The following is a 54,481-nucleotide window of genomic DNA, read 5'->3' as shown; positions in this document are numbered from 1 at the left end:
AACACTTGCGCTCGATGCGAGCAATCTCCGTCGTGTGACGTTCTGGTTGGTATCTTCCATCTCTACAGCCGATAGTTTGGATTCTTATATTATAAAATTCATGTTTAGTATTACATATCTAACCAACATACGGCCCCAATAGAAGCTACTGTCTAGTTCTAGATCTTCGCAGCGGGCGTTTGTCCACCGAGCGCTTACTTGAGGCGTTCGTGATATCCGGGCACCTGAAGGGTCGTATCCACGTCCGGCGCTTGCTTGACTGCCCCCACCAGTAGGTATAGAAGCAGTCAATTCGGGTGGTGACGTCCTGGAATCGTTTTTTGACGTGGTTCCGAGTTCGAGAGTCGAGACGGATTGATTTGTGGCGCGTGAGGGCAGTCAGATGGCAACCACCGTCGACGGGAAGCGCTGTATCGGGGAGACTGTGCTTCTCTGTGAGCCGATGCAAAAACGCCGCCGCTTCGGTAGCTCAGCACAGTCAGCACAAGCAGTCGCCCGGAATCCACGGCGGGATCGGAATTTAGAACATGTATCCCAACCGTGTCTTTCGACAGTACATGCAATTCTGTGACGAGTGTGGTTCGATGATGCACACGGAGGGCGACGCGTGGGTGTGTCGCTCCTGTGAGCACGAGGAGTCGAGAGACTCGCAGGCAGAAGCGGCGATGACGACCCAGGACGGACAGCGGGACGACGGGGCACCGGCCGTGGCCGACGCGACCCAAGACTCCGACGAGACGATGCAAGAGCCCTGTCCGGCCGAGGACTGCGACAGCGACGAGGCCTACTACGAGATGATGCCGAAGCCGGGTGGCTCCTACGAGGTTCGGCTGTTCACCTGCGTCGAGTGCGGTCACAAGTGGCGCGAGTCCTGACGCGCCGTCTCGCCAGCCCCGCCGCTTACAGCTCGAACTCGACGTCCTCGGCCAGCCCGTTAAGCAGGTACACCGCGCCGGTCTCGGTCGTCGCCAGGGGCACGTCGTGAACGTCACAGATCCGCAGGAGCGCCGAGATGTCCGGCTCGTGGGGCTGGGCGGTCTGTGGATCCCGGAGGAAGACGATGCCGTCGATCCGACCGTCGACGACCTCGGCACCGATCTGGGTGTCGCCCCCGACCGGTCCCGACTCCTTGCGCTCGACGGTCAGATTCGTCGCCTCGGTGATGCGCTTGCCGGTGGTGCCGGTCCCGACAACGTCGAAGGTTTCCAGCAGCGTCTCGTACTCCCGTGCCAGATCGATGATGTCGGGCTTCTTCTCGTCGTGTGCGATGAGCGCGACGCGCGTCATAGCGAGTGGGTGGTGCCCCTCGTCTATAGGTGTGATGCACGCCGCCGGGGGCTACTCGACGGTCACGTCGCCGTCGCTGGTGACGGTCACGTCGTAGCTCTCGACCGCGAAGGTGATCGCCTCGTCGCTGCCGTTGACGACCGCGGCCAGCTCGTCGGCGTCGACGTAGCTCCCGAGATCGTCGATCTCCGCCGCCGTCAGCTCGCTGGCCGAGAGCAGCGACTCGACGATCACGTCTTCGGCCGGCGTCGGAGTGACCCACTCGTCCCCGGTGTCCCCACGAATCATGTACACTGTACTGTCGTCCGAGTCCATACGCGGTCGAACGGCCGCGACACATATAATCCAGTACGAGTAGTTTCTGGCTCTGAAACAACCGGAAACAACGAGACCGCCGTCGAGCGTTGTGACTGGGCGAACGAAAATAGGTCGGCCGCGAACAGCGCGTGCCGACCCAGTGACCAGACTGACGAATTGAGGCAGCCGTTCTCGCAGTGTACGGGAGCCGCTGCCCTGGCATCACCTCCGAAGTGATGCAGTTGTGCGGTACACGGCACCACGTCATAGTTCTTTCGCCGACCGCCCGGCGTCGGAGTCACGACCCGCCACTACAGGGACAGCTGGTACCCTCATACTGCCACCTGTCCGTCTGTGATCCGAGTCGTAGCTACCGAGTTCCGACCGGACACCATAGAGACAGCTGGCAATCCCATACTGCCACCTGTCCGTCCGGATCCGAGTCGCAACTACCGAGTTACGACCGGACACCATAGAGACAGCTGGCAGTATCAGTCGAGTTTCTCGTGCTGGTAAGAACCCTCGTAGGTCTCCTCGTGGGCGGCCTCGGCGAGGACGAACTGTGCGATCCGGGCGTCGGCTTCGAGTTCGATCTCGTGGTGGACTTCGAGGAGTCCCTCGCCGCGGCCCTCGTAGCCGGCGTCCCAGACGGCGGTGTGGAGCATACAGGAGTTGCGTATCAGCGACGAGCGCGGGTAGACGAAGCCGACGTGGCCCTCGGGGACGGCGACCCGTTCGCCGTACTCGGCGACGTACGCGCCGGGTTCGAGTCGGTAGACGCCGTCGTCGGGCTCGATCTCGGTCCGGTCACCGACGTGCTTGTCGCCGCGTTCGATCCGACCCGTCTCGACCTGTTCGGACACCGCCGCGAGCGTCAGGTCGACGCCGTTTGGCTGGACCTGTTCGGGTCGCAGGTCACCCAGCGCCTCGGCGACGAAACGTCCGCTCTTGTACATGCCCGATCGGTCGGTAACCAGCGTCATGAGCCTTCCGAGACCGGCACGTCGAACCGAGGGACGCGAGGGGAATCCGGATGAACAATGGTTCGGATTTCCCGAGCAGTATCGAACGATCGGCAAAGATCGTCGGTGAGAGTCGCGAGAAACTGATCAGATCCGGCAGCTGACCGGCACAAAAGGCCACAATTCGGCAGACACCGCTCGAAAACTCGCGGGAATACGCGGGATTTATACGCGCGCGCCGTCGACTCACGGACGTTATGGGACAGACGCTCACGGAGAAAATCCTCGACGATCACCTCGTCGAAGGCGAACTCACGCCCGGCGAGGAGATCGGGATCGAAATCGACCAGGTGCTGACACAGGACACGACTGGAACGCTCGTGTGGCTCCAGTTCGAAGCGCTGGGACTCGAAGAGGTCCAGACGGAACTGGCCGCCCAGTACTGTGACCACCAGACCTACCAGTTCGACTTCAAGAACACGGACGACCACCGCTTCCTGCGCTCGGCCGCTGGGACCTTCGGTGCCCACTTCTCCCGGCCCGGCAACGGTATCTGTCACAACGTCCACAAGGAGAACTTCGCCGCGCCCGGCAAGACGATGCTCGGCTCGGACTCCCACACGCCGACCCCCGGCGGCCTGGGCGAGCTCGCGATCGGCTCGGGCGGCCTCGACGTGGCCGTCGCCATGGGTGGCGGTGCCTACTACATCGACATGCCCGAGGTCGTCAACGTCCGCCTCGAAGGCGAGCTGCCCGAGTGGGCGACCGCCAAGGACGTCATCCTCGAACTGCTCCGCCGGCTCTCGGTCAAGGGCGGCGTCGGCAAGGTGCTCGAATACACCGGCCCTGGCGTCGAGAGCCTGACCGTCCCCGAGCGGACGACCATCACAAACATGGGGACCGAGCTCGGTGCGACCACCTCGATCTTCCCGACCGACGAGCAGACCGAGGACTACCTCTCGCGCCTCGGTCGCGAAGACGAGTACGTCGAGCTCCAGCCCGACGACGACGCCGAGTACGCCGACGAGATCGTCGTCGACCTCTCGGATCTCGAACCGCTCATCGCACAGCCGTCCATGCCCGACAACGTCGTCCCCGTCGAGGAAGTCGAGGGCGTCGACGTCGAGCAGGTCATGATTGGCTCCTGTACGAACGGTGCCTACGAGGACATCCTCCCGGCCGCGAAGATGCTGGAGGATCGCAACGTCGACAAGAAGACCGAGATGATCGTCGCGCCCGGCTCCAAGCAGGCCTCCGAGATGCTGGCTCGCGAGGGCTGGACCGCGGAGATGATGGCCGCTGGCGTCAATTTCTCGGAAGCGACGTGTGGTGCCTGTATCGGCATCGGTCACGTCCCGGCCTCGGACTCGGTCTCGCTGCGGACCTTCAACCGCAACTTCGAGGGTCGCTCCGGTATCGAGGACGACTCCGTCTACCTCTGTTCGCCCGAGGTCGCCACCGCGGCGGCACTCAAAGGCGAAATCGTCGACCCGCGCAACCTCGCCGACGAACTCGGCGATCTGGACGCGCCGGGCATCGAGCTGCCCGACGAGTACATCGGCAACTCCGAGTCGGACCTCATCGCGCCCGATGAGGCTGTCGACGACGAGCTCATCAAGGGCCCCAACATCGGCGACGTGCCGCTGAAGGACCCGCTGGGATCGGACATCGAGGGTGAGGCGCTCCTCAAGATGGAGGACAACATCACCACCGACCACATCATCCCGGCGACGGCGGACATCCTCAAGTTCCGCTCGAACATCGACAAGCTGAGCGACTTCACGCTCTCGCGTGTCGACGACACCTTCGCCCAGCGCGCCAAGGACAACGACGGCGGCGTCCTCGTCGCAGGCGAGAACTACGGGCAGGGCTCCTCGCGCGAACACGCGGCCCTCTGTCCGATGTATCTCGGCATCGACGCCGTCCTCGCACAGAGCTTCGCCCGCATCCACAAGGCGAACCTCTTCAACTTCGGGATCGTTCCCCTGGAGATCGACGCGGACACCTACGAGCAGATCGAGCAGGGCGACGACGTCGAGATCGTCACCGACGTGGCCGACGCCATCCAGTCCGGCGAGACGGAGTTCACCATCCGTGTCAACGACGACTGGGAAGCGAGCGCCACGCTGGACGCCTCCGAGCGCGAGCGCCGGTTCCTCGCCTCCGGTGGCAAGCTCACCCACACGAAACAGCAGTACGAGGACGACAGCGGCGCGGCACCCGCAGACGACTGAAGCGAGGTTCTGAGCGTAGCGAAGAACCTCGTTATTGCGAGCGGGAGCGAAGCGACACGCGAGCAGCGAGACGCCGAGCGCAGCGAGGGGTCTCCAACAGCCGAACGGCGCATGCGCGGCGCGTTGCGCCGCGATGCCGAGGCGGTGAAACCGCCTCGCACGCGCCGTGAGGCGAGCGAGGTTCTGAGCGTAGCGAAGAACCTCGCCCTCGTGATCGGAGCAGCGAGAGACCGCGTCCGATCGGGACGACACGAACCGCACACATTTTTGCCGGAGTCCGGTGACGGGAAGCGACGGCAACGCGGCGACGAGACGACCACGGTCGGTAGACCCCAACGCTTGTTGACCTCGCCGCCGCCTCGACACCATGGGCACGTTCCGCAGCGTCACCGAGGACGAACGGGCGACACACCGGCGGATCAAAGATCACGTCTGGGGCGACGGCGGCGTCCCCGATCCGGACGAGACGGTGCCGCGGGCGCTGGGCGAGCGGTGGGCCTACGTCGAAGACGGGCGGTTCCGGTCGATCTGTGCGCTGCTGGAGATCGACGTGCGTCTCGCGGGCACGTGGCGGACGATCGGCGGGATCAGGGGGTTCGTCACGCCGCCGGAACACCGCGGGCAAGGATACGGACGGCGGCTCCTCCGTGCGGCCGTCGGAGAGTTCGCCGACCGCGGGCTGTCCTACGCAGTCTTGTGGCCCGCGTCGATCGACTACTACCGGGAGCGTGGGTGGGGACTGGTCCACACCCAAACGGCCTACGCCTTCCCTCCCGAGGCGATGGCCGATCCCGGCCCGGCGGGACGCTTCGAGCGCGTCGGACCGGACGACTTCGGATGCCTCAAAGCGGTGTGGGAGGCCGACGCCAGCGACTACGAGCTGGCGCTCCGACGAACCGAGCGGTGGTGGCGCGAGCGGGTGCTCGACGACGCGTGGGCCTACACCTGGACGCCGGACGAGGACGACGGGCCCGCGGGCTACGTCGTCTACAGGCTCGATCGGGACGCCGAGACGCTGACCGTCGAGGAGCTGGCCACCCGGAGCGAGCGGGCGCGCCGACAGCTGCTTGGCTTCCTCGAACGCCACGCTCCACAGGCCGACCGCGTGGAGTGGGCGTGTCCGCGGGAACGCCGGCTGCTCAGAGAGGCCGCCGACCCCGACGCCGTCGAGGCGTCGGTCGAGCCGGGGGCGAGCGGGTACGTCGTCGACGTACCGACGGCGATCGAGACGCTCCCGGCCGAGCGAGGGCCGGCCGAAGCGGTGACGATGGAGGTGACCGATCCGCTCGCGCCCAGCAACGACGGGCAGTTCCGGGTCGAACCGGACCTGACGTGCCGGCGACTCGAACCCGCAGCGACGATCGACGAGCCCGGTCTCGTGGTCGACTCGGCCGTCCTGGCACAGTTGTACGTCGGAACGCTGTCGATCGAGACGGCGGCGGCCCGCGAGAACGTCACTGCGACCGACGACGCCGTGGCTGCGCTGAGCGGGACGTTCGGGGCGCGAGACGTGTACGTGAGCGATTTCTTCTAGCGACGAAAACGAAAGTGGGGTGGGATGGTTGGGGGGATGTGGGGGTAGCACCCAGTTGGGTGCGTTTACTCTTGCGTCCTTGATAGTTAAGAGCTTTTTGGCACGATGTGAAACGCACACGCCGGTCGCAGGAGCGAACATGTCCCGTGTCCCAGGACCAAAGAATAGAGGGGGTAACGATCACCGAGAATCCGGAGGCCGCCATCCATTAGTGAGCCCGCGACGTAGAGAGCGCCAGTGACGACCGTTCCCGACAGCGATACGGAGCCGCCGACGGTCCGTCCCGCGACGCGGTCGGACCTGCTGGCGGTCCATCGGATCGAGTCGGCCGCGTTCCCACAGCCCTGGCCGTTCTCCGCGTTCGAGAGCTACGTCGGCGAACCCGGCTTTCTGGTTGCCGTCGACGAGCGCCACGACGAGCCCGAACTGCTCGGTTACGTCGTCGCCGACACCGTCCCCAACCACGGGACGCCGCTGGGCCACGTCAAGGACCTCGCGGTCGACGAAGCGTACCGCGGACAGGGGATCGGTCGACGACTGCTCCGGCGTGCCATCGACGTGCTCGAAGACGCCGGAACGGGCTCAGTCAAGCTCGAAGTTCGAGTCGGTAACACGGCCGCACGCTCGCTGTACCGGTCGTTCGGCTTCGAACACCGTCGGACGATCCCCAACTACTACGGCAATGGCGAGGACGCACTGGTGATGATCCGGGCGCTGGACGACGGGTAATCGACAGTTTATACCCGTCTCGGGCACTCTGTCCCCGTATGGGCTATGCCTGCCCCGTCTGCGAGGAGCCACAGGCCGACGCCGGCCACCTGGCGAACCACCTCGCGTTCACGGCGCTGACCGGCGGCGGCGACCACGAGGACTGGCTCGACGAACACGTCCCCGACTGGGGGGACCACGGCGAAGACGAACTGGCCGCCGAGGTCGTCGAACTGGCCGCGGAGACGGAGTTTCCCTTCGAGGCCGGCGGCCACGACCACCAGCACGGACAGGGCCACGGCATCGACCCCCAGCAGGCCCGCGAGCGCGCCAGCGGGGAGCTCGACGACGAGGCAGCTGAGATTCTCGAAGAAGCGCGCGAGATGACCGAGGCGATGCAAGAGGAGGACGCGGAACGGTCCGAGTCGGCAGACGAAACCGAGTAGTCCCCGCCAGACCAAGCGGGGGTATGCACACCGAGGGGACGTTTCTACCGGAGACCGCCCGAGAGGCACGCGAGCGCTACGAGGCGCTTGGCTCGACGGCACAGGTCGTCGTCAAGGCCGTCGCCAAGTCGATGGCGTTCGACAGCGAGGAGTACGACGAGCGGGTGACCAGCGATGTCGTCGAGACGGCCCGCGAGGCCATGTTCGGCGAGGCCCTGCAGGTGCGAGTGGGCACCCGTGAGGCGTTCGACGAGTGGCGCGAGTCGGCCGACCACGAGGTCGAGGTCGTCGGTGCCGACAACGTCGACGCCGTGGCCTGGCACGCCCCGCCGTTCGCCGAGCAGGCCGTCGCGGCGACGTTCCAGGCGGAGGAAGCGGCCGCCGTCACGACGCTGCGTCGACAGGCCGTCGCTCGGATCTACCAGGACGTGGTCTGATGCGGACGGTCACCCGGAACCTCCTGCTGGGCATCGGGGTCGTCCTGGTCCTCTTGCTCGCGCTGGGGGCAGCGCCGTCGCTGCTTCGCAGCGGCGATCCCTACTACGTGAGTGCGACGCCGGTCGGCGAGGTCGACGCCAACGAGACGAACGTCACCGCCGGACCGGACGCGACGGCCGTCGGTGGCGACACGCTCTCGGAACGGACCCACCCGTTCACGACGACGGCCATCGCCGACGCGGGCGCGAATCAGACGGGCTACTCCGAACCCTACTGGCGCGGTCCCGTCGGGATCAAGGGCGCGTTCACGCACTCGCCGTTCGACGAACTGGCGGCGCTGCGCCAGCGCAACCCACAGGCGGCCGACGGCGAGTCGGTGCGCGTGGCACGCAACGGGACGCTTTATCGTATCGGCGTCACACAGGACCGACCATGACACGCGAGCCGACCCACGAGTGGCCGATCGTCGACTCCGAGACCGAGTACGAGACCGGCTGGTACACCGGCGGCTACGATCGCGTCCGACAACCGGACGGGAGCGAGAAGGCGTACTACTGGGCCGAGCTACCCGACGCCGTCGTCGTGGTCGCTCGCAGCGGCGACGAACTGCTCCTGGTCGATCAGTACCGGCCGACGATCCGCGAGCAGTGTCTGGAGTTGCCGGCGGGCATCGTCGAGGACGGCGAGTCCTACACCGAGGCTGGCCGGCGCGAACTCCGCGAGGAGACCGGCTTCGAGGCCGCTGGCGTCTCGCTGCTGGAAGAGTTCTGGTGTTCGACCGGCGTCCTCAGACACCGGCGAGGGATCGTCTTCGCCGAGGGACTGGAACCGGTCGAGTCGGACCTCGACGACAACGAGTTCCTCACAGTCACGACCGTCCCCATCGCGGACGCACTGGACGTGGCCCGCAACGAACCGGCCAACGACGCCACGATCGAGGGAATCTTGCTCGCGCGAGCGGAGGGGCTGTTGTGAGCGAGGAGCCACGAGATCCCTGGGACCGACCGGATCCCGAGTGGCCGGTCCGAGAGAGCGTCGTCGTCTGGGAGACGCCCTTCTTCGAGGCCGGCTACGACCGGGTCGAGCGGCCGGACGGAGCGCTCGCGGACTACTACTGGCTGGAGCCGTCCGACGCCGTCATCGTCGTCGCGCCGACCGAGGACGACGAACTCGTCTTCGTCGAGCAGTACCGCCCGCGGTTCCGGCTGCGGTCGCTGGGACTCCCCGCTGGCGGGATCGACGACGGCGAGGAACCCATCGAGGCCGCCCGCCGCGAACTCCGCGAAGAGACCGGCTACCGCGCCGAGGAACTCAGCTACGTCGACTCGTACGTCCCCTCCGGGTGGACCCGCTACGTCCGACACGTCTTTTTCGCGACGGGCCTGGTGGCGGGTGAACCCGACCCGGACGAGGGCGAAGTCATCGAGACCCTGACAGTCCCCGTCGACGAGGCCGTCGACGTGTTGCGGTCACGGGAGGGGGCGGTCAACGGCTTCGCGCTCACGCCGATCCTGCTCGCTCGCGAGGACGGACTGCTGTAGTCGTCGGCGACGCACGCTCCCAGAACAGCCACACAGTGCGAGTATCGACCGTGAGGCGTAAGGGAGCCCAGCACCCAGCGTTCGCTAATGGACGGGGAAATCGGCCACGAGGAGCTGGAAGCGATACTCGAAAACGGCACCGACGCGCGCGTCGTGGACATCCGTTCGCCCGGCGCGTACGAGCGGGGACACATCCCCGGCAGCGAGAACGTCCCGCTCCAGCAGCTGGTCGACGACATCGAGCAGTTCGCTGGCGCGGAGCGGGTCGTGACGGTCTGTCCGCACGGGAAATCGAGCGTCCAGGCCGCGCGGCTGATCGCCTCCTACGAGGAGTTCTCCGGCCGAGCCGAGAGCTTCGGCCCCGGCCTGTCGGCGTGGGACGGACCGATCGAGAGCGGACGCAGCGAGGCGGAGACGGCGGAGGGAGACGCGGGAGCGCCCGCCGACGAGGGGCCAGACGCCCCGTTCTAGCGCCGGCCAGTCAACGGCCGACTTATGTGTTCTGCCCGCCGTACCGTAGGCAATGACTGTTCGACACGACGGGCTCGCCGTCGAGTGGCTCGGCTACGCCACGATCCGGCTCGCGGGCGAGGAGACGGTCGTCTACTTCGACCCGGGACGGTACGGCGTCCTCACCGGCGAGTGGGAGCCCGACGAGGAGGGACTGAACCACCCGCCGGGACGCGACTACCGGCCGGAGGACGGGGACGTGATCTGTGTGAGCCACGTCCACCACTACGACCCCGACGGCATCGAACGGGTGGCGAGCGAGGACGCGACCGTCGTCGCCTTCGAGGGGATCGACGGGCAGGACCGCGAGCGCGGACTCGCGCCGATCACCGAACTGCCCTACGAACTGCGGACGGTCGACGCGACGACGAGCCTCTCGGTCGACGGCGTCTCCGTCTGGTCGACGCCGGCCCACAACGAGCCGGACGGCCCCCACACGCGCCCGGACGGGACCCCCTACCACCCGGAGGGATTCGGCTGTGGATTCCTCGTCGACGTGGAGGGGACGCGGGCGTTCTGGCCGGGAGACACCGACGTGTTGCCGGGCCATCGCTCGGTCGACGTGTCGCTGTTCTGCCCGCCGATCGGCCAGCGGTTCACGATGGACCGCCACGAGGCCGCGGGGCTGGCCGCGACCATCGAGCCGAACCTCGTCATGCCGGTCCACTACAACACGTTCTCGACGCTGGCGACGGACTCGCGGGCCTTCGCGGCCGACGTGGCGGCCGCTGGCGTCCCGGTCGTACTCGACGAGCAGTGACCGCCCCTCGCGAGTCGAGAGTGGTGGCTCTGGTGAAAGCTCTCGTCAGAAAGGGCTCAGAGGGGGTAACGTTTCGTCATTGCCACCGACGAGAGGTAACGGGTCACCGGTAAAAAGGCCAGCGTGTTCGGGAGCCGGCATCGGCTCGGCGACGGTACCCGGTCGTGGAGTCTCGACACCCACAAGAGCCGGCGAGGCGGCCACACTGTCGGCCACGCGTCTTTCGAGGAGTTCGTTGGCTGGACGGGCCACGATCTTGTACCGACAGTATCAGTTCTCCGGCGGTGCCAGCGAGACGAACTCCAGTCCCTTCTGGGCCAGGAGCTCGCGGGCACGGTCGGTGACCGACGGAGCGACGAGGATCCCTCGGATCTGGGCCTCGTCGTGGAGATCGCGCCCGAGCGCCTGGACGTACCGGTCGAGCTGTCCGACCGCGTCCGGTCCGACGCGCCGTCGTTTCAGCTCCACGACGACGGTTCGCCCGTCCGCGTCCTCGCCGTAGATGTCGATTGCACCGGCGGGCGTCGACCGCTCCGTCGCGAGGGGGGTAAACGCGGGTTCGAGGAGGTCGGGATCGTCGAGGATCCGCTCGCGCAGATCCGCCTCCGTCCCAGTCAGCGACAGGTCGGTGGGATCGGTCACATCGAAGACGCCGACGTGGGCCAGCGACTCGAAGGCGATCGCGAGCAGTTCGTCGGGCGAGGATCGCTCGCTCTCGACGACGAACTCGCCGTCGACCACGCGGACCGCGTGCGCACAGCCCGGCGGCTGCCAGTTGACCGGCTGCTGCCCCTCGTCGGTGTGGACCAGCGCCGCGCCGTCGGGTTTGAGCATGACGTGGCGATCGCCCGGACCCAGCGTACTCGTCGCGCGTCCGTCGTAGTCGACCCGACAACGGCCAAACAGCGTCACCAGCGCTCCCGCGTCGATCCCCCGTTCGACGAGGTCACCGGCGGCGTCGAAGTCCGGGTCAGACAGCGTCTCGGTCGCGTCCCCGTGGGTCGTCACGCTCGGCCGTAGTCAGTCGGGTCGTAAAAAGGACGCGTCGTCGATCGGGTACAGCGGTGCCAGTCGCGCGAGCGTCTCCCAGAGCGCACGGCGTGCACGCTCCGGCGACAGTGCCCCGGCGTCGACAAGCTCGCCGAGTCGGTCCTTTGCGGTGACCAGCGTCCGACGGAGCCGTTCCTCGTCGGCCGTCGGGCCGGCGACGGCGAGGGGCTCACCGCCGTCGAGACCGAGCGGACAGACGAGGTAGGTGCTGGTCTCGTCGGCGGGTCCGACGACGACGAGAGCCTCGATCGTCGGATCGACGGCCGCCAGCACGTCGGCGGGGGCCAGCTGCCGGGCCAGCGGTCGCGGATCGACGCGCGTCCCGACGGCGTCGTCCCGGCTCGAAGCGAGGTCGAACTGGTTGGCGATCCGGTCGGGAACGGGCGGGACCCGTGAGCGGTCTCGTCGGCCACCGAACGGCGTCTCGGGCGTGATCGCAGCGGCCAGCCCCGTCCCCCAGTGTGCGTAGTGGAGACGGTAGCCGTCGCCGTCCCGGTAGGCGACCAGTGCGCGGTGTGCCATGGCGTCGCTGGGCGCGTGTTCGCTGATAAACCCGCGCCGCCGATCGTGACACTGAATGGCACAATCCTCAAGTACGTACCCGTCGTAGTCGTACGTATGTTGGGGACCGAGTGGGTGTACGCCGCGATCGCGGGCCTGCTCTTCGCGCACCTCCTGACACTGCTGTATGCCTACCGGTCGAGCCGATCCGAGCCGCCCGCCGACGGCGTGTCCGACACCCCGTCGGTCGAGGTGGCCGATCGAGCCGACCGGAGCGTCTGTCGGTGCCCGGAGTGTGGCACCGAGAACGACCGTGCGTACCGCTTCTGTCGGCAGTGTGTCGCCGAGCTACCGAGTGCGCGACTCCACGTCGAGCACCCCAGCGAGCAACGACAGCCCTACTGATACGACCGGCTGTACATCTGTGACCGATGTCGCCACCCCGGGGTGGCGAAGCTCGTCACGAAGTGACAGCCGGCAGTATGATCGCCGGCCCGAAAGTGGCGCTCCGGGCGAACCCGAGTCCCGCGTCAACACACCGGTCGCGGGTCCAGCCCCATGGCGTCGAGACGCTGGGCGTAGTCGTCGTACGCGACGGCGATCGTCTCGGCGGCCGCCCGCTGGGCGCGGTCGGGCTCGACTCCGAGTGCGACCACCAGCGCCGCGCCGTCGTCGGCGTCCTCGCCGTGGGACGACCGGACGCTGCGACACGCGTCGGCCGTGGCGTCGTCGCCCTCGTTGACGAAGAAGTTGATCGCCTGGAGGGTCGTCCGATCACCGACGAGGCCGGTCGCGACCAGCGCACCCGCCCGCTCGGCGTCGGCCGCGAGCCCCCGGAGGTGTTCGACGACCGGCCACGCCGTCTCCGTCGGCGGCTCGTCGAGGTCGGCCGAGAGAGTTCCGTATCGCGTTGCCGCGCGCTCGCTGGCCCGTTCGAAGGCGTCCGCCGCCGGGCCGTCTGCCTCGTCGGCCCACGCGTCGAAGACCGCTCGTCGGCCCGCCTCGCGTCCGGACAGCGTCGCCCGGACGGTGGCGGGTTCGAGATTCGCGTCCGTCGCCGCGAGCAGTACTTTCTCCGAACCGAGCCGGTCGAGTTTGGTCGCGCTGTCCGCACGGACCCGCTCGACGAACGTGTCGGCTTCCATACCGGAACGACGGGTCGACACACCTTAACCTCGGGGCCCGTGTCACATCTTATCACTCTCGGGGCCGTACGGACGGCTATGTCCGAGTCCTACCCCGACCCGCCGGTCGAGCCGGCGACGATCAGCCCCGAGACGCTGGCCGGACGGCTGGCCGACGGCGAGGCGGTTCGGTTGCTCGACGTGCGCGACCGCGACGAGTACGAGCGATGGCACATCGCCGGGCCGTCGGTGACGGCGACACAGCACTCGTTCGCGAAGGCCCTGCAGGCACAGGTCCGCGGCTCGGTCGACGAGCTGGCCGCACAGGTCGCGGGCGAGGGGCCGATCACGGTCGTCTGTGCCCGCGGGGAGGCGAGTGCCTACGTCGCCGGGCTGCTGACGGAGGCCGGCGTCGACGCGCACAACCTCGCGGGCGGGATGGACGGCTGGGCGCGCGTGTACGAGGCACACGAACTCGACGCGGGCGAGACGACGATCGTCCAGTACCAGCGACCGGCCTCGGGCTGTCTGGGCTACCAGATCGTCGCGGACGGCGTGGCGGCCGTCGTCGATCCACTGCGCGCGTTCGCCGATCGGTACGCCGCGGACGCGACACGACGGGACGCGACGATCGAGTACGTGATCGACACCCACGTCCACGCCGACCACGTCAGCGGCCTGCGGTCGGTCGCGGCGGCGACCGGCGGCGAGGCGCTGCTGCCCGCGAGAGCCCACGAGCGCGGCGTCGTCGACGACATCGGAACGCTTGCCGACGGCGAGGCGCGCAGCCTGGGCGAGACGACGCTCCGGACGGTCGCGCTGCCAGGCCACACGACGGGGATGACCGGCATCGCGGTCGGGGACGTACTGCTGACCGGCGACAGCCTCTTTCTGGAGAGCGTCGCCCGCCCCGACCTCGAAGCGAGCGACGACGCGGCGGCGTTCGCCCGAGAACTGTACGCGACGCTGACCGAACGGCTGGACGCGTTCGACGACGAGACATTGATCGCGCCGGGTCACGTCGGCGAGCGAACGGTCCGGAACGACGACGGCAGCTACGCGGCGACGCTGGGCCAGCTCCGAGAACGGCTGTGGGCCTTCGCGGTCGACGAGGCGACGTTCGTCGAGCGCGTCACGGAGAACGTCCCGCCGCGTCCGGCCAACGCCGAGGCCATCGTCGCAGCCAACCTCGGCCGACGGACGCCGAGCGACGACGACGCCTTCGAGTGGGAACTGGGGCCGAACAACTGCGCCGCGACGGCGGATTGAACGGGGTCGTCGGTCCGTACCGGATCGATCCCACGACGATGTGCGGCCCCGGGAAACGCCGACAATAGCCGTAGTAGCTACAGCGAGAAGCGACGCCGGATCGCGTCGACGAGAGACTCCTCGTCGGTGGGTTCGTGCTCGCCGACGACGCCCGACCGGGGCGAGAAGACCGTCCGCTCGCCGTCCCGTGTCACCTCGATGAGCGTGTCCGCCTTCAGTTCGGCGAGGGCGTCCTCCAGGTGGTCGATGTCGGCGTCGACCCGCGACCGGAGTTCGAAGACGGTCATCCCGTCCTCGGGGCGATCTGCGAGGGCATCCAGCACTGCGACCTGCGTGTCGGGACGGTCGCGGTACTCCGGTTTCGCTCTCATAGCGGGAGATAGTCGTGGAACCCCCTTGTGTTTGTCCCCGAGCGAGAAGTCGGGCGGGCAACTCACAGTCGTCCCAAGCAGTAGGCTTATCACTCGGAGCGGGCCATGTCGTGACAATGGGTCTCAAATGCTCCGTAATCGGACATGCGTACGGAGAAACGACTGTCGAGCGCGACCGCGAAGAGCAGGGTAGCGAAGTCGTCATCACGATCCGAGAGGTCGAAACCTGCGAGCGGTGTGGCACCGAGCGCGTCGTCTCCGAGAACAAGGAGGTCACGGCGATCGAAACGCCCGACGACGTCGAGACGACCGAAGAGACGGCGGCGTCGGAGACCGAAGCGACGACGCCGGACACCGAAAGCGAGTCCGAGTCCGACGCGGCCGAAGCGAGCGAACCGTCGGACGAGGAGCCCGACGACACCGAGGACGTTCCGGCGGCGGGCGAAGAGCTGTCGGCCTCGGAGATCGTCGGCGGCGAGGAGACGCCGTCGACGCCCGATGCCGACCCCGATACCGGTGCAGAGATCATCGACGCCGAATCCGACGAGCCGGTGTCCGAGGAGGAGGCCGTCGACGAGGAACTGGCCGACCCCACGGTCGACCCCGAGATCGACGAGCAGGACGGCGACGAGCAACTGGGCAGCGGGTCCTCGGCCGTCGATACCGAGGAGATCGACGCGGACGATCCCGACGCCGACGACGCCATGATCATCGACGAGGACGACGACGATCCCGTCGAGCAGGGCGGCCGCCAGCCCGGCGAGTGGCCCGAAGAGCCCGACACGGGCGACAACGAGTGGCAGCCCGACACGATCGGGACGATCGACGAGGACGACGAAGAGCAGGCCACGGAGACGACGACACTGACCGTCCCCGACGGCCAGTTCCGCTGTCCGGAGTGTGACTTTACGACGCTGGTCGAGTCCTCGTCGCTGCGGCGTGGCGACTTCTGTCCGGAGTGTCACCGCGGCACACTCGTCCACGAGCCAGAAGACGAAACGCGAAAAGAGTAAGGCAGGGCCAGCACAAATCGACTTCTATGCGAGAGTACAAGATGCGACGCGGCGAGCACCTCGAGGATCGGGTTCCCGACATGGAGGCGTTCGTCGAGGACTACTTCGGCGAGATCACCGACACACAAGAGCGCAAGGGGAGCGACCTGCTGGTCGTCGACGACCCCGATAATCCGGTCTTCGATCGAGTCGTCGCCGGCACCGTCGAGTACAGCGGCAAGAAAGACAAGCTCGCGCTCCACATCGACGAGCGCGACGCCGAGGACGTCATCGCCGAGGGCAACGCCGACGCGGCACAGGAGGCCGTCACGGCCAAGAACGACTTCCTCGAAGAGGCGACCGGCCGCGACGCCAAGGCCCGCCGAGACTCGATGAAACGCTCCGTCGAAGACGACGCCGAAAAGCCCGACAGCGTCTAAGGAATCTTCTCAGCTCGTCGCACGCTATCGATCGATCGCGGACAGCCGCGCTACCCGTCAGGTTCAAGTAGTCCTATGACAAAGTGTACCATACGCCACGCCCGGAGGCGATCGAGAAGTATCCGGGTCACAGCGCACGGAGCGCGTGCGTGGCCGGCTGGCGCGGGTAGGGCCAGTCCGCCACGGCCCTGTCATAGTTTGGGGCGTCGCCCGTCGATCGGGGGACGCTCTTTCTCGTCGCTCCTGAGCCCCTGCCGTGGCCCGCGAGCAGATCACTCGGTGAGCCCGTAGCCCCGTTTGAACAGCGCGAGGTCGACGGCGAGGACGGCGACGGCGGCCCCGGTGAGCACGAGCAGCGAAGTCGTGGGCTCGATCTCGGTGACGCCGATCATGCCGTACCGGACGCCGTTGACCATGTACACCATCGGGTTGAACAGCGAGACGGTCCGCCACAGCGGCGGCAACACCTCCAGCGAGTAGAAGACTGCGCCGAAGAACACCAGCGGCCGGAGGATGAACTGGTTCATCACCGTCAGGTAGTCGAAGTCACTGGCCCACAGCCCGCCGATCACGCCGAGTCCGCCAAACAGCGTCGTGATGACCAGGACGAACGCGATCAGGTACAGCGGGTGAGCCACCGAGACCGACGTAAAGACCAGCCCGACGCCGACGATCAACAGCGAGGTGACGATTCCCCGGAGGGCACTGGCCGAGACGTAGGCGGCGACGACGCTGCGATGGGACATCGGCGAAGTCGTGACGGCCTGGATGTACTCGTTCCAGCGGCCGTGGAAGATCGTGAACGACGCGTTCTCGAAGCTGTCCGAGATCGCGCCGAGGACGACCAGGCCCGGCAAGACGAACTGGATGTAGCTGACGCCCGCGATCTCGCCGATCCGGCTGCCGAGGATCACCCCGAAGACGGCGAAGTACAGCGCGTTCGTGATGATCGGCGGCAGGAAGGTGTTGTACGGCCGCCTGACGAACCGCAACACCTCCCGGCGGACGAGCGTCAGGAGTTGCGTGGCGGTTCGGTTCACGCGTCGACCTCCATCTCGACCTCGGTGTCGCCGCCGTGGTCCGCCCGCGTCATGTCGACGAACACCTCTTCGAGGGAGGCCCGGCGGACATCCAGCGACGTGACGGTGTGGCCCGCCGCTTCCAGTTCGCGCATGATCGCCGGGGCGAGAGAACTCCCGCCGGCCGCGGAGACGAGCAGCGTCTCGTCTTCCATGCGGGCGTCTCGCGCGCCCTCGACAGAGAGGGAGGGGGCGGTCGCGGGCGGCGATTCGAGGCCGATCTCGACCGTGTCGGTGCCCCGTTCCATCAGCTCGTCGGGGGTCGCGACCTCGACCTTCCGGCCGTCGTCGACGATCGCCACCCGATCACAGAGGCGCTCGGCCTCCTCGATGTAGTGGGTGGTCAGCAGGATCGTCGTCCCGCCGTCGTTCATGCGGTTGATGATCTCCCAGAGGTCGTGGCGCAGCTGTACGTCGACGCCCGCCGTCGGCTCGTCGAGGATCAGCAGGTCTGGGTCCGACACCAGCGCGCGGGCGAGCATGAACCGCCGTTTCATCCCGCCCGAGAGCCAGTCGAAGCGAGTGTCGCGTTTGTCCCAGATGCCGACGGTCTTCAGGGCGTCCTCGGCCCGTTCCTCGGCCTCGGCCTCGGAGACGCCGTGGTAGCCAGCCTTGTGCTCTAAGACCTCGTGGATCGGGAAGAAGCGGTCGACGTTGTACTCCTGGGGCGCGAGCCCGATGGCGTCGCGTGCCTCGCGGTAGTCGTCCTCGACGTCGTGGCCGAAGACCGTCGCCTCGCCGCCGTCGGCGTCGACCAGTCCGACGAGCGTGTTGATGAACGTCGTCTTCCCGGCACCGTTCGGTCCGAGCAGGCCGAAGAACTCCCCGGACTCGACCGTCAGCGAGAGTCCGTCCAGCGCCTGCACGTCACCGTAGCGTTTCGTCAACTCGCGGGTGCGAATTGCGGGTGCAGTCATTACCCTCACCAGTCGTTCGAGGCGGTTAAGGGGCGTGAAACGCTCGGTGGCGTAGATCGTACGCGACAGAACGACGGCGAAAGGAAGAGCGAGTTACTGGCCGAGGCGTTCGCGGCTGATCCCGACGCCGGCCGGCGTGATGATGAGCTGGTCGTCGTCTTTCTGGACGATGTCGCCCCCGACCTCGTTGACGACCCGTTTGAGTTCGTCGGTGATGTGTTCCATCGTGCGGTCCTGCGTGCTGTGGCGCGTGATGTCGGCCACGACGATGTCGCCGTCGTAGACGGCGTCTTTGATCTCGACGACGTCCTGTTTCTCGCCGATGCGTGCGATTCGGACCTGTCGGTCGACCTCGACCGCGTCGTCGAGGTCGTCGGCAGACAGTTCGACGTAGTCCTCGGTGGCCCGCGAAGAGCCCGACTCGCCCAGTATCTTGCTCATCAGTCCCATACCCACTGTGGGGGTCGCCGGTGGTTTAGGCTTTACGTCAGACGGAACGATTCGGCCATCGAGATATCGCCCGATCCCTTTTCGCGGTCGCGACCAACAGGGGCCTGTGACCTTCAGCATCTGCGTCCGAGAGGAGTACACCGACGAGGACGACGACGAACAGACCCGCTTCGGCGTCGCGGTGACGACCCGACTGGCCGCGGTCGGGACGCTGTGTCCGTTCGTCAGCGAGAACGGCGCGGTCGCGACACAGAGCCGCGTCAACGTCGACCTCGGGCGACGCGGAATCGAGTACGTCGACGACGGGCTGGCCGTCGAAGATGCCTTGCAGTCGCTACTCAACGCAGACGACGGCGAGCCCGAACGACAGCTCCACGGCGTCGACGCCGACGGGGAGTTCGCCTTCTCCGGCGCGGAGTGTGGCGAGTGGTTCGGCCACGAGATCGGCGACGACTACACCGTCGCGGGCAACCTGCTGACCGGGGCCGACGTGCTCACAGACACCGCCGCGGCCTACGAGGACGGGCGCGACGGCGACGCGCCGCTGGCCGAGCGGCTGATCGACGCGCTCGAAGCGGGCCACGCGGCCGGGGGCGACAAGCGCACGGAGCTACAGGTCCAGAGCGCGGCCCTGCTGGTCGCGACGACCGAAGACCGGCCCGCAGATCCCTACTACGAGGACCTGCGAGTCGACGCGACCGAGACGCCGATCGAGGACCTGCGCGAGACGTACGAACTGGCCAGAGAGAGCTACGAGCAGGCGCTGGCCAGAGCAGCAGAGACAACGGACGACGTGGACGAGAGTCCCGACGAAGAGACGGACGGCAGCGGGTCGTGATCGGTCGAAGAAGGGGCGGGTAGCCGGTCGGACGACGGCGTCAGGCCGACTCGGCGGCCTCGTAGGTGACCTGGACCTGTGCCGTCACCGTGACCGGTCCGCTGTCGATGTCGGTGCTGGCACCGTCTGTGGCCGCGGTCGCCGTCATCTCGGCGGCGTAGGGCCGGTACCCCCGGTCGACGGTCGTGACGGTCTCGACGCCCTCGATCGTCAGGTCCGCCCGCTCGGCGACCGTCGTCGCCTTCGTCCGGGCGCGGTCCATCGCGCCCTCCAGGGCCTGTTCTTCGAGTTCGTCACGGCGGTCGGCCGACAGCGTGAACTCGACGTTGTCGACATTGTTCGCCCCGTTGGCGACGGCCGTGTCGATCACGGCACCAGCCTTGTCGGTGTCGTTGATGGTGATCTCGAAGGACTGGCGGGCGACGTATCGGGGCTCGGGGTCCTCCTCTTCAGAGGGCGGGCGGCGGTAGTCCTGCCCGATATCGTAGCCGTTGGTCCGTACCTGTGCGCCCTCGACGTCGGCGAGGGCATCTCGAAGCTGGGTGACGTTGTCGGCGAGTTGCTGTCGAGCGGTCGCGGCGTCGCCGGCACGCGTCTCGACGCCGACGCGCACGACGGCCTGGTCGGGCTGGGCGCTGACCGCGCCGGTCGCGCCCACGTCGACGGTTCGGTTGTCGGTGGCGGCTGTCTGTGCGCTGTCGCCGGCACCGAGCGCGCCCGTACAGCCACTGAGGAGCACGAGCGTCGCCAGCACGGCGATCGCGGGGATTGAACGTCGCATACACGGTCACCGACGACCCCCACCTTCAAAGCCCTCGGGGACGGTCAAAACGCCGTTTGAACGATCAGTCGGCCTGGTCGACGGTGACGAAACGGACCTCCGTCCGAACGTCGCGGTCGGCGATCCGGTCGGCCACCGCGTCGATGTCGTCTGCGAGCGCCGGAAACGCCTCGCCGGGCGGGACGCCGACCGTGACGACGACGCGGGTCGGCTGCTGGAACACCGCGGTGTTGGTCTGCTGGACCTCGATCTCCAGCAACGTCGCGCCGGCCTCGTCGACGATCCCGCCGGCCTCGGCCCGGATCTGCTCTTCCGAGTTTGCCCGCTCGAACGTATCGAGCGTGACACCGCCCAGAAACGCCGAGAGGACCAGGATAGCGACGACGAGCACGCCGATCCGGGAGGCCGTTGCGCTCTTTGCCTCGTCGGTCCGGAACCACTGGCTCGGCTGGTACCCCTTGTACCACAGCACGACGAGCGCCGCGAGGTTGATCGAGAGGACGTTGACGGCGAGCAACACCGCAGAGCCAAGCGAGACCAGGGGTTGGCCCCACGCCATGCCGATGCCGACCGTCGCAGCCGGCGGGATCAGCGCGACGGCGATCATCACCCCGACCAGCGCGGTCGAGACGCCCGACGAGAGGCTGACGACGCCCGCGACCCCCGCACCCAGCGCGACCACCAGCGAGAGGAAGTCCGGGGCGACGCGCTCGCGGATCTCCGGGATCGACGTGACGTCCGCGAGCGGCGGGATGAGGTGGACCGAACGCACGAGGAAGGCAAAGAGGCCGGCGCTGACGACGGCCAGCACGAGCCCGATCAACTGGAGTTTGACGCCCCGTCGGAACATCTCCTGGTCGTCCATGACGGTGCCGACGCTGGTCGCCATCGCCGGGCCGATCAGCGGCGCGATCACCATCGAGCCGACGACGACGGCGGGCGAGTCGAGCAAGAGCCCGGCCGTCGCGATCAGCGCACTGACGACCGTCATGACGACGTACGTGGAAAAGGCGGGTGCCATGTCGCTGGCTCTGGCGGTCAGTTCCTCGCGAGCGATCCGGTCCTCGTCTTCTTCCTCGTCGTACCGCTCCTGAAGTTCGTCGAACTGGCGGGAGATGACGGTGTTGGCGTCGACGATCACCGTGTACCCGTCCTCGTCGATCCCGACCGCTCGGAGCTGTTCGAGCACCGGCTCGACGGCCGCACTGGGCAGCGGGAAGTACGCGACGCCGGTGTACTCCCGACCGCTCGTCTCGTCGTTGACGACGTAGTCGATCCCCTCGTCGTCAAGAGCTTGGAGGATGGCGTCGCGCTTGCCCGCCGGTATCGTGACCTGTACGAGTCGCACGTCACCTGCTGTGAGCGCGAGGAGCAAAAGACGGTGGGGTCCGCGCGTCGAGAGCGAGTGCCGTGGGCGTCTAGTTCCCGTAGCGGTTCCGCATGTCGAGTGCGTCGACCAGCTCGGTGTTCTGTTCGAGGCTGTCCATCTGCGTGCGGAATTCGAGGTGTAGCGTGTCGAGCATCACGTCGACCAGATCGTCGACGGGCCAGTCGTACTGGCTGGGGCCCGTGACGTTCCCGTAGGTCATCGAGAACTTCTGGTTGGGGTAGAGGACCCGGTACATGTACGGGTTGTCGTGGTGGGTGACCCGGATGCCGTACGCCGACAGCGGCGCGTCGGTCCCCTCGAAGGGACCCGGCTTGGCCCCGTCGGGCAGCGCCACCTCGATCACGTCGCGCTGTGGGTGGCCCACCGAGAAGTTCTTTCGCTGTGCGTTGTCGTACGAGAACTGGTCCAGCCCCGTGGCCTCTTTCGACGGCGCGACGTACCACATGATCGCGCCGTCGATCAGCAGCGGCACCTCGGTGCGGTTCTCGAAGATCAGCGACGTGTCGAACAGCCAGCCGTCGCCGTGGAGTTCGGCAGTCGCCTCGACCGGGGCGTTGGCGGTGAAGCCGTCGCCGAGGGTCTCGCCCGTGACCGGGTGGACCTTCTCCGTCGTGGCCTCGATGATCGGGTTGTCGGTGTTGTTGTACTGGCTGTCGCTGACGCCGCTACTCCACTCGACCCGATCGGGCTGGAGGTAGTCGTCGTCGAACCGCTCGCCGCTGGGCCAGGCGTCCTGGATCAGCACCGAGGGATCGTTGTCCGGCGACACCGGCCCGGCGTCGGCGGTCAGGCCGCCGTCCCGGCCGCTGCCGTCGTTGAACGGAATCGGTTCGGTCTCCTCGGGCAGTCCGACCACCCAGGGCATGATCCGCGCGTTGTTCTCTCGGGGCACGCCCGCCGCGTCGAACTGCTTGACCAGTTCGAGCCCGCGGTCGCCGAGCGAACCGAGTTGCATCGAGCCGTCCCCGGCGTTGTTCTGGATCGCATCGACGTCGGCACCGTACTCGCTGGCGTCGCCGTTCAGCTCGTTTTTGAGCAGTCCCTGGACGCCGCCTTCGGTGTACTCCGGATTGAAGTCCTCGTCGTACGCGGGGTAGAACTCTTCGAGCGTGGTCTCGGCAGTGACGTCGCTGCCGTCGCCGACCTGGACCGTCGTCGTCGTGGTGGCGGTCGCGCCGCCGTCGTCGGTGACCGTCAGCTCGACGGAGTAAGAGCCCGCTTCGGCGTAGGTGTGGCTGGCCGTCTCGCCGGTGGCCGTCGAACCGTCGCCGAAGTCCCACTCGTAGGAGGCGATCGAACCGTCCGGATCGGCCGATTCCGAGGCGTCGAAGGTCGCTTCCTCGCCGGGTGACAGCGAGGCGGGATCGACCGAGAACGACGCCGTCGGCCCCTCGTTGACGGAGCCGACCGTGATGTCGGTGCGGGTCACCGCCGACGCGCCGCCGTCGTCGGTGACCGTCAGCTCGACGGTGTACTCGCCCGCCTCGGCGTAGGTGTGGTTGGCCGTCTCGCCAGTGGCGGTCGAGCCGTCGCCGAAGTCCCACTCGTAGGACGCGATCGAGCCGTCCGAGTCCGAGGACTCTGAGGCGTCGAAGGTGACTTCCTGGCCGGGGTCCGGATTGGCCGTGTCGACCGTCAGGCCCGCCATCGGCGGGGCGTTCCCGTCGATCGCGAGGTCGCCGACCATCGACTCCGGATGGACCGTACAGACGTACTCGACCATCTCCTCGGTGGCCTCGAACTCCAGGGTGCGGCTCTGGCCGTCCTGGCCGACCCGCTCGGTCGCCAGCAGTTCCTCGCCCGCAGCGTTGCGGATCACGAGGTCGTGGGGGATCCCGTCGACGTTGTTGTAGGTGAACGCGTAGGACTCACCGGAAGTCAGCGAGATCGTCGGGTTCCGCTCGCCCTCGATGGCTGCCGGTTCGGCACCGAGCCAGCCGTCGATGCTGCTGTCGATCGTGATCTGGGTCGGGTTGTCGGCGTCGCTGACCGACACCGTCGTCGCCGTGCTGTCGGTCGCGCCCGCGTCGTCGGTGACCGTCAGCTCGACGGTGTACTCGCCCGCCTCGGCGTAGCCGTGGGTCGCCATCTCGCCGGTGGCCGTCGAGCCGTCGCCGAAGTCCCACTCGTAGGACGCGATCGAGCCATCCGGGTCCGAGGACGCAGAGGCGTCGAAGGTGATGTCCTCGCCGGGTGCGGGCGTGCTCGCGTCCGTCGTGAACGACGCCGTCGGCGTCTCGTTGCCCTCGCCACAGGCACCCTCGTTCTCCCAGGGGCCGTACTCGCTTGCGCCGGGTTCGTCACCCGAGGTCCACCAGCTAGCTTCCCACAGATCGCCGTCGTGGGTGACCTGATCGCCGCCGCTGTAGGTCGCGTCCGCGTCCCAGGCATCGACGCCGTCACAGCTGCCGCCGTCCGAGCCGGACGCAGAGACCGTGACGGTGGTGTCGTTGGAGTCGCTGGCACCGTCGTCGTCGGTGACGGTCAGCGAGACGGTGTAGTCGTCCGCCGTCCCGTAGGTGTGGGTGACGGACTCGCCGGTCGCCGTGGCTCCGTCGCCGAAGTCCCACTCGAAACTCGCGAGCGAACCGTCCGAGTCCGAGGAGTCGGCCGCGTCGAAGCTGACCGTCTCGCCCGGCGCGGGCTCGGCCGGATCCACGGTGAAGGTGGCGTCGGGTGCCACGTTCGATCCCTCGCCGACGGTGACGGTCTTGGTCGCCGTGGCCGGTGCCTCCTCGTCATCTCGGACGACCAGTGTGACCGTGTACTCGCCCGCTGCGTCGAAGCTGTGCGTGACGGTCTCGCCGGTGGCGGAGCCCCCGTCGTCGAAGTCCCACTCGTAGGACGCGATCGAGCCGTCCGGGTCCGACGACGCCGACGCGTCGAAACTGACCGTCTCGCCCGGCGCGGGCGAGCGGCCGTCGATCGTGAACGACGCCGTCGGCTCCTCGTTGTCCTGATCACAGTCGTGCTCGCGGGTCCAGGCCCCGAGGTCGGCGTCGGGTTCGCGCTGGGTCCACCACTCGGCGGTCCACAGCGCGCCGTCGTAGACGACCTGATCGCCGCCGCTGTAGGTTGCGTTCGAATCCCAGTCGGGCGCGTCGCAGTGGCCCGAGTGTGCTGTTGCGGTCGAGCTCGCACCGAGTGCGAGCGCCGACAGTGCCGATGCTTTCCGTAACAGATCGCGTCGTGTGTGTCTCATAGTATCCCCCAAACTGCGTGCTGATTCCGTTGTAATGCCCCCAACCAACCATCAGGTTCTTTGAATAGGTACCTTTATTCTATCGGTAGTTACGGGATATTTCCATATATAGATTTATCACTAGTGTTCGTGTTGGTTTAATTAATTTGTGCTGAGACGTGGCGTCCGGCGGCAGCCGGCCCGTCACCTCACCGCTCGACGCCGGCCGGGCCGGCCGCGAACTCGCCGCGGGCCGGTTCGGGGACGTAGTCGGCGAGGTCGGCGTCGTCGAAGTCGACGCGTTCGCCCCGTTCGGCCGCGAGGTAGGAGGCCGCGACGAGTTTCGCCACGTCCAGTCCGTCCCGAAGGTCCTCCCGTGCGTTCTCGCCGGCCCGGAACGCCGAGACGACGTGCTCGTTCTGGTCCAAGTAGCCGTAGGTCGCGCCCTCTTGGGGGAGGACCGGCATCTGTCCGCGGTCGGCGGCCTGCTTCTCGACGACGTAGCCCGCTCCCTCCGCGGCCCGGTCCGAGAAGAACACGTCGGTGCCCGATTCCAGCGTGTTGATCGTCCCCGAGTACTCCGGGCCGAGCAGTTCGATCGTGATGCGCAGTCCCGAGCCGACGAAACACCAGGAGTTGGTCGCCTCGCCGACGACGAGGTCGCCCTCGGGGGTCTCGTAGAAGACGCTCGCGGAGGCGTAGTCCTCGCCGGGCGACTCGTGGTAGTCCACGTCGTACTCTTCGGCCAACTCGGCGGCGTAGTCGTCCCGTCCCCACTTCAGCGTCGAGATGTCGCAGGTCACTGCGATCGGTTCCAGATCGTCTTCGCCGGGCCGACTGAGGAGGTGTCTGTTGACCTTGTGGGAGTGACACATCATGTCCGAGAGGACGCCGCCGCCCTGCCGTTCGGGGTCCCAGAACCACGAGGAGTGAGGGCCGGCGTGTTCTTCGGCCGAGCGTGCGAGGTACGGTCGCCCGGCCCCCTCGGCGGAGTCCCAGAGTAGCTCTTTCATCCGGTCGACGCCGGGCATGTACACCTGGTTTTCGAGGTAGGCGTGGTTCAGGTCGGTCCCCTCGACCAGGTCGACGATGCGCTGGGCCTCGCCGACGGTGCGGGCGAGCGGTTTCTCCATGGCGATGCCCGCGAGGTCGGCCCCGCCCTGCTGGACCTCCTCGACGATCGCTTCGACCGTCTCGACGCGGGTGTGGTTGGGCGAGGTCACCCAGACCGCGTCCACGTCCTCGTGGGCCACCAGTTCGCGCACGTCGCCGGTCGCGATCGGGTCCCCACTGCCGGCCTCGCGACAGGCGTCCGCGACCGCCTCGGCCTTGCTGACCGTGGGATTCATGACCCCCGTCACGTCCGCGTCGCGAATGCGTTCGAAGGTCGCCGCGTGGAACTCCCGCGTGATGAAACCGGCACCCACGAAGCCGACGCCGAGTCTGTTCGTTGCCATGGCACACGGTACGACGGGGCACGGTAAATAGATTCGTTCGATAGTCCAAACAACGGTGGCCGTACCCTACAGGTCGACGGATCGGGACACCGACGCCTCGGCGATCTCTTCGGCGGTGACCTCGCGGCCCCGTTCGGCCGAGAGGTAGATCCCCTCCATCACGAGCATGGAGTTGAGCGCGATCTCGTCGGTCCGGATCTGGTCGACCTCGCCGCGGACGGCCGCGACGAAGTGGTCGTACTGGTTCGGTCGCTCGTCGACCTCGTAGCCGCTCTCGCCCCGGATCAGTCCGTGACGGGCCTCGAAGCCGTCCACGTCGATCTCGACGGTGGTCTCGTAGTCGTTCATCGTCGTCAGGAGTTCGACCGGATCGAAGGCGATCCCGCCCTTGCTGCCGACGACGACGCCGCGCTCGTCGGGCTGGTAGGAGTGCCAGGCGGCCCGCACTTCCAAGCGAGAGCCGTCGGCGAGTCGAGCAGCGCCGGTGCCGGCGTCCTCTACGTCGTGGCCGGACTCTTCGAGACGCTCTCGATAGAGATCTGCGTTGTCCCCGGTCAGCTCCTCGCTGAGGCTGTCCTCAGTGTAGTCGAACGTCTGGCCGTTGACGCGCTCGACGGCGGGATTGCCAAGCAGGTAGAGGTTGCGACCGATCTCGTAGGTGCCGATGTCGAAGACCGGCCCGCCGCCGGCCGACTCCTTCGAGACGAACGCGGGCGTGCCGTAGCCGTCGACGTAGGGGCGGCCGCGCCGCCGGGAGTACACCGACCGGGCGAAGGACACGTCGCCGAGATCGCCCGACTCGACGAAGGTCCGTGCCGCCTGTGTCTCCGGCGTCAGCAACTCGACGTTCTGGACTGCCAGGAGCTTGTCGGCCGCCTCGGCCGCGTCGACGATGTTCTCGGCGTCGGAGTAGCTGCCGGCCAGGGGCTTCTCACAGAAGACGTGCTTGTCAGCCTCGAAGGCGGCGACCGCCATCGGCTCGTGGAGGTTGTTGTGGACACAGACGTTGACCACGTCGATCTCCGGATCGTCGAGCATCGCCTCGAAGTCCTCGTAGACGTCCGGAATCCCGAATTCGTCGGCCAGCTCTCCCGCGGCCGCCGTGTCGATGTCCGCGATCGCCTTGACCGTCGCGCCCTCGACACCGCGATACTTCTGGATGTGTTCTTCGCCTCGATTCCCCGCGCCGATGATGCCGATGGTAACTGTCTCCATGATGGTGTTCGTGTCCGGACTCGACCGCCACTCGTCGCGACGGCGGCCCGGCGATCAACTGCGAGTATCGAGAGTATCATCGAAGATACTGTTAAATCCACCGATGAGAACAACAGCAGGTGTTAATCCGAGCGCCGGCCGAGACGAGTAGCCCGGTCGTTCGCGACCGGCGAGGATTTCAGGCTCCGCCGTCTACCGCGGGTATGTTCGAACAGCGACCGAACCGGGACAGCGAGATCGTCCTGGTGGGCCGGTCCAACGTCGGCAAGTCGACGCTGATGCGCGAGATTACGGGCCACAGCGTCGACACCGGCCAGAAGCCCGGCGTCACCCGTAAGCCCAACCACTTCGACTGGGCCGGGCCGGACTTCATGGTGACCGACCTCCCCGGCTTCGGGTTCATGAACGGCGTCCCCGAGGACGTCCGCGAGCAGATCAAGACCGACGTTGTCCGGTACGTCGAGGCCAACGCCGACAAGATCCTCGCCGGCATCCTCGTCCTCGACGGGAAGGCGGCCGTCGACATCATCGACCGCCACTCCGGTCCCGACGAGATCCCCCACGACGTAGAGCTGTTTCACTTCCTGCGAGACATCGATGTCGAGCCCGTCGTCGCCGTCAACAAGATGGACAAGGTCGACGACGAGGACGAGCGGCTGAACGACATCTGCGATCGTCTCGGCCTCTATCCACCGTGGCAACAGTGGCAGGAGACGATCGCCCCGATCAGCGCCAAGCGGGGCTCCGTCGACGCGCTCGACGAGGCCGTCCGCCACCACCTCCACGAGGCCGGGCGAGACGATCTGTTCCAGTTCTTCTAGGCCCGCGCTCCGCTCCAGGTCGCTTCGCGCACCACTGACGCGGTTACTCCGGGTCGAGACGCGTGACGGTGAGGTGTTCGACGGTCGACCGTGCCAGTTCCTCGGGCTGGACGCTACAGACCGTAGTGCCGACCCAGACGGGGTCGGTCAGCTCGATACGGCGCTGGTCGAGTGGCCGCCACGACCGACCGTCCGTCGAGCAGTAGATCGTCAGCGTGTCGTCGACCCGGTCCACGCGGTACCACGGGGCATCGAGCGACGACTCTTCGAGATGGCGGGTCGTGCCGCTGGCACCCTGGCTCGTCCGCCAGTCGATTTTCGTCCCGTGGCCCTCGGTGAGGCCGACGTGTCCGTACGACGCCTCGTCGTCGAGTCCGTCTCTGACCATCAGCCCGGCGGTGCTCCACTCGTTGGCACCGTCGAGGTCGGTGAACTGCCCCTCGATCCGCACCGGCCCCTCGACGCGGGCACAGCGGTAGTGAAACTCGTTCCACTCGCCGTAGATGTTCTTGCCGGAGCCGGTGACGTGCCAGCGGCCCTCGTCTGCCGTCGACTCGCCCGCGACGAGCACGTCGCCGACGTCGACCCCCTCGGTGAGCGAGAGCGTCTCGTCGGCGGTCGGCGCGACCGACGGATCGGCGACCGCGAGCGTGTTCCGGAGTTCGATTCGGGCTCCGCCGGCCCAACTCTCCGTGAGAGAGAGCTCCCAGTTGCGCTGTTCGGCGATGTTCGTGACGATACTCAGCCCCGTCCCGGTGCCGGTTCTGGTCGTCGTGTACCCGTCTTCGAAGACGCGCTCTCGCTCGGTCTCGGGAATTCCCGGACCGTCGTCGGCGACGTACAGCCCACCGGACGGCAGCGGTCCGACGCGGACGGTCACGCCCGAGCAGCCGTGATCGACCGCGTTCTTGAGCAGGTTTTCGAGGACCGGCCGGATGCTCGATCGGGGCGCGTTGACGACGGCGTCCGGCCCGAACTCGACCTCCAGCGACGCGGCGTCGAAGCCGACCAGTTCCCACACGTCCTCGACGAGGGTGGGCAGGGACACCGGGCTCGACTGTCCGACGCCGACCCCCTCGGGCGAGAGCGACGAGTTCTCCAGGACCGTCTGCGTGAGGTCGTCGAGGATCTCGTCGATGCGCGTGATCGCCTCGCTGGCCTGTTCGAGCGTCGTCACGTCGCCGGTCTCGCGGGCCAGAGCGATCCGGCCGCTGGCGATCTGGATGGGGCTCTTCATGTCGTGTCGGATCGACCGGACGAACTCCTCCATCCGTTGGTCCTGGCACTTCAGGCGCTCCCGACGCTCGACGATCTCCGTCACGTCGCGAGTCCAGCCGACGAGTCCGACGACCTCGCCGTCGTGTTCCCAGGGCAGTTTCGTCGTCCACGACCAGTGGGTGCCGTCGGGGGTCGTGTAACTCGCCTCCTTGTCGTAGAGTGGCTCACCCTCCTCGATGACCCGAAGGTCGTCCTCGTAGGACTCGACGGCGTTGTCCGACTCCCCGTACATATCCACGTCAGTCTGGCCGATGAACGCCTCCGAGCTGAAATCGCCCGGACTCGTCGACTTGCGGAGGTGGCGAGCCTCGCGGTCCTTGACGTACACCGCACCCTCGACGCCGTCGAGGATCGTCCTGAACATGCTACTCTCGGCGGCCTGGTCGCGGCGGCGTTCGTACCGATCGACGGCAGCAGCGAGGCGGTCGGGCAGGTCGTCTTCGTCGAGGACGATCTCGCTCGCACCGGCCTGCGTGGCGTGTGCCGCCGTCCGACCGGCCGAGTCCCCGAGCGACAGGAGGATGGGGCGGTGCTCGTCGACCGCGTGAATCTGTTCACACGCCTCGACGACCGACGCGTCGGTCGGGGCTGCCGTCACCAGCACGCAGCCCACGTCCCGACGGTCCGACAGCGTCGTGAGCGCGGCCTCGAGGCTGTCGACAACGACGACCTCGCCGATCGAGCCCGCCGTCGAGGCAGACCGAGTCGGGGCCACCGCCCGCTCGCGTCCGCCGACCACGAGAACCGTGGTCGAGTCACTCAGTAAGTCGTCCATCGGTCACCTGTTCCGAGTGATAGCACCAGCCGACGCGTCTTAATTCCCAGCTTTTCTTTCGATAATCTGACGTAGTATGAATTGTTCTCGCTCTGAAATTAGCCAGAAACGCGGTGCGGCGTCCGTCGAGGACGGCCCGGAACACCGACCCCGAGTCCGTGACGGCGATACGACGCCACTGAGACTGGCAGTGCTATAGTAGCTATTGAAAATTGATACACACCCGATCGCACGACGGCAGTGCGATCGGTGTGTCAATCGTATCGATTGTTACTATAGACGGGCAAAAGACGAGGGCGACCGAGACGGTCGCCACGAACGCACCCGCTGCGCTCGCCGTGCGGGCCCGGCGACAAGTAGTCCGGTGTCGGACGGCAGTCGTAGCGACGGTCCGGAGAGGTCTATTCCGTGGCGACACCTCCCATCAGCAACGACTGCCGGCCGTATCAGGCGACGTTGAATCCCTTATCGCGCAGGAAGTCCTCGACGCGGCCCGTGTGGTTACCCTGGAGTTCGATCTGACCGTCCTCGACGGTCCCGCCGCAGGCGAACTTGGACTTGAGATCCGACGACAGGCTGTCCATGTCCACGTCCGATGGATCGAACCCTTCGATGATCGTTACCTCCTTACCGTAACGGCGCTCGTCGATGCGGATGTTGATCTCCTGAGACTCCTTGGCCACGTCTTCGCAGACGCAGAGTTCCTCAGGGAGCCCGCACGTCGAGCAGACTTCCGACATTACACTGCGGGCTACGAAATCAACGTATTAAATACTGTCGGGGTTATTTCGCCGTGCCACGCGAGCGAACGATCTCGTCGACGAGCGAGACGGCCCGATCGGCCGCCGCCTCGTCGACCGTGCCGGCGTAGCGAGCCCGTTCTCTGATCGACGCCACCTCGCGTGCGCGCTCGTCGGCGTCGACGGCATCGAGGTACGCTCGGACGGTCTCGTCGGGACGGCGCGGCCGGTCGTGTTCGCGACCCAGATAGTACACGAGCCGCTGAAAGGCCCGCTCGGTGTCTCGCTCGGGGGTCGACCGGGGCTGGTAGTAGAGCCACACGCTCCGGTAGACGCGCCGGCCCAGATCGCTCCGGCGCACGCCGATCACGGTCCCGGCGATCGCGAGCAGTCCCAGTGCCGCCTCCCGACGGGACGGCAGCGAACCGGCCGGACCAGGGCGATCCGTCGTCGCATCGGCAATCTCGGTGCGGGCCTCACCCACTCGCGTCGCGGTCGAGATGCTGTCTTCCGGGTTGACGCCGGGACGGGTCTGTGGACCGAGCGGCGTTCCCCCGGCGTCGGTAGCGTTGTCGACCGGTGTGAGCGGCTGGGGAGTCGCCGTCGGCGTCGGCGACCACTCCGGGCCGCCGCTCTCGTTGGTGTCGACGGACGGGCGATCTCGTTGCCGGGCCGACTCGACGTTCCGGTCGCGGGCGCTCTCGCGGTCGCTGGCCGGCGTCGGATCGAACCGGACCCAGCCGTACTCTTCGAAGTAGACCTCGACCCAGGCGTGGGCGTTCTGTCCGCGCACGACCCAGCGGTCCTCGGCGACCCGTTCGCCGGACGTGTAGCCGACGGCCATCCGTGCCGGGATGTCCTGTGTCCGCAACATCGTCGCCATCGTCGTCGCGTAGTAGGTGCAGTAGCCGGCCGACATCTCGAAGAGGAACGCGTCGGCGACGTTGCCGTCGGGACGGCGCACGTCAAGCGAGTACTCGCGGTTGTTCTCCAGCCAGTTCTCGATCGTCAGGGCCGTCTCGTAGGGCGTGCGGGCCTCGCGTGTGAGCCGGTCGGTCCGCTCGCCGACGCGGTCTGGCGTGCTCGCCGGCAGTTGCGTGTACGTCTCCTCGATCTGCTGGGGGTACGCACGCGTGGTGTCGTTGAGCTGGGCCGGCGTGGCCGCGGGGACGGCGCTGGTGACGCGATAGCTGTCGCCCTCTCGAATGGGTGCGCCGGTCGCGAGGCCCCCGTCGCCATCGACGCGTGTGGCGGGGTTGCCACGGCTCTGGATCGGTTTCCAGGCCGCCGGCATCACCCCGGCGTCCGTTTCGGCCCGAAAGCGCTGCTCGACGATCCGGGTCGGGCCGGGCGGCTCGTCGAGTCGGCCACCGCCGTACGCGCGGCTGTTGGTCTGACTGACCCACCCGTCGCCGGTGTACCGGTCGAAGCTCCCGATCCGCCAGTAGCGAGGCTCGCTGCTGGTGACGGTAAAGCGGACCTCGGGCGAGAGGCTGATCGAGCCCTGGACCGAGAGCTGGTCGCCGCTCTGGAGGAGACTCGCCTCGACCGTCTCCGAGCCGGTGCCGTCGACGTTCAGCGACAGTCCCGCAGTGGCGGGGACGACCGACACCAGCGACGGGACGACAACCATCAGCGCGGCCGTCACGAGGATCGTCTCGGCGTCGACGATCGGTTCGCCGCGGCGGTCGAAGTCGCCAAAGCCAAGCGACGCCACCGCGGCGACGACGCCCGACAGCGTCGTCAGCAGGTCGGCGTCGCCGGTCAGGACCAGGAACCCCAGCGTCCCGCCCGCCGCGGCGACGGCCAGGGCATACCGGCGTCGCATCGCGAAGTACCACGTCAGGAAGGTGGGTGCGGGCGTGACACCGAGCACCCACGCCCGGATGTTGGTGATCCGCAGGAGCGTGTTGCCAGTCAGCAAGGAGAGCGTGTCGGTCAGCAACTCCCCGATCCGCGGCGAGCCGCTCAGTTGCTGGACGTACCACCAGAGCCCGACCAGCAGGAGGACGCCGCCGAGCGCGACGGCGCTGCGCGGGGTCAGGAGACGGGCCAGCACCGTCGCGGCGACCAGCGAGGCAGCGACGACCGCCAGAAACCGCGAAGGGAGCCCGACCACGTCGATGAAGAAGTACAGCACTTGCAGCGTCGAGCCGAGCAGCGCCGCGACCGCGACCAGCGCCGCGGTGCGTGTCCGTCCGGGGACGCCGACACTCTCGACTGCGGGCCAGTCGAGTCCCAGCCGGTCTGCCGTACTCACGAGACACCCTCCGCGACCAGCGGATTGTCGCGCGTGGTCGTCAGTTCCGCCAGTTCGTGGACGGCGTCGCCAAGCGAGACGCTCACGCCCGTGGCGTCGGCACGGATACGTACGTCGGCACGGTTCCAGGCGGTCTCGTCGACGTCGCCGCTGCTCGTCCGCGCGAGGAGTTCGAGCGCCCGCTGGCGGTGGCGCTGGCCGTGGCCCGCCTCGATCGAGCCGGCCGGGACCGTCATCGCGGTGGTCAGCCCCGCCCGGAGCGCGCCGACGAGGACCGTCGCCGCGCCAGCGGCCATCTCGTCGGCGTGGCCCTCGGTCGACTGGGCGGCGATCGAGAGCCCCTCGTCGCCGACGGGATCGGAGAACTCCGTCACCAGCAGGTCGTCGTGCTTGGCACTGGACTTCCAGTGGACGTCTCGCAGCGAGTCGCCGGGCACGTACTCGCGGAGTCGGTCGAACTCGCTGCGCTGGCCGCTGTCCAGTCCCAGCGTTCGCTCGAAGGTCGCGCCACCCAGTGAGTAGACCGGCGGATAGACGACGACCTCCGTGCGCTCGGTGACCTCGTGGCGTTGTTCGACCAGTCCGAGCACGTCCCGGACGGCGACGGTCGTCCGAGTGAGTTCGTAGACGCCCCGGGCGTCGTACGCGAGGTCGTAGCTGACCGTCGCCGGCAGCGTCCGCTCGAACTCGGCCGCCGCCGACAGGCCGTCGGCGAGTTCCTCGGAGATCGTCGCGACGCCGCGTCCCTCGACCGTCAGCGAGACGGTCCGGGACTCGCCGGGAAAGCCACGGCGGGGCTGGCTGCGCTCGACCGTCGGTGCCCCCGCACGCTTCACCTGGAGCGCGCCGACCGCGAGGGCAATCGACAGCGGCGCGGCGACGGCGTTCAGCGACCGCGGGCCGGACAGCCACGCCATCGTCACTGCCAGCCCCACGACGGCGAGCGTCGCGACGCCGCGGCGTGTCGGTCTCATTCTTCGATCGGGACAGTGTCGAGGGCCGTCCGGACCAGCCCCGCGCCGGTCTGTTCGGCGGTGTCGGTTCGGATGCGGTGAGGTAACACGACACGTGCTTCCGCGCGCACGTCGTCGGGGACGACGTAGTCTCGGCCGTCCAGCACCGCGCGGGCCTGTGCCGCCCGCAAGAGCGCGATACTCCCGCGCGGGCTCACGCCAAGCTGACCGTGTTCGCGGGTGTAGCGTGCCAGTCGCGTCGCGTACTCGCGCAGCGGTGCCTCGATCGTCACGTCCGAGACCGTCCGCTGGGCCCGGCGAAACTCCGCGACGCTGGCGACCGGCGAGAGGCGCTCGATCGGGTGGTCGCTGACGACGCGAGCGAGCATGGCCGCCTCGTCGTCGGCGCTGGGGTAGCCGAGGTGGAGCTTCTTCATGAAGCGGTCCAGCTCCGCCATCGGGAGCGCGTAAGTCCGGTTCTGCTCGACGGTGTTCTGGGTCGCGATGACGGTGAACGGATCGGGTACGTCCCGTGTGTCCCCGTCGACCGTGACCTGCTCTTCTTCCATCGCTTCCAGCAGCGCCGACTGGGTCTTGGGCGGCGCGCGGTTGATCTCGTCGCCCAGGACGACGTTCGCGAAGATCGGCCCCTCCTGGAACGTGAACGTCTCGGTCTGCTGGTTGTACACGTTCACACCGGTTACGTCCGACGGCAACAGATCCGGCGTGAACTGGACGCGCTTGAACGTGCCGTCGAAGGAGGCTGCGACGGCCTTCGCCAGCATCGTCTTGCCGACGCCGGGAACGTCCTCCAGGAGGATGTGGCCCCGCCCCAGCATCGCGGTCAGGATGTGTTCGATCTCCTCGTGGTGGCCGACGATGACCCGCTCGACGTTCTCGATGACCTGGGTCGCGACTCGGTTCGCCTCGCCGAGGGCAGACTCGGTGTGGGACCCTCGTGGTGTGTCGGTATCTGTCATTGTTGTCAGTGTCCACCGCAGGCACGCTGTCACGGGACCACGCCCCCGGCAGTGGCCCCGTCGGCGGACGGCCTGGCACTGCCGCCGCCGGGCGCGATGCCAGTCGTGACCCCTCCTTAGGGATCAGCGCTTGTAATACTGCTGCCTGTTAGCTCGACACATACACGACCGCAGACAGACGACACGGTCCCCAGGACCGTCGATCTACCACTCCTTGCAGTCGGGACAGACCAGCCCGTCCTCGCCCTGCCAGCGGTACGAAACCGAGGCCCCACACGCGCGACAGGGCTCGCCGTCGGGCGACCAGGCCGCCGTCGTCACTGCCGGCTCGACGCTGTCCGGCGATACCCGACCGCCCTCCTCGCCCGCCTGCTCGTCCTCACTCGTCGACGACTCGTCTCGGGGTTCGTCGTCCGTGGCGTCGCCGACGAAGTCCGTCAGCGAGGCGTCGTCACTCATACCAGCCCGTTGGGACGGGCGAACATTGGACCTGTCGGTGGGGACCGAACCGCGCCCGGACTCGCCGACAGCGATTTCGGCCCCGGCGACCTCCGACGAGACGTGACCGCGACGGTACGCCGAGACGCACTGCTGGCCGCCCTCGCGTCGGCCGGACTGCTCGCGCTGTTGATCGCCGAACGGGCACTCGACACGCTCACCGCCCCGGCAGCGATCGCCAGCGGCGTCGCGGTGGCGCTCCTGGTCGAAGTCGCGTTTCTGCGATCGTCGACGGTCGCGCGCCTGTGGACGCGCCCGGCGGTCCAGCTGGGCTCGACGGCCGGGCTCCTCGCCGTGGGACTGGCTGGCTACGCGCTCGCCGGGCCACTCGTCGTGGCGGCGCTGTCCTGGGGACTGGTCACCTACTTCGCCCTGCTCTGTGTGCTCCTGGCGAGCGGTCGCCGTCCGGCGAGCGAGTGACGAACGACGGCGGCCGAAAGAGCTTTGTCGTGGTACCCAATACCACGGGTGATGATCGACGGCTCCACGTGCCCGAACTGCGACGGCCACGTCTCCACGACCAACGGCACCGACTACGAGTGTGACGACTGCGGGAGCGAGTTCGACACCGCCGACCTCTTTCTGCCCTGATCCCCGACAGTTTTGCCGACGCCCGACCAAGCGGTGAGCGATGGTCACGGTTCGCCCCGCCGAACACGGCGACGTCCCGGCGATACAGCGCGTCGCCCGAGAAACCTGGCACGCCGCCTACGATTCCGTCCTCGGCCCCGAAGCCGTCGACGCGACGATCGAGGAGTGGTACGCCGACTCGGTCGTCGCCGACGGCGTCACGAACGACGCGACCGCCTACCTCGTCGCGGTCGACGACGGCGTCGTCGGATACGCCTTCGGTGGCCAGATCGAAGCCGACCTCGCCAGCCTGTCGGCGATCTACGTCCAGCCCGACCGCTGGGGCGCGGGCATCGGACACCGACTGTTCGTCGCTCTCACCGACCGACTCCGAGAGCGCGGCCGCGAACGGCTCCAGATCCGCGTGCTCGCGGCCAACGACCGAGCACGAACGTTCTACGAGCGCCACGGCGCGACCCTCGTCGACCGCCAGCAGATCACGCTCGCCGACGTTCCCGTCGACGAAGTGACCTACGAACGACCGCTGTGAGTCGCCGCCCGCTTTCGAAATCCTTTTTGATACCCTCGGCCTCGTCACGAATGCGCGCCGCCTTAGCTCAGACTGGGAGAGCACTCGACTGAAGATCGGGCTGTCCCCGGTTCAAATCCGGGAGGCGGCATACCCTTCTCGGTTTACATGCCGGAACGACATTCCCCCTTAGCCGGGGGTCTCTCGCGGGGTGGTCGGTGTGATCGATCCCGACCCCGCAGACAAGGGTGACGGAGCCGATTCTGACGACGCGAACCCCGGGGAAGAGAGCCTCGAAACCACCGTGCAGGAGCTGTCTGCACGGATGGACGCGCTCTCCAAGCAGGTCTCGGGACTCCGTGAGGAACTACACGACGAGCGAGAGCAACGCGCGGAGCTGGAGGACGAGCTGGAAGCGCGCGACGAACGGATCGACGAACTCGAAGCGGAAGTCGGACGGCTCGACGCACGCACCGACATCCTCGAAGTCGTCGAGAACGCCGACAAGATGTCCGGTAAGCAACGCGCGGTCACGCTGGTCCAGCACCTTCACCGAGCGGCGAAAGCGCGTTCCGCGAGTTCAGAGAAATCGCTCTGATGTGTGTCGTCTATAACATCAAGCGTGCCGTGAAACAGTGAATTCCAATGCCGCATGGCGATTCAGCACAGTCTTTCAACCGGTTGATTAATAATGATCCGCGGGGGATAAGAAGGCATGGTTGAAATTGTGAATAGCACAACAACCTATTTATTCATTCTGGTTGTGTCAATTTGGATCTGCCACAGAATATTAGAGAGTTATTTATTACATGAAGATTTTCTAAATCCATATATGCGAATTGCAGTTGTGACTTTGGGCAGTCTGGTAGGGGGTGTGTTTCTATCAAAAATAACTATAATATTTCTTTAATAATCCGTTCGATTGGTGCTTGCAAGGACTGCGGTCTCGAAACGCCAAACGTTCGAAGGCGTGTCCATATCAACTCCCACTCTTTTTCGCACTCTGCCGTCGGCCCGTAATCGCTATCGGCAATTTCGAGCAGGAAGCTGGCCCAGCAAAACAACAATCGAAGGGTGTCATTGATTCTGTGGCACCCTCGTTCAAAGCTGAATTCCTTAGTTGGTATGAGAGAGGGAGAGAGAATACTACAATAGACGCTCGAAACCAGATCAAAAACGGTCATTGTATTATGATCTGATCTACATTGATTGGGACTGTCCTAGTTGACCAAGAAATTTGTCGAAGTTCATCGAGAACAACGACACGAACCCCGTCACATCGCGATAGAGCCCCGCTCTCGGACCCAGACGGTAGCTGCTACTGTCGCAGTGCGTACTGCGAGCGATCTCTCCGGGCAAACGCAGCGGTTCCGCGCACGTCGGCGGTCCTCCGACCGCCGGCCACGAGCGAAGTTTGTATGACGGACGGCCGAAAAGGGACGCGTAATGGGATCGCCGAACGTCTTGCTCGTCGTGCTCGATGCGACCAGGAAGGACCACCTCTCCTGTTACGGTTACAACCGGCCGACGACGCCGGAGCTGGACGCGTTGGCGCAGGCGGGGACGCGCTACGAGCAGGCGATCGCGCCGGCACCGTGGACGCCGCCCTCCCACGCGTCGATGTTCACGGGGCGGTATCCGTCCGGGCACGGGAGTTTCGGCACGCAACCGCTGGGAGAGTACGACGGGGCGACCGTCGCCGAGTTGCTCTCGGCGGCGGGGTACGCGACGTTCGGGTTCAGCAACTCCCACCACACCAGCATCGAACAGGAGTTCGACCGCGGGTTCGACTACTACCACGACATCCTCGCGTTGCCGCGGTTCATGGACACGATGTACGAGCCCAGCCTGGATTTCCTGCGGTTTCTCCCGCGGTACTTCCGGGACGGCTACGACATCTCGGACTTCCAGCGGCGCAAGCTCGAAACGCAGGTCCGGCGGGCCGACGACCCCTTCTTCGGGTTCATCAACTTCAACGCCGCACACGCGCCCTACAGGCCACCCGAGGAGTTCAGAGCGCCGTTCGAGGAGCGGTTCGACGACTGGGACGCGGTCGACGAGACGGCGGCCCGGAAGGTCGGCGACGACGAGGGGTACGAGTACATCCTGGGCGACGTGACGATGTCGGCGACGGAGTGGGAGCTCGTGGAGTGCTGGTACGACGCCGAGATCAGGTACGTGGACGCGCTGCTGGGCGAGCTGTTCGACTGTCTGCGACGGCAGGGGGTCTACGACGACACGCTCGTCGTCGTCACCGCGGACCACGGCGAGCACTTCGGCGAGCACGGGCTGGCCTACCACCAGTTCTCGCTGTTCGAGGAACTACTCAACGTCCCGCTGCTGGTCAAGTGGCCCGAGAGCGACCGGCCGTCGCCGGCTCCCGGGACGGTGTCGGACCGGCTCGTGTCGCTGGTCGATCTCGTCCCGACGATCTGTGAGTGGGCCGGCGTCGCGGTGCCAGACGAGGTCGACGGCCGGGCACTGACCGGTGACGACGACCGCGACGCGGTCTTCGCGGAGTACGACCGACCGTATCCGCCGCTGCGCGAGCGGCTCCAGCAGTACGACAGCTTCGAAGCGTACGACAGGGGCTTGCAGGCGGTTCGGACCGAGACGCACAAGCTGATCCGGCCGACAGTCGGGGAGACGACACTGTATCGCCTGACCGACGACGGCGAGGTCGAGGTCTCCGACGACGAGCGCGAGGCGGCACTGGCCAGCCGGCTTGACGAAACGCTCGAACCGCTCCCCGATTCGAGTCGAACCACGGAGCTAGACGATCACGTCAGCGACCACTTGGAGAAGATGGGCTACCTGTGAGGGCCGGCGGTGTCAGTAGTCCCGGACTGCGGCGACGATCCCCGCGGTCTGGCCGACGCCAGCGACTGCGAGGCCGGCGACCGGCACCAGAGGGTCGCCGCTCACGAGGGTCCCCGCGACGTAGACGATCGCGCCGAGAGCGCTCAGGACCGCACCGCCCGTGTACGCAAGCGGCGAGCGGTCGACGTGTCGACCAGTGTACGCCAGTCCGCCGGCCGGGACGAGCAGCCAGCCGACGACGGTGAGCCACAGCAGCGACGACGCGGGCGGCGTCTGCAAGAGGCCGGTCGTCCCGACCAGCGTGAGCGCGAGACCGACGAGCAAGACGAGTCGCCACGCGCGCAAGACGCCGCGGCGCATCGCCGACCACGAGAGCACGGTGAAGGCGACGAGGACGGCGTCCATCACTAAGTGAGCGATCAGGACCGTCCGGAGCGCCAGCACGTCCAGGTGTGCGGCGATCGCGAACGTCCAGGCCAGCGGCACGAGGACGACGGGACCGTTCTCGCGGAGGCGACGAAGCATACAGAGCGCATTGTGATCGGCCCACAAGAACGTGGTGTGACACTGGCGCGCACAATCCTTTTGCCGTGCCGCACTGATGATCGAGTATGACATACCGGGTCGTCGGCGCGAACTTCGACCAGATGCATATGAACACGAATCTCGGCTGGGCCCACGACCACCCCGAGATGGAGGTCGTCGCCGTCTGCGACGAGGAGGCGGAGACCTCGACCGGCTCCGTCGAGACGGCGGTCGAAGAGTGCGAGCTCACCGAGGACGACATCTACGACGATCTGGAGCAGTGTCTCGAAGCGACGGCACCGGACGTGGTGTTTGGCTGCCCGCGCAACTCGAAACACGCCACGTTCGTCGAGCGGGTCGCGGCCTACGACGTACACCTCGCCATCGAGAAGCCCATGGCCGTCACGCTCGCCGACGCCGACCGGATGCTCGACGCGATGGCCGACACGGACCGGCGCTTCGTCGTCAACTGGCCGGTGATGTGGGACCCCGTGAAACACACCGTCGAGGACCTCGTGGCCAGTGGCACCGTCGGCGACGTGATCGAGGTCCAGTACTACGGAGGCAACGCGGGCGCGCCGCCGGACGACAGCTGGTTCTACGATCCCGAGGACGGGGGCGGCTCGATGCTTGACTACCTCGGCTACGGTGCGACGTTCTCGACGTGGTTCCGCGGCGGAGAGCTGCCCGAGTCGGTGACCGCCGAGCGGTACGTCCCGGAGGGGATGGACGTCGACGTACAGAGCTCGACGATCTGTCGGTACGAGGAGGGGTTGTCGACGCTCCAGACCTCCTGGCGGCTGCTCACCAACCCCTGGGAGATCCAGCCCCAGCCGGTGAAGGGGTACGAGATCGTCGGGACCGAGGGGACCGTCAGCACGCGCACCCCCGACGCGGCGATCCGCGTGACGACCGCAGATCGGCCGAAGGGGTACACCGTCGAGCCGGATCCGCTGCCCGACCGCTTCGAGAACCTGGCGACCTACCTCGTCGACCTGATCGAGACCGATCGGGAGCCGGAGGGGCCGGCCGATCCCGCCTTCTGCCGGGAGGCCCACCGGATCATCGAGACGGCACGCCGGAGCGCACAGCGGGGCGAGCGACTCGACCTGGTGGAGTGACCGACGTTACTGGAGGTTCACGGTCAGCAGCCACGCCTGCCCGAAGGCGAGCGCGCCGAGCACGAGGTGGACGAGCGTCTCGTAGTACCGCGGACGGACGGCCGTCTCCAGATCGAGGAGGAGGCGGGCCGGTCGCAGGCAGAGGTAGGCCGTGACCGACAGCGCGGGGAGCACGGTCAGGCCGAGCAGCCGCGGGCCGCGAGTGATCGAGAGTTCGCCGTCGACGCCGATGTGCCAGCCGACGATCATCGTCTCCGGGAGCGACGGGGCCAGCAGGAACCCCGAGACGGCCGTCGCGAGGACCAGCCCGAGCGACGTGAGTTCGGGGAGAGCGCGCCGGGAGACAGTCACGGCTCGCTCACGACCGTTGGGTCGGCGCTGGCGCTGTCTCGACTCGACGGTGCCGTTCGCTGCGTTGAGGCCGGGCGGGCAGCCAGCGAGGCGCGTCCGTACCGCCAGACGAGGCCGACGGCCAACGCCGAGACGGCGGCCACGAACAGCGGTCCGAACGCGCCGGGGACGATAACGGTGTCTGACATCGGTAGGGCACACTGGGTCGGCCGGGAGCATAGGAACACGACCAGTGCTTCACGCGCTGAAGCACCGGAGTCGTTTTTACGGTCGCCTCGCGCGTACCGACTACCGTGAGCGAGGACCCCGATATCGGGACTGTCGCGGGGCTGCTCGAAGACGAGACAGCACGACGCATCCTCACGCAAACCAGCCAGGAACCCATGTCAGCGAGTACACTCGAACAGCGGTGTGACGCGTCAGGACCGACGATCTACCGTCGGCTCGAACAGCTCGAAGCGTCCGACCTGATCGTCGGACAGACTCGGCCCGACCCCGAAGGGGGCCACCACCGGACGGTGTACGAACCGAACGTCCGGAGCGTGACCGTGGAACTGGTCGAGGGGGAGCTGGAACTGTCGATCGACCGCCGGGAGAACATGGCCGACCGGCTCACGCGGTTCGTGGAGGAGATCTAGATGACGATAGAGATACTCGGGACGGTCGGACTGCTGTTACAGGGCTACGAACTGGTCGGTGCGGCGCTTGGCCTGTTCATCGCCTACCTGGCGTTCAGGGGCTACCGGCGCAACGACAGCCGACCGATGCTGTTCTTCGCGATCGGCTTCGGCATCATTCTGGGGTTGCCACTCCCCGTCGTCGCGCTGTCACTGCTGTTCCCGTGGCTGTCCGGTCCGGGTGGACAGGCGATCATTCAGACGTTCGAACTCGTCGGTCTCCTCTGTATCATCTACGCGCTCCGGATGGATCCCTGACGGTCACACCGTCGACCGTCACTCCCGTGCGGGCGGTGGGGTGTACCCCTCCAGATCGGCGTCCCGCAGGTCGACGTCGGCCCCGTCTTCGGCGGCCTTGTACGCGGCCATGCAGAGCCGGAGGATCCGGACGCCGTCGGACAGGTCGAGCCTCGCGTTCTCGCCGGCCCGGAACGCCGCCACTGCGTCCCGGTTCTCGGCGACGAACCCGCTCTTCACTACGTCAGCGGCGGCGATGGGCATTCGCCCGCTGGTGGCGGTCTGTTTCTCCGCCCACCCCTCGCCCTCGCCCAGTTCGTCCGAGAAGAAGACGCTGGAAGACTCGTCGTCGGACAGCACCTGCCCGGAGTACTCCGGCCCGAGCAGCTCGATCGTCCGTCGGACGCCGGAACCGACGTAACACCACGAGCCCGTCGCTTCCGAGACGACGGTCCGCCCGTCGCCGTCCTCGTAGCGCACCGTCGTCCGGGCGTAGTCGTCGACCGGGTTCGACTGGAAGTCGATGCCGAAGTCGGCTTCGAGCTGGTCGGCGTAGTCGTCCTGTTGCCACTTGATCGTCTCCGTGTCGGCGGAGACGCTGACCGGTTCGAGGTCGTCCTCGCCGTCCGGGTCCGACAGCAGGAAGTCGTTGCCCGCGAGCGCGTGACACAGCATGTCCGTCAGCGCGCCCCCGCCCTGCTTGCGGCCGTCCCAGAACCACCCGGAGTGGGGACCGCCGTGTTCGGCCTGCGATCGGGCGATGTAGGGACGGCCGGCCCCGCGGCCCTGCTCCCACAGCAGCGCCCGGAGCTTGTCGATGTCGGGCTCGTGGGGCCAGTTCTCCAGATAGGCGTGAGGGAGCTCCGCCCCCTCGACGAGGTCGACGATCCGGTTGGCCTCCCGAAGGTTCCGCGCGACCGGTTTCTCCAGGGCGATGCCCCGTAGCTCGGCCCCGTCTTCGACCGCCTCGACGGCGGCCTCGACCACGTCGACGCGCGTGAAGTTCGGGCTGGTCACCCACAGCCCGTCGACGTCGGGGTCCGCGACGAGGTCGGCGACGGCGTCCTCGCCGTAGACGCTCGGATCGCCCCACCCCTCCTCGCGGCAGGTGTCGGCGAGCGATTCCGCGTTCTCCCGCGTGCGGTTCTGGATTCCCGCGACGTGAACGTCCGGGAGGTACCCCACGCTGGGTGCGTGCGATTCGCGCGTAATGAACCCCGCACTGACGAAGCCGATGCCGAAGGAGTCGGTCATACAGGAAGGCAGTGAGCCAACGACTAAAACGCTCAGGGTCGGCTGGCTGTTACCAGTTCCAGGGACCGAACTCGAGGTCGATGACGCGCTCGCGGCGGTCGATCGAGTCGATCAGGGCGAGATCGTCGTCGTCCAGTTCCAGATCGAGCGCGGCGAGGTTCTGCTGCATGTGCTCGCGACTGCTGGCCTTGGGGATGGCGGCGACGTTGTCGTGGCTGGTGATCCACGCGAGGCTGACCTGGGCGGGCGTGGCGTCGTGTTTCTCGGCGACCTCTCGAATCTCGGGAACGTCGAAGACCGCGCCCTTGGCCAGCGGGGAGTAGGCGACGAACGTGTAGTCGTGTGCCTGGGCGTGAGCGACGAGGTCGTCCTGTGGCAGGAGTGGGTGCATCTCGGCCTGGTGGGCGAAAAGCGGCGCGTCGAGCACGTCCATCGCTTCGTCGAGCAGTTCGGGGGTGAAGTTCGACAGCCCGACGTGGCGGGTCTTGCCCGCGTCGTAGGCGTCGTCGTAGGCCGGCAGCACTGTCTCGTGGTCGTAGACGCCGGAGGGCCAGTGGACGTACAGCAGATCGACGGCGTCGACGCCCAGCCTGTCGAGACAGCCGTCGATGGCGTCGGGCACCTGGTCGGCCTCGGGCGGCACGTCGTGGTGGACAGTCTTTGTCGAGAGCCACACGTCGTCGCGGTCGACGGCCGACGATCGCAGTCCCTCACCGACGTACCGCTCGTTCTCGTACACCTGTGCGGTATCGACGTGGCGAAAGCCAACGTCGAGCGCGGTGCTGACGTTGTCGGTCCACTGCTCGCGGTCGTCCTCCGAGTAGGTCCCCAGACCGAGCGGCGGCATGTCGTCTCGTGGCATCACTCGAACCAGTGGTTGGGACGACTTGCCGCTGGCGGTCGCGGACGACACGTGTCGTCGTAACCCAAGCGCAGGTCACGCCGTCGGCTCGACCAGCGCCGCGTCGGCCCGGTAGACGATCTGCATCGGCAGGCCGTTGTCGTCGAGCGGTGGCCGAGGCGGGAGCGAGCGCAGTCGCCCCTCGTGGGGGAGTGCCGTGTAGGCAAGCGCCACCGCGTCGAGTACGTCGGCGACGGTGACCGGTGCGTCGTCCACCGCCTCGGCGGCGGACTGGACCGCGGGCGGAGCGTCCCGATCGATCGACGCTAGCGTGCGCAGGCGTTCGGCGTACCCGCCGGCAGTCCGGCGGTCGTGCTCCATGCGCTCGCCCGCGAACGCGAGGAAGGCGACTTCTGGGTGGGCGGCAGCGAGGAGATCACGGGCCTCGGAGAACTCCCGGAGCAACTGATCGACCGTCGCGATCGTCTCGCTGAGTTCGAAGGCCCGCTCGGAGAGGGACACCCCGGTCGCGCGCTCGTGCGTGCGGTTCGCGACGGGGTAGCGCCGCTTGCGCAGCGCCTCGCGTGCCGGCGGGGCGACGATCTCGTCGGCCCGTGGCCCTACGAGGGTGCGGGCCAACTCGTCACACTCGCGCTCGCCCTCGGCTTCCTCGACCAGTCCGATCGGCACGTCGACGAGGATCGCGGCCGCGTCCTCCTCGTAGCGAAACCAGAGGTCACCGATCCCGTCGAAGGTCGCCGCGTGGTCGAACCCCGCCCGGTCGAACGCCACCGCGATCCAGGTCCCGTCGGCGACGTGTGCCCCGACCCAGACGCCGTCGTCTGCCATACCGGCCTCTGGCGGTGAGAACACAAAAACGTACGCCGCGACGACCCGGCACAGATACACTCGTGTGGTGGATTGCTGCCGGACCGGGGTGCAAACCAACGTCGGGCGCGGCGCTGGGAGGGCGAGACGAACCCCATCGGAGACCGTGGTCCGTGGTACACCGACCCTCGGAAGTATTATCCGTCCCCCTCTCATGCGTACAATCGCAATGGCAACCGGTACTGTTGATTTCTTCAACGACACGGGCGGTTACGGCTTTATCGAAACTGAGGACGCTGACGACGACGTGTTCTTCCACATGGAAGACGTGGGCGGCCCGGACCTCGAGGAAGGCCAGGAGATCGAATTCGACATCGAACAGGCCGACAAAGGCCCCCGCGCGACGAACGTCACCCGACTGTAAGTCGGTCGCTTTCGTCAGCGGTCTCGGAGTGCGTGCTCGGCCGTAATCGCCGTTCTACGTCTCTCCGGCAATTTTCGTTTCTATGAACCGGCCAGCGACGCCGAAGCCCTTCGGTGTCTCACGCCCAGTTCGCCAGTGGACTTAACAGCGCGTCGTGAGATCGTTCGAACATGTCCGAACACGTCCGCGCGAGACTACTGGCGGGAAACCGGGCCCACGTCGAGAGCCGGCCGGCGGGCTACTTCGACGAAGTCCAGGAGGAGCAACACCCGGCCGCCGTCTCGATTTGTTGTGCCGACTCGCGGGTCTCACAGGAGGGGATGTTCGACGTCGACGGCCCCGGCTGGCTCTTTACGCCGAGCAACATCGGCAACCAGGCGTGGGACGTCGTCGACGGCCAGAAGGTCGTCAACGGCAATCTCCTGTATCCGATCGAGTACACCGGCACGAGGACGATCGCGGTCGTCGGCCACACGGGGTGTGGCGCGGTGACGGCGGCCTACCACGCCGGCACGGGATCGAGTCACAGCCACCCCAGCGGGATCGCGAAGTGGATCGACACGCTGGGTTCGGTCGTCGCGGACGGTCTAGAGGCCGTCGACACGGACGCCGACGAGGCGACTGTCGTCAATCGACTCGTCGAGTACAACGTCGACCGACAGGTCGCCTTCCTCCAAGAGGCCGAGGCGATCCCAGACGACGTGTCGGTGTACGGGTTCGTCTACGACCTCCACGGCGCGTACGACGGCCCGCGCGGGCGGACGTACCTCGTAAACGACGACGGCGAGACCGATCCGGCGGCAGTGCGGGCAGCGCTCGACGAGGGAGACGAGGAGTACGCACAGCGGCTCACTTCGTAGTCGGGCGCTCCGTCGGCTCGGCCGCGTCGGACCCACGAGCGGCGTGTTCGTGGTGCCAGTACACGCAGCCAGCAAAGAGGAGGACGACGCCGACGAGGGGCGGCTGGGCGATCGAGAACAGCGCGCGTGCCGTGGCCTCTAGCGTCGCGGCAGTCTCGGCCGGGAGCGGTGCGACGACCAGCAACTGCTCGACTGACGGGTACGAGATGATCGCGGAGAGGCCGAGCGTCCCGGCGAGAAAGAGCCTGCGGACGCGCCCCGGCTGCAGGCGATAGAGGACGACCAGCAGCGGGTAGTACAGCAGCGAGTAGTAGAACGGCTCCAGTGGCAGGTACGCGAGCGCGGCCAGCAGCGTCGCGAGGAGCCCGACCAGCCGTCCGACCTCGGTCCGCAGGTCGCGAAGCGACGCCAGCACGACCGGGACCAACAGCACCAGCGCGACGGCAGCGAGCGCGTCGGGAGACAGATCCGGAGCGAGTGCAGCCAGCGGCCGCCGAATCGTCACGAACATCGCCGACGGATCGAGGCCACCGGAGAAGGCTTCTGCCTGCCGCTCGCCGGGGACGACTTCGGTGAAGAAGGTCCACGTCGGCCCGACGCCGAACACGACCAGCCCGGCCGCGATCGTCCCCAGTCCGGTCGCGACCGCAGCGCCGACGGCACGCCAGGACCGCTGGGCCAGGAGCCAGAGCCCGACCACGGCCGGGAACAGCTTCACCGCCCCGGCCAGCGCGAAGGTCCCGCCGGCACGCAACTCACGGTCACCCGCCAGCAGTCGCGCGCCGACGGCGATCGCCAGGGCCAACTGGAGGTTCACCTGTCCCATCACCAGCACCGGCACCGAGTGGATCGAGCCGAGGACGACCCCACCAACGAGCAGGCGGTCCCGCCGAGCCAGCGCGACACCGGCGTCCTCGATGGCACGGACGATCACCACCGCGAGGACGGCCGCCGTCACGAGGTTGCACGCGGTCTGGAGCAGGTACGCACCCAGCGGGCTCCCGGTCAGGACGTGCGGGACGAACGCCAGCAACACCAGCGGCGGATAGATGTAGTGAAAGGTCGGGTGAGAGGGGGGCGTCACGGCGTAGGGGTCCCCGCCGGCCAGCAGCGTCGTGCCGGCGTGGTAGTACACGTCGGTGGCGACCGCCACCTGTGCGGGGCGAAGCAGCGGCACGGCGAGCAGGTAGACCAGTCCCGCGACGATCGTGGCCGCGAGCGTCGCCCGCACCGCTCTTCGCTCGTCGGTCACTGTGAGTACTTCGTGAGTTCCGTCAGCGGAACGAGCCGGTGTTCGACCGTCGGCTTCGTGTATCCGGCCGACTCCTCGGTGACGCCGGCGGTGTACACCTCGACTTTCTGCTGGAGCACGTGGGGCTCACCCTGCTTGTTCTTGATGATGTCGACCGATTGCCACGCCTCTGATTCCATGCCCGTTCTGAGAGTGGCGACCTACCTCATACTTGCGGTGGTCACTACCCCCGACCGATCAACGAGTCGGCTCCCAGCGCCAGATGATCGCCGACTCCTCGCGGTCGGGCTCCTGTGGGTTCCAGACCAGGAGAATGCGTGCGTCGCCGAGATCGAGGTACCCGCCAGACGCCGGCCGGGGCGTCACCTGGTTCGCACCGATGGAGATCGTCTCGCCGGCTTCGAGGACCGAGCCGGCCTGTGTCCCCAGCGGGTCGGCGCTCTCGTCGATAGAGACCGGCGTCCCCGTCTCGTCGACCGCACCACGGAGCTGCAGAGACAGCTGGCGGGTCTCGATCCGGTCCCCACTCCGGACGGTGAGATGGAAGTACTGACCGTTCGGTGTCGTCTGTTCGTCGTACTGTGCCGTCATCGCGACCGACGGCGCGGGCTCCTGGCCTCGGTCACCGAACTGAAGCGCGAAGACGCTGATCGTCGCCGCCAGCACCACGACGATCGCGACCAGTACCACCACGCCGATAACGGGACTAACGCCTCTGTCACTCCGACCACCCACGGTCGTCATCGTTCCGTCCGTCGGCCTCGAACGGATTAAACCATCGTTCGAGATCGAACGGTGAGACGGTCAGCCGCGGTTAGTCGGCCGTCTCCAGCAGCGCCTCGGGTGGCTCGCCGGGAAGTTCGTCGCGGTCGTGGGCCGCGTCGAAGTCGGGCTCGGGGCCGGCCGGGACGATCCGTTTGGGACTCACGTCCGGGTGGGTCGTGTAGTAGTGCTCTTTGATGTGGTCCATGTTCACCGTCTCGCTCACGCCCGGCGTCTGGTACAGGTCGCGCAGATACGGCCAGAGGTTGTCGTACTGCTCGATGAGACGGCGATTGCACATGAAGTGGGTGTGGTACACTTCGTCGAACCGCACCAGCGTCGTGAACATGCAGATGTCGGCCTCCGTGAGTCGGTCGCCAGCGAGGTACCGCTGGTCGGCCAGCACCGCGTCCCAGTGGTCCAGCGCGTCGAACAGTTCGTCGACGGCGTCGTCGTAGGCCGCCTGACTGTCGGCGAAACCGGTACGGTAGACGCCGTTGTTGATCGGCTCGTAGATCTCGTCGATGATCCGGTCGACCGCCTCGCGGTAGCCCTCCGGGTAGAGGTCCACGTCTCTGGTCGCGACCGCGTCGAACTCGGTGTCGAGCATCCGAAGGATCTCTTCGGACTCGTTGTTGACGATCGTCTCCTCGCGTTTGTCCCACAGCACGGGGACGGTCACTCGACCCGTCATCGCCGGGTCGGCGGCCTGGTACACCTCTCGCAGGTAGTCGCTGCCGTTGACGCTGTCCTCGGTACAGCCGACTTTCTCTGGCGTGAACTGCCAGCCGTCGTCGCCGCGGAACGGATCGACGTAGTCGACGGAGATCGCGTCTTCGAGCCCCTTCAGCGACCGGATCAGCAGCGTTCGGTGAGCCCACGGGCAGGCCAGACAGACGTAGAGGTGGTACCGGCCGGCCTCGGGCTGGAAGCGTGCGTCGGGATCGTCCTCGGTGCGGTCTCGGAACGACGTGGTGCCCCGCTCGAACTCCCCGTCCTCGTTCGTCGTCTGATAGGCGTCGGTGCGCCACTCCCCGTCTACGAGCATATTCATCGTACTCTCTCTTGGGGCTACACGTTCAAAAACGGCCCAGTGACACGCGGGTTACCGTGCAACAGCGACACACGGAGACGCCGGGAGTTCGAAGGCTTAATACGCTCGCTCGGCCACGTATCCGCCAAGAGTATCTATGTCGGACAAGCCAGCCTCGATGTACCGGGAAATCAACAAGCCCTCGTACACGCGCCGCGAGTACATCACGGGCATTCCCGGTTCGAAGATCGCACAGCACCAGATGGGTAACAAGGACGCCGACCCCGAGGACTACCCGGTCCAGATCTCCCTGATCGTCGAGGAAGAGTGTCAGCTGCGCCACGGTTCCATGGAGGCCTCGCGCCTCTCGGCGAACCGCCACCTCATCAAGGAGTTCGGCGAAGGCAACTACAAGATGACGCTGCGGAAGTTCCCCCACCAGGTCATCAGAGAGAACAAACAGGCAACCGGTGCCGGGGCCGACCGTGTCTCCGACGGCATGCGCCAGGCCTTCGGGAAGATCGTCGGCACCGCCGCCCGCGTCCAGGCCAACGAGCGTCTGTTCACGGCCTACTGCGAGGTCGACCAGGCCGAGGAAGTCAAGGAAGCGTTCCGCCGCGCGTACAACAAGATCACGCCCCCGTGCCGCATCAAGGTCGAACGCGGCGAAGAGCAGCTGATCGCGTAAGCTGAAGCGGCGCTGGCGGATTTCTGCCACCTCGGGCTTCGGTAGTCAGTTTTCTCCACGCCGAGCGTCAGATTCAGGGGCACAGCACCGAAGAGCAACGTATGCTCAGGCTGGCCGTGCCGACGAGAGCCGAGACGTTCGATCGCATGCGCGAGCCACTGGCCCAGCGTGGGATCGAAGTCTCGCACGTCCGGACCGACGAGCGGACGGTCTCGCTCGCCGACTCGCCGTTCGACGAGTACGACGCCGGCTTCGTCTTCCCGCCGCGACTCGCCGAGGGCGGCGTCGCCGATGCACTCCTGGACGTGCCGTGGGTCAACGACCGCGAGGCGATCTTGCGTTCCCGACACAAGGGCGAGGCACTCGCCCACCTCTCGCAGGCCGGCCTCCCGACGCCCGAGACCGTCGTCGTCTCCAACCCGATCGACGAAGCCGATCTCAGGGCAGCATTCGAGCAGTTCGATCCGCCGGTGGTCGTCAAGCCCAACGCGACGACCCGCGGGGTCGGCGTCGCGAAGGCCCACGACCTCGACTCGTTCCTGGGCGTCTGTGACTACCTCGATCTGGTCCACGACTATCGGGCGACCGGCGACCAGTCCTTTCTCGTCCAGGAGTATCTCCCCGACGCACGGGACTACCGGGCGATGATCGTCGACGGCGAGTACGTCGGCGCGGTCGAGCGCCGCCTCCCCGAGGACGCACTGGCCAGCGGCCAGTGGAAGCACAACGTCCACCGAGGGGCCGAGGCCACCGGCGTGACGCTCGCGTCCGAAAAACGAGAACTGGCACGGCGAGCAGCAGCGGCGCTGGAGATCGACTATCTCGGCGTCGACCTCCTCGTGACCGACGAGCGGACGGTCGTCAACGAGACGAACGCACGCCCGACGATCGACAGTGCCACCAAGTACGAAACGGGATTCTGGGACGACGTCGCGGCGCTGATCGAGACGACAGCAAAGAGCCAGTAGGCCAGCGATTCAGTTCAGACTGATGTCGCTGGGATCCTCTGCACGGTCGAACGTGACTTCGAGAATACCGTTGTTGTACGTCGCGTTCGCGGAGTGCTCGTCGACGCGGGCGGGCAGCGTGATCTGGTCGTCGTAGTCGCGGTGGGTCCCGGCCGCTTCGATCGTCAAGACCGTACCGTCGCACTTCAGATCGATGTCGTCCTTGTCGACACCCGGCACGTCGGCGACGACCCGGAGCTGATCGTCCGTCTCGTGTACGTCGAGGTGCATATCTGTGCCTCTCGAACCGCCGCCACCCTGTTCGATGTGGACGTCGCCCTCCGGTCCCATCACGTCGTTCATCATCCGCTCTAGCTCGCGGAAGAACTCGTCGAAGGGGTCGTCGCGGTCGTCGCGTCTCATCCTACCTACCCTAGACGGACGTTGGGGAATAAACCTTCGGCCCACCCGTTGGAGAATCAGACGCAGGTCTACAACGAGGACGACCGAGGGCGACAATGAGCGGCCCGTATACGTGGATACGCTGATGGCCCCACGTCGACGACCGCCTCTACCGAGACGGTGTCTCTGACGGACTATCCAGGCACCGACACCGAAACGAATATTGCGGACATCGACACGAGGAACGTGAACGAAACGATCCGATTGCGATTGTTTGAGCTCGGTTTTGATCGGGATATATCACCCGGATTGCGTTCAGAGACGCAGCCACGAACCCACACCATGAATAGCAGTATAACGTCGACACGCTCCGCAGATGCAACCCCATTGCCGGCGGGGAACAGAATTATAATACCAAACGAACTATCTTGCACCCATATATTGACAATCGGAATAGAATACTGGTCATTTCAGTGTAGACAATGACCAGTTGCGGTGCCAGACGTTGACAACGAGAGAGAACAGTACCGAATCACGTCCACTTCGAAAACCATTTACTGACGGTGGACGGGCTATGTACCATGAGCGAAGAAACCGTTCGCGTCGGAGTCAACGGCTTCGGCCGCATCGGTCGCAACGTGTTCCGCGCATCGCTGGACAACGACGCCGTCGAGATCGTCGGCATCAACGACGTGATGGAAGACGAGGAGATGGAGTATCTCGCCAAGTACGACTCCGTCATGGGACGACTCGACGGTGCCAGCCTCGACGACGGGACTCTGACCGTCGAGGGAACCGACTTCGAGGCGGGCGTCTTCCACGAGACCGACCCGACCCAGCTTCCCTGGGAAGAGCTGGACGTCGACATCGCCTTCGAGTCGACCGGCATCTTCCGCAGTCACGAGGACGCGAGCCAACACCTCGACGCCGGTGCCGACAAAGTCGTCATCTCCGCGCCGCCGAAGGGCGACACGCCGGTCAAGCAACTCGTCTACGGCGTCAACCACGACGAGTACGACGGTGAAGACGTCGTCTCGAACGCGTCCTGTACGACCAACTCCATCACCCCGGTCGCGAAGGTACTGCAAGACGAATTCGGGATCGAGTCGGGACAGTTGACGACGGTCCACGCCTACACGGGCACCCAGAACCTCGTCGACGGCCCCAACAGCAAGCCCCGCCGTCGCCGCGCTGCAGCCGAGAACATCATCCCGACGACGACGGGCGCTGCTCAGGCCGCGACCGAAGTCCTCCCCGAACTCGAAGGGAAACTCGACGGGATGGCCATGCGCGTCCCGGTCCCCGACGGTTCGATCACCGAGTTCGTCTGTACACTCGAAACGGACGCCACGGAGAGCGACATCAACGCCGCGTTCGAGGCCGCTGCCGACGGAGAACTCGAAGGCGTACTGGGTGTCAGCGACGACCCGATCGTCTCTCGGGACGTGCTGGGCCAGCCGTACTCGACGATGGTCGACCTCGAGAACACGAACGTCGTCGGCAACCTCGTCAAAGTGCTGACCTGGTACGACAACGAGTTCGGCTTCGCCAATCGCATGCTCGACCTCGCCGAGTACGTCGCCGAGTAACGCCTCTTCAGCGTGTCATAGAATACGTCTCACACCCTCTACGTCGTGATTCTAATCATTCATCTCACGCCTAAGTGAGCGAGACACTGCATTTCACAATCTATTTCAGACGGAGCTGTTCGAAATCTTCTAGTTGGGAACTATTGTATGACAGGCTTCCTCTTTCCAGCGACTTCTACGGTCTTCTCGATCGAACACACCGATTCGTCACTGAGAGTAGTCGAGCCGACGGTCGTGGTTCGAACTACTCTCCGCGTCTGTGCGTCGTAGAAAGCCAAGGGTCGGATTTGAACCGACGATGGGCGGCTCTGCAGGCCGCTGCGTTAGGCCGAACTCTGCCACCTTGGCGCAGTTTCAGGTAACGGGGTGGTTCGCTTAAGCGTAGCGGTCTCGGTTCGACACTCCTCCGTCGACGACTGCCGAAGGCGCTACGTCGACTCCCACGACAAACGAAACCGCCGACTGCTACTGTCGCGTGGTCACGACCACAGCGTCGTGTCGGCGCTGTCGATAGACACAGTGTCGCCACTGCTAAGCACGGAGAGACCGGGCACTACCGCTCCCCGGTCGATATGAAAAAAGCCCGCAGCCACCACGGCTGCGGGCTCTGTAGTATGAATAGCAGGCGGCGAACCGGCTTTCCCAGGGGTTCGCACACCCCAGTACTCACCGGAACGCTGGCAGGCTTAACCGC

At 66.7% G+C, this 54,481-nt stretch carries 62 protein-coding genes and 2 tRNA genes (1 of these 64 cut by a window edge); 30 read left to right on the top strand and 34 right to left on the bottom strand.

Going from position 1 to position 54,481, the window contains the following annotated elements; genetic code table 11:
• Nucleotides 1-60, bottom strand: the start of a protein-coding gene (locus IL252_RS16615; protein ID WP_208628931.1) for a hypothetical protein. Its footprint begins 645 nt before the window's first position; the window shows 60 of its 705 coding nt (coding positions 1-60); the start codon lies at nt 58-60; its stop codon lies off the left edge, out of view.
• Nucleotides 61-557: 497 nt separating this feature from the next.
• On the opposite strand from IL252_RS16615, the gene IL252_RS16610 reads away from it, so the two are divergent.
• On the top strand, nt 558-875 hold the full coding sequence (locus tag IL252_RS16610; protein WP_208628930.1) for an RPA12/RPB9/RPC11 RNA polymerase family protein: 318 nt from the start codon (nt 558-560) through the stop codon (nt 873-875).
• 25 nt (nt 876-900) lie between these two features.
• On the opposite strand, the gene IL252_RS16605 is transcribed toward IL252_RS16610, so the two are convergent.
• From IL252_RS16605 to IL252_RS16595, 3 genes are all read right to left on the bottom strand, one after another.
• Complete coding sequence (locus tag IL252_RS16605; protein ID WP_208628929.1) at nt 901-1,287, bottom strand: methylglyoxal synthase; 387 nt, start codon at nt 1,285-1,287, stop codon at nt 901-903.
• A gap of 51 nt (nt 1,288-1,338) precedes the next feature.
• The gene (locus tag IL252_RS16600; protein WP_208628928.1) at nt 1,339-1,602 is read right to left on the bottom strand and encodes a HalOD1 output domain-containing protein; all 264 of its coding nucleotides are present in this window, start codon (nt 1,600-1,602) and stop codon (nt 1,339-1,341) included.
• A gap of 473 nt (nt 1,603-2,075) precedes the next feature.
• A complete protein-coding gene (locus IL252_RS16595; RefSeq protein ID WP_208628927.1) occupies nt 2,076-2,540 on the bottom strand; it encodes a deoxyuridine 5'-triphosphate nucleotidohydrolase in 465 nt (154 codons plus the stop codon).
• Nucleotides 2,541-2,803: 263 nt separating this feature from the next.
• Between IL252_RS16595 and IL252_RS16590 the strand changes: the two genes are divergently transcribed.
• The 10 genes from IL252_RS16590 to IL252_RS16545 all read left to right on the top strand — a co-directional run bounded on the left by IL252_RS16590 (nt 2,804) and on the right by IL252_RS16545 (nt 10,717).
• Nucleotides 2,804-4,780: an aconitate hydratase gene (locus tag IL252_RS16590; RefSeq protein WP_153554707.1), complete on the top strand. Its 1,977-nt coding sequence runs from the start codon at nt 2,804-2,806 to the stop codon at nt 4,778-4,780.
• Nucleotides 4,781-5,147: 367 nt separating this feature from the next.
• Nucleotides 5,148-6,314 (top strand): enhanced intracellular survival protein Eis, encoded by a 1,167-nt coding sequence (eis, locus tag IL252_RS16585; protein ID WP_208628926.1) that lies wholly within the window; start codon nt 5,148-5,150, stop codon nt 6,312-6,314.
• Nucleotides 6,315-6,551: 237 nt separating this feature from the next.
• Complete coding sequence (gene rimI / locus IL252_RS16580) at nt 6,552-7,043, top strand: ribosomal protein S18-alanine N-acetyltransferase (RefSeq protein ID WP_208628925.1); 492 nt, start codon at nt 6,552-6,554, stop codon at nt 7,041-7,043.
• A 38-nt stretch (nt 7,044-7,081) separates the two neighbouring features.
• A complete protein-coding gene (locus IL252_RS16575; RefSeq protein ID WP_153554714.1) occupies nt 7,082-7,468 on the top strand; it encodes a DUF5810 domain-containing protein in 387 nt (128 codons plus the stop codon).
• 23 nt (nt 7,469-7,491) lie between these two features.
• Nucleotides 7,492-7,905, top strand: coding sequence for a DUF5809 family protein (locus IL252_RS16570; RefSeq protein ID WP_208628924.1), 414 nt, complete (start codon nt 7,492-7,494; stop codon nt 7,903-7,905).
• Nucleotides 7,905-8,342 carry a hypothetical protein gene (locus IL252_RS16565; protein WP_208628923.1) on the top strand — a complete coding sequence of 146 codons (438 nt, stop codon included), beginning with the start codon at nt 7,905-7,907 and terminating at the stop codon, nt 8,340-8,342. Before IL252_RS16570 ends, IL252_RS16565 begins: the two co-directional genes overlap by 1 nt.
• Nucleotides 8,339-8,881 (top strand): NUDIX hydrolase, encoded by a 543-nt coding sequence (locus IL252_RS16560; protein ID WP_208628922.1) that lies wholly within the window; start codon nt 8,339-8,341, stop codon nt 8,879-8,881. Before IL252_RS16565 ends, IL252_RS16560 begins: the two co-directional genes overlap by 4 nt.
• A complete protein-coding gene (locus IL252_RS16555) occupies nt 8,878-9,447 on the top strand; it encodes an NUDIX hydrolase (protein ID WP_208628921.1) in 570 nt (189 codons plus the stop codon). Before IL252_RS16560 ends, IL252_RS16555 begins: the two co-directional genes overlap by 4 nt.
• A gap of 87 nt (nt 9,448-9,534) precedes the next feature.
• Entirely contained in the window at nt 9,535-9,918 is a 384-nt protein-coding gene (locus IL252_RS16550; RefSeq protein WP_208628920.1) for a rhodanese-like domain-containing protein, read from the top strand.
• 52 nt (nt 9,919-9,970) lie between these two features.
• On the top strand, nt 9,971-10,717 hold the full coding sequence (locus IL252_RS16545) for an MBL fold metallo-hydrolase (RefSeq protein ID WP_170092819.1): 747 nt from the start codon (nt 9,971-9,973) through the stop codon (nt 10,715-10,717).
• Nucleotides 10,718-10,987: 270 nt separating this feature from the next.
• On the opposite strand, the gene nucS is transcribed toward IL252_RS16545, so the two are convergent.
• Together nucS and IL252_RS16535 are read right to left on the bottom strand one after the other, a co-directional pair.
• Nucleotides 10,988-11,725 carry an endonuclease NucS gene (nucS, locus tag IL252_RS16540; protein ID WP_208628919.1) on the bottom strand — a complete coding sequence of 246 codons (738 nt, stop codon included), beginning with the start codon at nt 11,723-11,725 and terminating at the stop codon, nt 10,988-10,990.
• Nucleotides 11,726-11,737: 12 nt separating this feature from the next.
• Nucleotides 11,738-12,289, bottom strand: a complete 552-nt coding sequence (locus IL252_RS16535; protein ID WP_208628918.1) for a DUF6735 family protein — start codon at nt 12,287-12,289, stop codon at nt 11,738-11,740.
• A 96-nt stretch (nt 12,290-12,385) separates the two neighbouring features.
• Here IL252_RS16535 and IL252_RS16530 point away from each other — a divergent pair, with 96 nt between their 5' ends.
• Nucleotides 12,386-12,673, top strand: a complete 288-nt coding sequence (locus IL252_RS16530) for a hypothetical protein (RefSeq protein ID WP_208628917.1) — start codon at nt 12,386-12,388, stop codon at nt 12,671-12,673.
• Nucleotides 12,674-12,798: 125 nt separating this feature from the next.
• Here the strand turns inward: IL252_RS16530 and IL252_RS16525 are convergent, their stop codons facing one another.
• Nucleotides 12,799-13,413, bottom strand: a complete 615-nt coding sequence (locus IL252_RS16525; RefSeq protein WP_208628916.1) for a transcription antitermination protein — start codon at nt 13,411-13,413, stop codon at nt 12,799-12,801.
• A 78-nt stretch (nt 13,414-13,491) separates the two neighbouring features.
• Between IL252_RS16525 and IL252_RS16520 the strand changes: the two genes are divergently transcribed.
• Complete coding sequence (locus IL252_RS16520) at nt 13,492-14,661, top strand: MBL fold metallo-hydrolase (protein WP_170092824.1); 1,170 nt, start codon at nt 13,492-13,494, stop codon at nt 14,659-14,661.
• 77 nt (nt 14,662-14,738) lie between these two features.
• Here IL252_RS16520 and IL252_RS16515 read toward each other — a convergent pair whose 3' ends face one another.
• A complete protein-coding gene (locus tag IL252_RS16515) occupies nt 14,739-15,032 on the bottom strand; it encodes a DUF6432 family protein (RefSeq protein WP_153554727.1) in 294 nt (97 codons plus the stop codon).
• A gap of 116 nt (nt 15,033-15,148) precedes the next feature.
• Here IL252_RS16515 and IL252_RS16510 point away from each other — a divergent pair, with 116 nt between their 5' ends.
• Together IL252_RS16510 and IL252_RS16505 are read left to right on the top strand one after the other, a co-directional pair.
• Nucleotides 15,149-16,045: a hypothetical protein gene (locus IL252_RS16510; protein WP_208628915.1), complete on the top strand. Its 897-nt coding sequence runs from the start codon at nt 15,149-15,151 to the stop codon at nt 16,043-16,045.
• Between the two features lie 26 nt (nt 16,046-16,071).
• Nucleotides 16,072-16,464 (top strand): DUF5611 family protein, encoded by a 393-nt coding sequence (locus IL252_RS16505; protein ID WP_153554729.1) that lies wholly within the window; start codon nt 16,072-16,074, stop codon nt 16,462-16,464.
• A gap of 272 nt (nt 16,465-16,736) precedes the next feature.
• Here the strand turns inward: IL252_RS16505 and IL252_RS16500 are convergent, their stop codons facing one another.
• The 3 genes from IL252_RS16500 to sepF all read right to left on the bottom strand — a co-directional run bounded on the left by IL252_RS16500 (nt 16,737) and on the right by sepF (nt 18,910).
• Nucleotides 16,737-17,504 carry an ABC transporter permease gene (locus tag IL252_RS16500; protein WP_015761596.1) on the bottom strand — a complete coding sequence of 256 codons (768 nt, stop codon included), beginning with the start codon at nt 17,502-17,504 and terminating at the stop codon, nt 16,737-16,739.
• Nucleotides 17,501-18,460, bottom strand: coding sequence for an ABC transporter ATP-binding protein (locus IL252_RS16495; protein WP_208628914.1), 960 nt, complete (start codon nt 18,458-18,460; stop codon nt 17,501-17,503). Before IL252_RS16495 ends, IL252_RS16500 begins: the two co-directional genes overlap by 4 nt.
• Nucleotides 18,461-18,553: 93 nt before the next feature.
• On the bottom strand, nt 18,554-18,910 hold the full coding sequence (sepF, locus tag IL252_RS16490) for a cell division protein SepF (RefSeq protein WP_153554732.1): 357 nt from the start codon (nt 18,908-18,910) through the stop codon (nt 18,554-18,556).
• A gap of 106 nt (nt 18,911-19,016) precedes the next feature.
• On the opposite strand from sepF, the gene IL252_RS16485 reads away from it, so the two are divergent.
• The gene (locus IL252_RS16485; RefSeq protein WP_208628913.1) at nt 19,017-19,748 is read left to right on the top strand and encodes a DUF1028 domain-containing protein; all 732 of its coding nucleotides are present in this window, start codon (nt 19,017-19,019) and stop codon (nt 19,746-19,748) included.
• A gap of 40 nt (nt 19,749-19,788) precedes the next feature.
• On the opposite strand, the gene IL252_RS16480 is transcribed toward IL252_RS16485, so the two are convergent.
• From IL252_RS16480 to IL252_RS16460, 5 genes are all read right to left on the bottom strand, one after another.
• A complete protein-coding gene (locus tag IL252_RS16480) occupies nt 19,789-20,529 on the bottom strand; it encodes an SIMPL domain-containing protein (protein WP_208628912.1) in 741 nt (246 codons plus the stop codon).
• Nucleotides 20,530-20,593: 64 nt separating this feature from the next.
• Nucleotides 20,594-21,877: a TIGR00341 family protein gene (locus tag IL252_RS16475; RefSeq protein WP_208628911.1), complete on the bottom strand. Its 1,284-nt coding sequence runs from the start codon at nt 21,875-21,877 to the stop codon at nt 20,594-20,596.
• Between the two features lie 70 nt (nt 21,878-21,947).
• Complete coding sequence (locus tag IL252_RS16470) at nt 21,948-25,121, bottom strand: PKD domain-containing protein (protein ID WP_208628910.1); 3,174 nt, start codon at nt 25,119-25,121, stop codon at nt 21,948-21,950.
• A gap of 188 nt (nt 25,122-25,309) precedes the next feature.
• Nucleotides 25,310-26,557, bottom strand: coding sequence for a Gfo/Idh/MocA family protein (locus IL252_RS16465; RefSeq protein WP_208628909.1), 1,248 nt, complete (start codon nt 26,555-26,557; stop codon nt 25,310-25,312).
• A gap of 66 nt (nt 26,558-26,623) precedes the next feature.
• Nucleotides 26,624-27,772, bottom strand: coding sequence for a Gfo/Idh/MocA family protein (locus IL252_RS16460; RefSeq protein ID WP_208628908.1), 1,149 nt, complete (start codon nt 27,770-27,772; stop codon nt 26,624-26,626).
• Between the two features lie 203 nt (nt 27,773-27,975).
• Between IL252_RS16460 and engB the strand changes: the two genes are divergently transcribed.
• Nucleotides 27,976-28,593, top strand: a complete 618-nt coding sequence (gene engB, locus IL252_RS16455; protein ID WP_208628907.1) for a GTP-binding protein EngB — start codon at nt 27,976-27,978, stop codon at nt 28,591-28,593.
• 43 nt (nt 28,594-28,636) lie between these two features.
• On the opposite strand, the gene IL252_RS16450 is transcribed toward engB, so the two are convergent.
• The 6 genes from IL252_RS16450 to IL252_RS16425 all read right to left on the bottom strand — a co-directional run bounded on the left by IL252_RS16450 (nt 28,637) and on the right by IL252_RS16425 (nt 36,038).
• Nucleotides 28,637-30,646, bottom strand: a complete 2,010-nt coding sequence (locus tag IL252_RS16450) for an ATP-binding protein (protein WP_208628906.1) — start codon at nt 30,644-30,646, stop codon at nt 28,637-28,639.
• Nucleotides 30,647-31,092: 446 nt separating this feature from the next.
• Nucleotides 31,093-31,386 carry a stress response translation initiation inhibitor YciH gene (gene yciH, locus IL252_RS16445; protein ID WP_015761607.1) on the bottom strand — a complete coding sequence of 98 codons (294 nt, stop codon included), beginning with the start codon at nt 31,384-31,386 and terminating at the stop codon, nt 31,093-31,095.
• 43 nt (nt 31,387-31,429) lie between these two features.
• Complete coding sequence (locus tag IL252_RS16440; protein ID WP_208628905.1) at nt 31,430-33,646, bottom strand: DUF3488 and transglutaminase-like domain-containing protein; 2,217 nt, start codon at nt 33,644-33,646, stop codon at nt 31,430-31,432.
• A complete protein-coding gene (locus IL252_RS16435) occupies nt 33,643-34,620 on the bottom strand; it encodes a DUF58 domain-containing protein (RefSeq protein WP_208628904.1) in 978 nt (325 codons plus the stop codon). The genes IL252_RS16440 and IL252_RS16435 overlap by 4 nt, the downstream gene beginning before the upstream one ends.
• The gene (locus tag IL252_RS16430; protein WP_208628903.1) at nt 34,617-35,579 is read right to left on the bottom strand and encodes a MoxR family ATPase; all 963 of its coding nucleotides are present in this window, start codon (nt 35,577-35,579) and stop codon (nt 34,617-34,619) included. Before IL252_RS16430 ends, IL252_RS16435 begins: the two co-directional genes overlap by 4 nt.
• A gap of 204 nt (nt 35,580-35,783) precedes the next feature.
• Complete coding sequence (locus IL252_RS16425; RefSeq protein ID WP_208628902.1) at nt 35,784-36,038, bottom strand: hypothetical protein; 255 nt, start codon at nt 36,036-36,038, stop codon at nt 35,784-35,786.
• A gap of 102 nt (nt 36,039-36,140) precedes the next feature.
• Between IL252_RS16425 and IL252_RS16420 the strand changes: the two genes are divergently transcribed.
• The 5 genes from IL252_RS16420 to IL252_RS16400 all read left to right on the top strand — a co-directional run bounded on the left by IL252_RS16420 (nt 36,141) and on the right by IL252_RS16400 (nt 39,996).
• Entirely contained in the window at nt 36,141-36,497 is a 357-nt protein-coding gene (locus IL252_RS16420) for a hypothetical protein (protein WP_208628901.1), read from the top strand.
• A gap of 211 nt (nt 36,498-36,708) precedes the next feature.
• The gene (locus tag IL252_RS16415; RefSeq protein ID WP_208628900.1) at nt 36,709-37,197 is read left to right on the top strand and encodes a GNAT family N-acetyltransferase; all 489 of its coding nucleotides are present in this window, start codon (nt 36,709-36,711) and stop codon (nt 37,195-37,197) included.
• A gap of 56 nt (nt 37,198-37,253) precedes the next feature.
• Nucleotides 37,254-37,327, top strand: a tRNA-Phe gene (locus tag IL252_RS16410).
• A gap of 69 nt (nt 37,328-37,396) precedes the next feature.
• Nucleotides 37,397-37,774 carry a hypothetical protein gene (locus IL252_RS16405; RefSeq protein ID WP_244257301.1) on the top strand — a complete coding sequence of 126 codons (378 nt, stop codon included), beginning with the start codon at nt 37,397-37,399 and terminating at the stop codon, nt 37,772-37,774.
• Between the two features lie 848 nt (nt 37,775-38,622).
• Nucleotides 38,623-39,996 (top strand): sulfatase, encoded by a 1,374-nt coding sequence (locus tag IL252_RS16400; RefSeq protein ID WP_208628899.1) that lies wholly within the window; start codon nt 38,623-38,625, stop codon nt 39,994-39,996.
• Nucleotides 39,997-40,008: 12 nt separating this feature from the next.
• Here the strand turns inward: IL252_RS16400 and IL252_RS16395 are convergent, their stop codons facing one another.
• A complete protein-coding gene (locus IL252_RS16395; protein ID WP_208628898.1) occupies nt 40,009-40,521 on the bottom strand; it encodes a hypothetical protein in 513 nt (170 codons plus the stop codon).
• An 86-nt stretch (nt 40,522-40,607) separates the two neighbouring features.
• Here IL252_RS16395 and IL252_RS16390 point away from each other — a divergent pair, with 86 nt between their 5' ends.
• On the top strand, nt 40,608-41,642 hold the full coding sequence (locus IL252_RS16390) for a Gfo/Idh/MocA family protein (protein WP_208628897.1): 1,035 nt from the start codon (nt 40,608-40,610) through the stop codon (nt 41,640-41,642).
• 6 nt (nt 41,643-41,648) lie between these two features.
• Here IL252_RS16390 and IL252_RS16385 read toward each other — a convergent pair whose 3' ends face one another.
• Complete coding sequence (locus tag IL252_RS16385) at nt 41,649-41,993, bottom strand: hypothetical protein (protein WP_208628896.1); 345 nt, start codon at nt 41,991-41,993, stop codon at nt 41,649-41,651.
• Nucleotides 41,990-42,181 carry a hypothetical protein gene (locus tag IL252_RS16380; protein ID WP_208628895.1) on the bottom strand — a complete coding sequence of 64 codons (192 nt, stop codon included), beginning with the start codon at nt 42,179-42,181 and terminating at the stop codon, nt 41,990-41,992. The genes IL252_RS16385 and IL252_RS16380 overlap by 4 nt, the downstream gene beginning before the upstream one ends.
• 105 nt (nt 42,182-42,286) lie before the next feature.
• Here IL252_RS16380 and IL252_RS16375 point away from each other — a divergent pair, with 105 nt between their 5' ends.
• Both IL252_RS16375 and IL252_RS16370 read left to right on the top strand, forming a co-directional pair.
• Nucleotides 42,287-42,631, top strand: coding sequence for a helix-turn-helix domain-containing protein (locus IL252_RS16375; RefSeq protein ID WP_170092849.1), 345 nt, complete (start codon nt 42,287-42,289; stop codon nt 42,629-42,631).
• A complete protein-coding gene (locus tag IL252_RS16370) occupies nt 42,632-42,928 on the top strand; it encodes a hypothetical protein (RefSeq protein WP_208628894.1) in 297 nt (98 codons plus the stop codon).
• A gap of 18 nt (nt 42,929-42,946) precedes the next feature.
• Here the strand turns inward: IL252_RS16370 and IL252_RS16365 are convergent, their stop codons facing one another.
• From IL252_RS16365 to IL252_RS16355, 3 genes are all read right to left on the bottom strand, one after another.
• Nucleotides 42,947-44,161 carry a Gfo/Idh/MocA family protein gene (locus IL252_RS16365; protein WP_208628893.1) on the bottom strand — a complete coding sequence of 405 codons (1,215 nt, stop codon included), beginning with the start codon at nt 44,159-44,161 and terminating at the stop codon, nt 42,947-42,949.
• A gap of 49 nt (nt 44,162-44,210) precedes the next feature.
• Nucleotides 44,211-45,023, bottom strand: a complete 813-nt coding sequence (locus tag IL252_RS16360; RefSeq protein ID WP_208628892.1) for an aldo/keto reductase — start codon at nt 45,021-45,023, stop codon at nt 44,211-44,213.
• A 75-nt stretch (nt 45,024-45,098) separates the two neighbouring features.
• Nucleotides 45,099-45,851: a DUF429 domain-containing protein gene (locus IL252_RS16355; RefSeq protein ID WP_208628891.1), complete on the bottom strand. Its 753-nt coding sequence runs from the start codon at nt 45,849-45,851 to the stop codon at nt 45,099-45,101.
• 208 nt (nt 45,852-46,059) lie between these two features.
• Between IL252_RS16355 and IL252_RS16350 the strand changes: the two genes are divergently transcribed.
• Complete coding sequence (locus tag IL252_RS16350; protein ID WP_018256778.1) at nt 46,060-46,254, top strand: cold-shock protein; 195 nt, start codon at nt 46,060-46,062, stop codon at nt 46,252-46,254.
• Between the two features lie 170 nt (nt 46,255-46,424).
• A complete protein-coding gene (locus tag IL252_RS16345; protein ID WP_208628890.1) occupies nt 46,425-47,114 on the top strand; it encodes a carbonic anhydrase in 690 nt (229 codons plus the stop codon).
• Here IL252_RS16345 and IL252_RS16340 read toward each other — a convergent pair.
• From IL252_RS16340 to IL252_RS16325, 4 genes are all read right to left on the bottom strand, one after another.
• The gene (locus IL252_RS16340) at nt 47,104-48,366 is read right to left on the bottom strand and encodes a glycosyltransferase family 87 protein (RefSeq protein ID WP_208628889.1); all 1,263 of its coding nucleotides are present in this window, start codon (nt 48,364-48,366) and stop codon (nt 47,104-47,106) included. The two genes, IL252_RS16345 and IL252_RS16340, sit on opposite strands and share 11 nt — an antisense overlap.
• On the bottom strand, nt 48,363-48,545 hold the full coding sequence (locus IL252_RS16335) for a hypothetical protein (RefSeq protein WP_208628888.1): 183 nt from the start codon (nt 48,543-48,545) through the stop codon (nt 48,363-48,365). The genes IL252_RS16340 and IL252_RS16335 overlap by 4 nt, the downstream gene beginning before the upstream one ends.
• Nucleotides 48,546-48,603: 58 nt before the next feature.
• Nucleotides 48,604-49,110 (bottom strand): type IV pilin, encoded by a 507-nt coding sequence (locus tag IL252_RS16330; protein WP_208628887.1) that lies wholly within the window; start codon nt 49,108-49,110, stop codon nt 48,604-48,606.
• A gap of 70 nt (nt 49,111-49,180) precedes the next feature.
• Nucleotides 49,181-50,182 (bottom strand): glutathione S-transferase family protein, encoded by a 1,002-nt coding sequence (locus tag IL252_RS16325; RefSeq protein ID WP_208628886.1) that lies wholly within the window; start codon nt 50,180-50,182, stop codon nt 49,181-49,183.
• A 136-nt stretch (nt 50,183-50,318) separates the two neighbouring features.
• Here IL252_RS16325 and IL252_RS16320 point away from each other — a divergent pair, with 136 nt between their 5' ends.
• Together IL252_RS16320 and IL252_RS16315 are read left to right on the top strand one after the other, a co-directional pair.
• Nucleotides 50,319-50,849, top strand: coding sequence for a 50S ribosomal protein L16 (locus IL252_RS16320; RefSeq protein ID WP_015761633.1), 531 nt, complete (start codon nt 50,319-50,321; stop codon nt 50,847-50,849).
• Nucleotides 50,850-50,950: 101 nt separating this feature from the next.
• Nucleotides 50,951-51,817 (top strand): RimK family alpha-L-glutamate ligase, encoded by an 867-nt coding sequence (locus IL252_RS16315; protein WP_208628885.1) that lies wholly within the window; start codon nt 50,951-50,953, stop codon nt 51,815-51,817.
• A gap of 9 nt (nt 51,818-51,826) precedes the next feature.
• Here IL252_RS16315 and IL252_RS16310 read toward each other — a convergent pair whose 3' ends face one another.
• Entirely contained in the window at nt 51,827-52,219 is a 393-nt protein-coding gene (locus IL252_RS16310; protein WP_018256786.1) for an Hsp20/alpha crystallin family protein, read from the bottom strand.
• A gap of 560 nt (nt 52,220-52,779) precedes the next feature.
• Here IL252_RS16310 and gap point away from each other — a divergent pair.
• A complete protein-coding gene (gene gap / locus IL252_RS16305; protein ID WP_208628884.1) occupies nt 52,780-53,787 on the top strand; it encodes a type I glyceraldehyde-3-phosphate dehydrogenase in 1,008 nt (335 codons plus the stop codon).
• Between the two features lie 272 nt (nt 53,788-54,059).
• Here the strand turns inward: gap and IL252_RS16300 are convergent.
• Nucleotides 54,060-54,135 (bottom strand) — tRNA-Cys (locus IL252_RS16300).
• Between the last annotated feature and the right edge of the window lie 346 nt (nt 54,136-54,481).

The organism is Halomicrobium sp. IBSBa (genome assembly GCF_017612575.1).
Lineage (GTDB): Archaea > Halobacteriota > Halobacteria > Halobacteriales > Haloarculaceae > Halomicrobium.
This window is presented reverse-complemented; position numbering and strand designations above follow the sequence as displayed.

Coding starts and splice junctions, on each gene's coding strand:
- IL252_RS16320 (WP_015761633.1), top strand. CDS start 50,319: ATGTCGGACAAGCCAGCCTCGATGTACCGGGAAATCAACAAGCCCTCG.
- IL252_RS16560 (WP_208628922.1), top strand. CDS start 8,339: ATGACACGCGAGCCGACCCACGAGTGGCCGATCGTCGACTCCGAGACC.
- IL252_RS16600 (WP_208628928.1), bottom strand. CDS start 1,602: ATGGACTCGGACGACAGTACAGTGTACATGATTCGTGGGGACACCGGG.
- IL252_RS16335 (WP_208628888.1), bottom strand. CDS start 48,545: ATGGAATCAGAGGCGTGGCAATCGGTCGACATCATCAAGAACAAGCAG.
- IL252_RS16365 (WP_208628893.1), bottom strand. CDS start 44,161: ATGACCGACTCCTTCGGCATCGGCTTCGTCAGTGCGGGGTTCATTACG.
- IL252_RS16515 (WP_153554727.1), bottom strand. CDS start 15,032: ATGAGAGCGAAACCGGAGTACCGCGACCGTCCCGACACGCAGGTCGCA.
- IL252_RS16350 (WP_018256778.1), top strand. CDS start 46,060: ATGGCAACCGGTACTGTTGATTTCTTCAACGACACGGGCGGTTACGGC.
- IL252_RS16610 (WP_208628930.1), top strand. CDS start 558: ATGCAATTCTGTGACGAGTGTGGTTCGATGATGCACACGGAGGGCGAC.
- IL252_RS16535 (WP_208628918.1), bottom strand. CDS start 12,289: ATGGCACACCGCGCACTGGTCGCCTACCGGGACGGCGACGGCTACCGT.
- IL252_RS16390 (WP_208628897.1), top strand. CDS start 40,608: ATGACATACCGGGTCGTCGGCGCGAACTTCGACCAGATGCATATGAAC.
- IL252_RS16325 (WP_208628886.1), bottom strand. CDS start 50,182: ATGAATATGCTCGTAGACGGGGAGTGGCGCACCGACGCCTATCAGACG.
- IL252_RS16450 (WP_208628906.1), bottom strand. CDS start 30,646: ATGGACGACTTACTGAGTGACTCGACCACGGTTCTCGTGGTCGGCGGA.
- IL252_RS16595 (WP_208628927.1), bottom strand. CDS start 2,540: ATGTACAAGAGCGGACGTTTCGTCGCCGAGGCGCTGGGTGACCTGCGA.
- IL252_RS16370 (WP_208628894.1), top strand. CDS start 42,632: ATGACGATAGAGATACTCGGGACGGTCGGACTGCTGTTACAGGGCTAC.
- IL252_RS16360 (WP_208628892.1), bottom strand. CDS start 45,023: ATGCCACGAGACGACATGCCGCCGCTCGGTCTGGGGACCTACTCGGAG.
- IL252_RS16395 (WP_208628898.1), bottom strand. CDS start 40,521: ATGCTTCGTCGCCTCCGCGAGAACGGTCCCGTCGTCCTCGTGCCGCTG.
- IL252_RS16525 (WP_208628916.1), bottom strand. CDS start 13,413: ATGGAAGCCGACACGTTCGTCGAGCGGGTCCGTGCGGACAGCGCGACC.
- eis (WP_208628926.1), top strand. CDS start 5,148: ATGGGCACGTTCCGCAGCGTCACCGAGGACGAACGGGCGACACACCGG.
- IL252_RS16590 (WP_153554707.1), top strand. CDS start 2,804: ATGGGACAGACGCTCACGGAGAAAATCCTCGACGATCACCTCGTCGAA.
- IL252_RS16510 (WP_208628915.1), top strand. CDS start 15,149: ATGGGTCTCAAATGCTCCGTAATCGGACATGCGTACGGAGAAACGACT.
- IL252_RS16310 (WP_018256786.1), bottom strand. CDS start 52,219: ATGAGACGCGACGACCGCGACGACCCCTTCGACGAGTTCTTCCGCGAG.
- IL252_RS16435 (WP_208628904.1), bottom strand. CDS start 34,620: ATGAGACCGACACGCCGCGGCGTCGCGACGCTCGCCGTCGTGGGGCTG.
- IL252_RS16550 (WP_208628920.1), top strand. CDS start 9,535: ATGGACGGGGAAATCGGCCACGAGGAGCTGGAAGCGATACTCGAAAAC.
- IL252_RS16460 (WP_208628908.1), bottom strand. CDS start 27,772: ATGGAGACAGTTACCATCGGCATCATCGGCGCGGGGAATCGAGGCGAA.
- IL252_RS16605 (WP_208628929.1), bottom strand. CDS start 1,287: ATGACGCGCGTCGCGCTCATCGCACACGACGAGAAGAAGCCCGACATC.
- IL252_RS16315 (WP_208628885.1), top strand. CDS start 50,951: ATGCTCAGGCTGGCCGTGCCGACGAGAGCCGAGACGTTCGATCGCATG.
- IL252_RS16380 (WP_208628895.1), bottom strand. CDS start 42,181: ATGTCAGACACCGTTATCGTCCCCGGCGCGTTCGGACCGCTGTTCGTG.
- IL252_RS16465 (WP_208628909.1), bottom strand. CDS start 26,557: ATGGCAACGAACAGACTCGGCGTCGGCTTCGTGGGTGCCGGTTTCATC.
- IL252_RS16345 (WP_208628890.1), top strand. CDS start 46,425: ATGTCCGAACACGTCCGCGCGAGACTACTGGCGGGAAACCGGGCCCAC.
- IL252_RS16520 (WP_170092824.1), top strand. CDS start 13,492: ATGTCCGAGTCCTACCCCGACCCGCCGGTCGAGCCGGCGACGATCAGC.
- IL252_RS16470 (WP_208628910.1), bottom strand. CDS start 25,121: ATGAGACACACACGACGCGATCTGTTACGGAAAGCATCGGCACTGTCG.
- IL252_RS16400 (WP_208628899.1), top strand. CDS start 38,623: ATGGGATCGCCGAACGTCTTGCTCGTCGTGCTCGATGCGACCAGGAAG.
- IL252_RS16415 (WP_208628900.1), top strand. CDS start 36,709: ATGGTCACGGTTCGCCCCGCCGAACACGGCGACGTCCCGGCGATACAG.
- IL252_RS16565 (WP_208628923.1), top strand. CDS start 7,905: ATGCGGACGGTCACCCGGAACCTCCTGCTGGGCATCGGGGTCGTCCTG.
- IL252_RS16480 (WP_208628912.1), bottom strand. CDS start 20,529: ATGCGACGTTCAATCCCCGCGATCGCCGTGCTGGCGACGCTCGTGCTC.
- IL252_RS16355 (WP_208628891.1), bottom strand. CDS start 45,851: ATGGCAGACGACGGCGTCTGGGTCGGGGCACACGTCGCCGACGGGACC.
- IL252_RS16545 (WP_170092819.1), top strand. CDS start 9,971: ATGACTGTTCGACACGACGGGCTCGCCGTCGAGTGGCTCGGCTACGCC.
- IL252_RS16575 (WP_153554714.1), top strand. CDS start 7,082: ATGGGCTATGCCTGCCCCGTCTGCGAGGAGCCACAGGCCGACGCCGGC.
- IL252_RS16495 (WP_208628914.1), bottom strand. CDS start 18,460: ATGACTGCACCCGCAATTCGCACCCGCGAGTTGACGAAACGCTACGGT.
- IL252_RS16570 (WP_208628924.1), top strand. CDS start 7,492: ATGCACACCGAGGGGACGTTTCTACCGGAGACCGCCCGAGAGGCACGC.
- gap (WP_208628884.1), top strand. CDS start 52,780: ATGAGCGAAGAAACCGTTCGCGTCGGAGTCAACGGCTTCGGCCGCATC.
- IL252_RS16425 (WP_208628902.1), bottom strand. CDS start 36,038: ATGAGTGACGACGCCTCGCTGACGGACTTCGTCGGCGACGCCACGGAC.
- yciH (WP_015761607.1), bottom strand. CDS start 31,386: ATGTCGGAAGTCTGCTCGACGTGCGGGCTCCCTGAGGAACTCTGCGTC.
- engB (WP_208628907.1), top strand. CDS start 27,976: ATGTTCGAACAGCGACCGAACCGGGACAGCGAGATCGTCCTGGTGGGC.
- IL252_RS16530 (WP_208628917.1), top strand. CDS start 12,386: ATGTTGGGGACCGAGTGGGTGTACGCCGCGATCGCGGGCCTGCTCTTC.
- IL252_RS16330 (WP_208628887.1), bottom strand. CDS start 49,110: ATGACGACCGTGGGTGGTCGGAGTGACAGAGGCGTTAGTCCCGTTATC.
- sepF (WP_153554732.1), bottom strand. CDS start 18,910: ATGGGACTGATGAGCAAGATACTGGGCGAGTCGGGCTCTTCGCGGGCC.
- IL252_RS16505 (WP_153554729.1), top strand. CDS start 16,072: ATGCGAGAGTACAAGATGCGACGCGGCGAGCACCTCGAGGATCGGGTT.
- IL252_RS16430 (WP_208628903.1), bottom strand. CDS start 35,579: ATGACAGATACCGACACACCACGAGGGTCCCACACCGAGTCTGCCCTC.